This window comes from Staphylococcus piscifermentans (assembly GCF_900186985.1).
GTDB lineage: Bacteria > Bacillota > Bacilli > Staphylococcales > Staphylococcaceae > Staphylococcus > Staphylococcus piscifermentans.
This window is the reverse complement of record NZ_LT906447.1, coordinates 2191517-2249187: the sequence shown is the minus strand read 5'-3', so window position 1 is coordinate 2249187 and position 57671 is coordinate 2191517. Positions and strand designations below refer to the sequence as shown.

At 35.7% G+C, this 57671-nt stretch carries 48 protein-coding genes and 1 pseudogene (2 of these 49 running past the window's edge); 37 read left to right on the top strand and 12 right to left on the bottom strand.

The genetic code is table 11. The annotated features are described in order from the left end of the window. The 8 genes from CKV71_RS10495 to CKV71_RS10460 form a co-directional block, all read left to right on the top strand. A protein-coding gene (locus CKV71_RS10495) for a 5-oxoprolinase subunit C family protein (RefSeq protein ID WP_095106550.1) crosses the window boundary here: on the top strand, positions 1–44 show its 3' end. 961 nt of this gene lie to the left of the window's left edge; the window shows 44 of its 1005 coding nt (coding positions 962–1005); its start codon lies beyond the left edge, outside the window; its stop codon occupies positions 42–44. Between the two features lie 540 nt (positions 45–584). Next, a complete protein-coding gene (ltaS, locus tag CKV71_RS10490) occupies positions 585–2525 on the top strand; it encodes a polyglycerol-phosphate lipoteichoic acid synthase LtaS (protein ID WP_095106548.1) in 1941 nt (646 codons plus the stop codon). Positions 2526–2798: 273 nt separating this feature from the next. After that, complete coding sequence (locus CKV71_RS10485; protein WP_186824437.1) at positions 2799–4676, top strand: ABC-F family ATP-binding cassette domain-containing protein; 1878 nt, start codon at positions 2799–2801, stop codon at positions 4674–4676. 12 nt (positions 4677–4688) lie between these two features. Next, the gene (gene recQ, locus CKV71_RS10480; protein WP_095106544.1) at positions 4689–6467 is read left to right on the top strand and encodes a DNA helicase RecQ; all 1779 of its coding nucleotides are present in this window, start codon (positions 4689–4691) and stop codon (positions 6465–6467) included. 95 nt (positions 6468–6562) lie between these two features. Beyond that, on the top strand, positions 6563–7519 hold the full coding sequence (locus CKV71_RS10475; protein ID WP_095106542.1) for an ABC transporter ATP-binding protein: 957 nt from the start codon (positions 6563–6565) through the stop codon (positions 7517–7519). After that, a complete protein-coding gene (locus CKV71_RS10470) occupies positions 7516–9030 on the top strand; it encodes an ABC transporter permease/substrate-binding protein (protein ID WP_095106539.1) in 1515 nt (504 codons plus the stop codon). Before CKV71_RS10475 ends, CKV71_RS10470 begins: the two co-directional genes overlap by 4 nt. Positions 9031–9856: 826 nt before the next feature. Next, positions 9857–10921 carry a histidinol-phosphate transaminase gene (gene hisC / locus CKV71_RS10465; protein ID WP_095106536.1) on the top strand — a complete coding sequence of 355 codons (1065 nt, stop codon included), beginning with the start codon at positions 9857–9859 and terminating at the stop codon, positions 10919–10921. A gap of 138 nt (positions 10922–11059) precedes the next feature. Continuing rightward, positions 11060–11602 (top strand): 5' nucleotidase, NT5C type, encoded by a 543-nt coding sequence (locus CKV71_RS10460; RefSeq protein WP_095106534.1) that lies wholly within the window; start codon positions 11060–11062, stop codon positions 11600–11602. Positions 11603–11907: 305 nt separating this feature from the next. Here the strand turns inward: CKV71_RS10460 and CKV71_RS10455 are convergent, their stop codons facing one another. The 4 genes from CKV71_RS10455 to CKV71_RS10440 all read right to left on the bottom strand — a co-directional run bounded on the left by CKV71_RS10455 (position 11908) and on the right by CKV71_RS10440 (position 16716). Beyond that, the gene (locus tag CKV71_RS10455) at positions 11908–13410 is read right to left on the bottom strand and encodes a peptide MFS transporter (protein WP_095106532.1); all 1503 of its coding nucleotides are present in this window, start codon (positions 13408–13410) and stop codon (positions 11908–11910) included. Positions 13411–13638: 228 nt separating this feature from the next. Beyond that, positions 13639–15159, bottom strand: coding sequence for a peptide MFS transporter (locus CKV71_RS10450; protein ID WP_095106531.1), 1521 nt, complete (start codon positions 15157–15159; stop codon positions 13639–13641). Positions 15160–15318: 159 nt separating this feature from the next. Further along, positions 15319–15822 carry a preQ(1) synthase gene (queF, locus tag CKV71_RS10445; RefSeq protein ID WP_095106529.1) on the bottom strand — a complete coding sequence of 168 codons (504 nt, stop codon included), beginning with the start codon at positions 15820–15822 and terminating at the stop codon, positions 15319–15321. A gap of 3 nt (positions 15823–15825) precedes the next feature. Next, positions 15826–16716 (bottom strand): DMT family transporter, encoded by an 891-nt coding sequence (locus CKV71_RS10440; protein WP_095106527.1) that lies wholly within the window; start codon positions 16714–16716, stop codon positions 15826–15828. A gap of 882 nt (positions 16717–17598) precedes the next feature. Here CKV71_RS10440 and nrdI point away from each other — a divergent pair. From nrdI to CKV71_RS10405, 7 genes are all read left to right on the top strand, one after another. Beyond that, positions 17599–17991, top strand: a complete 393-nt coding sequence (nrdI, locus tag CKV71_RS10435; RefSeq protein WP_095106525.1) for a class Ib ribonucleoside-diphosphate reductase assembly flavoprotein NrdI — start codon at positions 17599–17601, stop codon at positions 17989–17991. Further along, complete coding sequence (gene nrdE / locus CKV71_RS10430; protein ID WP_095106523.1) at positions 17963–20068, top strand: class 1b ribonucleoside-diphosphate reductase subunit alpha; 2106 nt, start codon at positions 17963–17965, stop codon at positions 20066–20068. Before nrdI ends, nrdE begins: the two co-directional genes overlap by 29 nt. Before the next feature lie 137 nt (positions 20069–20205). Continuing rightward, positions 20206–21183 (top strand): class 1b ribonucleoside-diphosphate reductase subunit beta, encoded by a 978-nt coding sequence (gene nrdF, locus CKV71_RS10425; RefSeq protein WP_095106521.1) that lies wholly within the window; start codon positions 20206–20208, stop codon positions 21181–21183. Between the two features lie 705 nt (positions 21184–21888). Continuing rightward, on the top strand, positions 21889–22845 hold the full coding sequence (locus CKV71_RS10420) for an ABC transporter permease (protein WP_371684987.1): 957 nt from the start codon (positions 21889–21891) through the stop codon (positions 22843–22845). After that, on the top strand, positions 22835–23797 hold the full coding sequence (locus CKV71_RS10415; protein WP_095106519.1) for an iron chelate uptake ABC transporter family permease subunit: 963 nt from the start codon (positions 22835–22837) through the stop codon (positions 23795–23797). Before CKV71_RS10420 ends, CKV71_RS10415 begins: the two co-directional genes overlap by 11 nt. After that, entirely contained in the window at positions 23794–24552 is a 759-nt protein-coding gene (locus tag CKV71_RS10410; protein WP_095106517.1) for an iron ABC transporter ATP-binding protein, read from the top strand. The genes CKV71_RS10415 and CKV71_RS10410 overlap by 4 nt, the downstream gene beginning before the upstream one ends. Positions 24553–24639: 87 nt before the next feature. Continuing rightward, positions 24640–25668 carry a ferrated catecholamine ABC transporter substrate-binding lipoprotein SstD gene (locus CKV71_RS10405; protein ID WP_095106515.1) on the top strand — a complete coding sequence of 343 codons (1029 nt, stop codon included), beginning with the start codon at positions 24640–24642 and terminating at the stop codon, positions 25666–25668. 517 nt (positions 25669–26185) lie between these two features. Here the strand turns inward: CKV71_RS10405 and CKV71_RS10400 are convergent. The 3 genes from CKV71_RS10400 to CKV71_RS10390 form a co-directional block, all read right to left on the bottom strand. Then, positions 26186–26524, bottom strand: coding sequence for a CHY zinc finger protein (locus CKV71_RS10400; RefSeq protein ID WP_231917521.1), 339 nt, complete (start codon positions 26522–26524; stop codon positions 26186–26188). Between the two features lie 10 nt (positions 26525–26534). Beyond that, the gene (gene murB / locus CKV71_RS10395) at positions 26535–27461 is read right to left on the bottom strand and encodes a UDP-N-acetylmuramate dehydrogenase (protein WP_095106513.1); all 927 of its coding nucleotides are present in this window, start codon (positions 27459–27461) and stop codon (positions 26535–26537) included. 78 nt (positions 27462–27539) lie between these two features. Further along, positions 27540–28064 (bottom strand): GrpB family protein, encoded by a 525-nt coding sequence (locus tag CKV71_RS10390; RefSeq protein WP_095106511.1) that lies wholly within the window; start codon positions 28062–28064, stop codon positions 27540–27542. 105 nt (positions 28065–28169) lie between these two features. Between CKV71_RS10390 and CKV71_RS10385 the strand changes: the two genes are divergently transcribed. The 3 genes from CKV71_RS10385 to CKV71_RS10375 all read left to right on the top strand — a co-directional run bounded on the left by CKV71_RS10385 (position 28170) and on the right by CKV71_RS10375 (position 30878). After that, positions 28170–29069 carry an EMYY motif lipoprotein gene (locus CKV71_RS10385; protein ID WP_095106509.1) on the top strand — a complete coding sequence of 300 codons (900 nt, stop codon included), beginning with the start codon at positions 28170–28172 and terminating at the stop codon, positions 29067–29069. Positions 29070–29198: 129 nt separating this feature from the next. Next, the gene (gene ytxJ / locus CKV71_RS10380) at positions 29199–29519 is read left to right on the top strand and encodes a bacillithiol system redox-active protein YtxJ (RefSeq protein WP_095106507.1); all 321 of its coding nucleotides are present in this window, start codon (positions 29199–29201) and stop codon (positions 29517–29519) included. A gap of 228 nt (positions 29520–29747) precedes the next feature. Then, positions 29748–30878: a glycerate kinase gene (locus tag CKV71_RS10375; RefSeq protein ID WP_095106505.1), complete on the top strand. Its 1131-nt coding sequence runs from the start codon at positions 29748–29750 to the stop codon at positions 30876–30878. Positions 30879–30946: 68 nt separating this feature from the next. On the opposite strand, the gene pepT is transcribed toward CKV71_RS10375, so the two are convergent. The 4 genes from pepT to gdpS all read right to left on the bottom strand — a co-directional run bounded on the left by pepT (position 30947) and on the right by gdpS (position 34724). After that, positions 30947–32176, bottom strand: coding sequence for a peptidase T (gene pepT / locus CKV71_RS10370; RefSeq protein ID WP_095106503.1), 1230 nt, complete (start codon positions 32174–32176; stop codon positions 30947–30949). 13 nt (positions 32177–32189) lie between these two features. Beyond that, entirely contained in the window at positions 32190–32684 is a 495-nt protein-coding gene (locus CKV71_RS10365; RefSeq protein WP_164711987.1) for a threonine/serine exporter family protein, read from the bottom strand. Between the two features lie 21 nt (positions 32685–32705). Next, positions 32706–33416, bottom strand: a complete 711-nt coding sequence (locus tag CKV71_RS10360) for a threonine/serine exporter family protein (RefSeq protein ID WP_095107320.1) — start codon at positions 33414–33416, stop codon at positions 32706–32708. Positions 33417–33656: 240 nt separating this feature from the next. Then, positions 33657–34724, bottom strand: coding sequence for a GGDEF domain-containing protein GdpS (gdpS, locus tag CKV71_RS10355; RefSeq protein ID WP_095106499.1), 1068 nt, complete (start codon positions 34722–34724; stop codon positions 33657–33659). 276 nt (positions 34725–35000) lie between these two features. Here gdpS and CKV71_RS10350 point away from each other — a divergent pair, with 276 nt between their 5' ends. Next, entirely contained in the window at positions 35001–36053 is a 1053-nt protein-coding gene (locus tag CKV71_RS10350; protein ID WP_095106497.1) for a glycosyltransferase family 4 protein, read from the top strand. A 164-nt stretch (positions 36054–36217) separates the two neighbouring features. On the opposite strand, the gene CKV71_RS10345 is transcribed toward CKV71_RS10350, so the two are convergent. Continuing rightward, on the bottom strand, positions 36218–36859 hold the full coding sequence (locus CKV71_RS10345) for a YigZ family protein (protein ID WP_095106495.1): 642 nt from the start codon (positions 36857–36859) through the stop codon (positions 36218–36220). 151 nt (positions 36860–37010) lie between these two features. On the opposite strand from CKV71_RS10345, the gene fakB1 reads away from it, so the two are divergent. The 18 genes and pseudogenes from fakB1 to rapZ all read left to right on the top strand — a co-directional run. Then, positions 37011–37895: a fatty acid kinase binding subunit FakB1 gene (gene fakB1 / locus CKV71_RS10340; protein WP_095106493.1), complete on the top strand. Its 885-nt coding sequence runs from the start codon at positions 37011–37013 to the stop codon at positions 37893–37895. 84 nt (positions 37896–37979) lie between these two features. Continuing rightward, on the top strand, positions 37980–39281 hold the full coding sequence (locus tag CKV71_RS10335; protein ID WP_095106491.1) for a DEAD/DEAH box helicase family protein: 1302 nt from the start codon (positions 37980–37982) through the stop codon (positions 39279–39281). Continuing rightward, positions 39274–39975, top strand: coding sequence for a ComF family protein (locus tag CKV71_RS10330; RefSeq protein WP_095106490.1), 702 nt, complete (start codon positions 39274–39276; stop codon positions 39973–39975). Before CKV71_RS10335 ends, CKV71_RS10330 begins: the two co-directional genes overlap by 8 nt. A 68-nt stretch (positions 39976–40043) precedes the next feature. Then, positions 40044–40607 carry a ribosome hibernation-promoting factor, HPF/YfiA family gene (gene hpf, locus CKV71_RS10325; protein ID WP_095106489.1) on the top strand — a complete coding sequence of 188 codons (564 nt, stop codon included), beginning with the start codon at positions 40044–40046 and terminating at the stop codon, positions 40605–40607. Positions 40608–40944: 337 nt separating this feature from the next. Continuing rightward, positions 40945–43473, top strand: a complete 2529-nt coding sequence (secA, locus tag CKV71_RS10320; RefSeq protein WP_095106487.1) for a preprotein translocase subunit SecA — start codon at positions 40945–40947, stop codon at positions 43471–43473. 174 nt (positions 43474–43647) lie between these two features. Beyond that, positions 43648–44764, top strand: a protein-coding gene (prfB, locus tag CKV71_RS10315; protein WP_126557814.1) for a peptide chain release factor 2 whose coding sequence is annotated in 2 segments (ribosomal slippage) — positions 43648–43719 and positions 43721–44764 — 1116 coding nt in all. Because the reading frame shifts where the segments join, the coding sequence is not laid out codon by codon here. A gap of 284 nt (positions 44765–45048) precedes the next feature. Further along, positions 45049–46032, top strand: a complete 984-nt coding sequence (locus CKV71_RS10310; RefSeq protein WP_095106483.1) for a COG3942 and LysM peptidoglycan-binding domain-containing protein — start codon at positions 45049–45051, stop codon at positions 46030–46032. Positions 46033–46241: 209 nt separating this feature from the next. Then, positions 46242–46883 (top strand): YfbR-like 5'-deoxynucleotidase, encoded by a 642-nt coding sequence (locus tag CKV71_RS10305; RefSeq protein WP_095106481.1) that lies wholly within the window; start codon positions 46242–46244, stop codon positions 46881–46883. A 6-nt stretch (positions 46884–46889) separates the two neighbouring features. After that, positions 46890–47135, top strand: coding sequence for a CsbA family protein (locus CKV71_RS10300; protein ID WP_095106478.1), 246 nt, complete (start codon positions 46890–46892; stop codon positions 47133–47135). A gap of 357 nt (positions 47136–47492) precedes the next feature. Next, a complete protein-coding gene (gene uvrB / locus CKV71_RS10295) occupies positions 47493–49475 on the top strand; it encodes an excinuclease ABC subunit UvrB (RefSeq protein ID WP_095106476.1) in 1983 nt (660 codons plus the stop codon). A gap of 7 nt (positions 49476–49482) precedes the next feature. Continuing rightward, a complete protein-coding gene (uvrA, locus tag CKV71_RS10290) occupies positions 49483–52326 on the top strand; it encodes an excinuclease ABC subunit UvrA (protein WP_095106474.1) in 2844 nt (947 codons plus the stop codon). A 231-nt stretch (positions 52327–52557) separates the two neighbouring features. After that, positions 52558–53496 (top strand): HPr(Ser) kinase/phosphatase, encoded by a 939-nt coding sequence (hprK, locus tag CKV71_RS10285; RefSeq protein WP_095106472.1) that lies wholly within the window; start codon positions 52558–52560, stop codon positions 53494–53496. Continuing rightward, positions 53496–54260, top strand: a pseudogene (gene lgt / locus CKV71_RS10280) (prolipoprotein diacylglyceryl transferase); the annotation flags it as partial. The gene hprK and the pseudogene lgt, both read left to right, overlap by 1 nt. Further along, positions 54259–54333: a hypothetical protein gene (locus tag CKV71_RS12795; RefSeq protein ID WP_371684985.1), complete on the top strand. Its 75-nt coding sequence runs from the start codon at positions 54259–54261 to the stop codon at positions 54331–54333. The pseudogene lgt and the gene CKV71_RS12795, both read left to right, overlap by 2 nt. A 4-nt stretch (positions 54334–54337) precedes the next feature. Next, positions 54338–54820, top strand: coding sequence for an acyltransferase (locus CKV71_RS10275; RefSeq protein WP_371684976.1), 483 nt, complete (start codon positions 54338–54340; stop codon positions 54818–54820). A gap of 20 nt (positions 54821–54840) precedes the next feature. After that, the gene (locus CKV71_RS10270; protein WP_095106468.1) at positions 54841–56280 is read left to right on the top strand and encodes a tetratricopeptide repeat protein; all 1440 of its coding nucleotides are present in this window, start codon (positions 54841–54843) and stop codon (positions 56278–56280) included. Positions 56281–56392: 112 nt separating this feature from the next. After that, the gene (gene trxB / locus CKV71_RS10265) at positions 56393–57346 is read left to right on the top strand and encodes a thioredoxin-disulfide reductase (protein ID WP_095106466.1); all 954 of its coding nucleotides are present in this window, start codon (positions 56393–56395) and stop codon (positions 57344–57346) included. Between the two features lie 164 nt (positions 57347–57510). Next, positions 57511–57671 carry the start of an RNase adapter RapZ gene (gene rapZ, locus CKV71_RS10260; protein ID WP_095107315.1) on the top strand. It continues 763 nt past the right edge of the window, so the window shows 161 of its 924 coding nt (coding positions 1–161); the start codon lies at positions 57511–57513; its stop codon lies off the right edge, out of view.

Genomic DNA, 57671 nt, shown 5'->3' with positions numbered 1-57671 from the left:
TTCATGGTATCGAGTATAGAATGTTGCAAGAAATGCAAAAATAAATTGAGTCTATCTATATAAAATATAGAACGCTGATCGGATAACATTATCCGGTCAGTTTTTTATTTAACTAAGTACACACAGTATTTTAAAAAGGAGCACTAGGTCTAGAGTCTGATTTGAAAATAAGAAAAAGCGTGTATAATTTAACGCTATCAACACTCTTTAATTACAATAAAAGCTTGATTTAACAGTAGCTAAGCTTTGTTTTCATTGTACCTTATTATAAAATTAACAAATAAAAAATAAAGTGTAATAAGTAAAAAATGACTAGGTTATTACTTGAAATCCGAGCCGAATTGTTCTATATTTAATTACTGTACTACGTACTTTTTGTTACAAACAGATTACAAAAAGTGAAGATTGTAAATAAATGATTAACGAAAAATAATGTTTAACAAATTTTTTATGAAACAAAGAGGTTGAGAAAAGGGCTGTTTGAAATTCCGTGTAGTGAGTGACAGATTTCACTTTTAATCTCAACCTAGTTTTTAATGTATAGAGTGATTTAAGATGAATAAATAATAACGGGGGAGACACACATGAGTCTGCAGAAAAAGAAAATAAGCATCTTTGCCTTTTTCATACTCACGCTTATCACGTTGAGTATAAAAACATACTTTGCTTATTATGTTGATTTTTCTTTAGGAGTTAAGGGATTAGTTCAAAATTTGATTCTATTGATGAATCCATACAGCTTAATCGCACTGGTATTAAGTGTATTCTTGTTCTTTAAAGGTAAGAAAGCATTTTGGTTTATGTTTGTAGGCGGTTTCTTACTTACATTTTTACTTTATGCGAATGTCGTTTATTTTAGATTCTTCTCAGACTTCTTGACATTCAGTACCTTAAACCAAGCAGGTAATGTTGAATCTATGGGCGGAGCAGTATCAGCTTCATTTAAATGGTACGATTTTGTATACTTTATTGATACAATTGTTTACTTATTTATACTGATTTTTAAATCTCAATGGTTAAGCACACGTACATTCAGCAAGAAATTTGTACCAGTTGTAATGGCCGTTTCAGTTGCATTGTTCTTCTTAAACTTAGCATTTGCTGAAACAGACCGTCCTGAATTGTTAACACGTACATTTGACCATAAATATCTTGTGAAATATTTAGGACCTTACAACTTCACAATTTATGATGGTGTTAAGACAATTCAAAATAACCAAGAAAAAGCATTGGCATCAGAAGATGATTTGACTAAAGTATTAAACTACACAAAACAAAAGCAAACACAGCCTAATCCTGAATATTATGGTGCAGGTAAAAAGAAAAATATTATCAAAATCCATTTAGAGAGTTTCCAAACATTCTTGATCAACAAGAAAGTAAACGGTAAAGAAGTTACTCCATTCTTGAATAAATTATCTTCAGGTAATGACGAGTTCAGATATTATCCAAACTTCTTCCATCAAACTGGTCAAGGTAAAACATCCGATGCGGAATTCACAATGGATAACAGTTTATATGGATTGCCTCAAGGTTCTGCTTATTCACTGAAAGGCTCTAATACTTTCCAATCATTGCCAGCTATTCTGGATCAAAAAGAAGGCTATAACAGTAACGTAATGCATGGTGACTACAAAACTTTCTGGAACCGTGACCAAGTTTATAAACATTTCGGTATCGATAAATTCTATGATGCAACATATTATGATATGAGTCCTAATAATATTGAAAACTTAGGATTGAAAGATATGCCATTCTTTAAAGCATCAGCAGATTATCAATCTAAAATGAAACAACCATTCTATTCACATCTTATTACGTTGACAAACCATTATCCGTTTACATTGTCATCTGAGGATGCGGATATTGAGAAACCAAACACTGGTGACTCAACAGTCGATGGATATGTACAAACAGCAAATTATCTTGATAGATCATTAGAACAATATATTAATGACTTGAAAGCCAAAGGCCTTTACAAAAATTCTGTAATTATTATTTACGGTGACCACTATGGTATTTCAGAAAACCATAATAAAGCTATGGAAAAATTATTAGGTGAAGATATTACACCAGCAAAATTCATGGACTTGAACCGCACTGGTTTATGGATGAAGATTCCTGGTAAACAAGGCGGCGTTGATAACACTTATGGTGGACAAGTAGACGTTATGCCAACACTATTGCATTTAGTTGGTATTGATTCTAAAAACTACTTGATGATGGGTACAGATTTATTATCTAAAGACCATTCACAATTAGTACCATTTAGAAATGGTGACTTCATCACACCGAAATATAAATATGTAAACGGCAAAGCTTATGATAATAAAACAAATCAACCATTAACAAAAGAACCAGCCGATTTACAGAAAAATAAACAACAAGTCGAAAAAGATTTAGAAATGAGCGATAACGTTCTAAACGGCGACTTATTCAGATTCTATAAAAATCCTGACTTCAAAAAAGTAAATCCGTCAAAATATCAATATAAAACGGGTCCAAAAGGCTCAGAACAAAAATAGAATAAAAATTTACTAGAGAGTATTTAGAACTGTTGAGTTCTAAATACTCTCTTTCTTTTTGACCTCATATAAATCGACACAATAATAAAATTTGTCTATTATTTCTTTTTCTCATGATTTATTTACAATTTCTTAATAATAATAGATACTTCTAAGCGGTGCGACAGTATCATTTCAACTCTAAAAGGTGTATAATATATGGAACTGATTTCACTATAAGCAACCCCAAATAGTGAATAATAGGACAAATGAACGTACGAATATAAGTGGAGGCTGAAAATGGAATCATACAAAATAGAACACTTACATAAATCTTACGCGGATAAGGTAATATTTGATGATTTACACTTATCTGTCTCAGAACATGAACGCATTGGACTTGTAGGAATCAATGGAACTGGCAAAAGTACTTTGCTGAAAGTGATAGCGGGCTTAGATGATGACTATGAAGCAGAAGTAAATTGCCCCAATCAATATCGCATTCGTTATTCATCTCAAAAGCAAGACTTGGATGAAGATAAGACAGTTTTAGAAGAAGTATTGAGCGCAGATACAACTGCAGTTAAGTTGATCAAAAATTATGAAACAGCAGTTCAACGGTATACTGAAACTCAAAATGATGCGGACTTTCAAAAAATGATGCAAGCTCAAGAAGCAATGGATCAAGCAGAAGCTTGGGATTATAGTGCAGAGGTCAAAACGATATTATCAAAATTAGGAATAAATGATACTACTCAATCTGTACAAGCATTGTCAGGTGGACAGCAAAAAAGGGTGGTGCTTGCTAAAACGTTAATCGAACAACCGGATTTATTATTGTTAGATGAACCGACTAACCACCTAGACTTCGATTCGATTAAATGGTTGATTAATTATGTTAAACAATATCCGCATACTGTACTTTTTGTGACGCATGATCGGTACTTTCTGAATGAAGTCTCTACACGTATTGTTGAATTAGATAGAGGTAAATTGCGTACGTATCCAGGGAACTACGAGGATTATATTGCGATGCGTGCTGAAAATGAACAAATCGAGCAGCAGCAAAATCAGAAGCAACGTTCATTATATAAACAGGAATTGTCTTGGATGCGTGCAGGAGCAAAGGCACGTTCAACAAAACAACAAGCAAGAATCAATCGTTTCAGTGATTTGGAATCACAAGTTAAGAACCAGACAACACGCGAAACAGGACAACTTAATCTTGCACATTCAAGATTAGGTAAACAAGTCTTCGAATTAGAAGATTTGACTAAGCAAATTGCAGGAAAGACTTTATTTGAACATGTAACTCAGATTATTCAAAATGGACAGCAAATCGGTATTGTGGGACCGAATGGTGCTGGCAAAACAACATTATTGAATATTTTAGCTGGAGAAGATACTGATTACTCAGGGGTTGTTAAAATAGGTCAAACAGTGAAGACTGCCTACTTTAAGCAAACTGATGAACGTTTAGACAGAGATATCCGTGTGATTGACTTTTTACGAGAGGAAAGTGAAGTTGCCAAAGAAAAAGATGGAACGACTGTTTCAGTCACGCAGCTATTAGAAAGATTTTTATTCCCAAGTGCCACACACGGTAAAAAGGTATATAAACTGTCAGGCGGAGAACAAAAAAGACTTTACTTGCTTAGACTGTTAGTACATCAACCGAATGTATTATTATTAGATGAGCCTACGAATGATTTAGATACCGAAACATTGACCATTCTTGAGGACTATATTGCGACGTTCGGTGGCACTATTATTACTGTCAGTCACGATAGATACTTCTTGAACAAGGTCGCTCAAGAATTCTGGTATGTTCATGATGGGCAAATTGAACGTATTATCGGAAACTTCGAAGATTATGAAACATATAAAGAAGAACAAACTAAGCGTAAAGAAGCAAGCAAACAACAACCTAAACAAACGAAAGAAAGACAACGTAAAGGGTTATCGTATAAAGAAAAGCGTGAATATGAAACGGTGATGGCAAGAATTGAGGAATCAGAAGCGCGTCTTGAAGCAATTGAACAAGAGATGGTAGATGCGAGTGATGATTATACAAAAATACAAGCACTTAATTCTGAAAAAGAAACTTTAGAGGCACAATACGAGCAAGATATGACAAGATGGAGTGAACTTGAAGAATTAAAGGAACAATGAGGGGTCAAAAATATGGAAACAACATTATCACATTATTTTGGATACCAAACATTCCGTCCTGGACAAAAAGAAATTATTTCCAAAATACTAGATAAACAAAATGTGTTAGGGGTTTTACCGACTGGTGGCGGTAAATCATTATGTTATCAAGTACCGGGTCTGATGATGGGCGGAGTCACTGTTGTAATCAGTCCGTTGATTTCATTGATGAAAGACCAAGTAGATCAGCTGAAAGCGATGGGGATTAATGCAGCATATTTAAACAGTAGTTTGTCTCAAAAAGACCAAAAAGCTGTAGAGAAACAATTGCTTAATGGTGAAATACAATTTTTATATGTGGCTCCAGAACGCTTTGAAAATAATCAGTTCATGAAATTGCTTTATGGATTGGATATTAAATTGGTCGCATTTGATGAAGCACACTGTATTTCAAAATGGGGTCATGATTTCAGACCGAGTTACCAACAAGTCATCGGTAAAGTGATGTGTTTGCCGCAACACTTTGCAGTTGCTGCTTTGACTGCTACTGCGACAGCTGAGGTGCAGCAAGATATTATGGAAAGACTGCATATTGCTTCAAATGATATGGTTAAGACGAGTATCAAACGTCCTAATTTGAAATTTAAAGTCAATTCAACGTATCAACGTCAGAAATTTGTGTTGGAATATGTAAAGGAACACGCAGATAAAGCGGGTATTATTTATTGCTCTACACGTAAACAAGTGGAAGAACTGCAACAAGTTTTTGAAGACCAAGATATTAATAGTGCGATTTATCATGCGGGTTTAACTAATAAAGAACGTGAAGCGGCTCAAAACGACTTTGTTTTTGATAAAACGAAGGTCGTTATTGCGACAAATGCATTTGGAATGGGCATCGATAAATCTAATGTTCGCTTCGTCATTCACTATAATATGCCAGGTGATTTGGAATCTTATTATCAAGAAGCGGGCCGTGCTGGACGTGATGGTTTAGAGAGTGATTGTATTTTATTATATAGTGAACGTGACATCGGTCTGCATCAATTCTTTATTGCTTCTTCTAAGGCAGATGATGATTATAAAGAAAAAATGGGCGAGAAACTCAATAAAATGATTCAATATACGAAGACGAAAAAGTGTTTAGAAGCCACGCTAGTCCATTATTTTGAACCTAATGAGAAACTAGAAGAATGCGGACGTTGCAGTAATTGCGTCAATGAAAATAAAACTTATGACATGACAGACGAAGCCAAAAAAATCATCAGCTGTATTGTCCGTATGCGTCAGCAAGAAACTTACGGCGTGATAATTCAAGTACTGAGAGGGGAGATTTCTGATTATGTAAAATATAATCAATACGATGAGTTGTCCACTTTCGGAATTATGAAATCTTATACAACCTCAGAATGCAGTCATCTGATTGATGAATTACGATTCAAAGGCTTTTTGAATGAAAATGATGAAGTTTTGACTTGTGATAAAAAGGTTAAAAAAGTGTTAAGTGAAAGTTTGAAAATTTATACGGTACCGTTTAAACGTAAAGCCAAAGAAAAAGTAAATATCAATACTATCGAAGGTGTAGACCGTGCTTTATTTGATGAATTAGTTGCGGTTAGAAAAAGCTTGAGCGAAAAGCTGAATATTGCACCGATTAGTATCTTCACAGATTTCACTTTAGAAGAATTTGCGAAACGCAAACCAGAATCAAAACAAGAGATGATTGCAATTGATGGAGTCGGCAGCTATAAATTAAAGCATTATTGTCCGAAATTCATTGAAACTATTCATAATTATAAAGCACAAGTTTAAAGTGATTTTTAAGAACAGCAAGTTTAACAACGAAAGGGTGCCACCAATGTTAGCTTGTTGTTCTTTTTTAAATAAAGAGAAATGTGGGTGAGGGAATGATAGAGTTCAAGAATGTCAGCAAAAAATATGGAAATAAAACTGCAGTTGATGATGTCAGCTTCAAAATTAATGAAGGGGAGTTTTTTGTTTTAATCGGACCGTCTGGATGCGGAAAAACGACGACGTTGAAAATGATTAATCGTTTAATACCGTTGACAGAAGGCTACATTTATTTTAAAGATGCACCTATCAGTGATTATCCAGTATACGAAATGCGTTGGGACATTGGTTATGTATTACAGCAAATTGCTCTTTTTCCGCATATGTCAGTGAAAGAGAATATTGCGCAAGTTCCTCAAATGAAAGGTTGGAATAAAGATAAAATTGATGCACGCGTAGATGAATTACTAAAAATGGTAAATTTAGATCCTGGTACATATCGCGATCGCAAACCTGATGAGTTATCTGGTGGACAAAGACAACGTGTGGGGGTAATCAGAGCCCTTGCTGCTGATCCGCCTGTTATTTTAATGGATGAACCTTTCAGCGCCTTAGATCCAATCAGCCGTACAAAATTGCAAGATGACTTGATTGAACTGCAAAAGCAGATTAAGAAAACTATTATTTTTGTAACACACGATATTGATGAAGCGATGAAGCTGGGAGATCGAATTTGTTTACTAAATGAGGGACATGTGGAACAAATCGATACTCCAGAGCATTTTATCCAACATCCTAAAAACGATTTCGTGAAACAATTTATCAGTCAATATGATAGAAATGTTCAACAACAGTTGAAATTGGATGATGTATTGCAAAATACTGAATTGAAATCTCTTCAATCAACACACGATTTGCCTATTGTGCAACATGATGCACCTTTAAAGAAAGTGTATGAAGATTTAGCACGCTACGATGCAATTGCAGTAGAGCGTAAGGGTCAAACACACATGTTAACGAGAGAAGATATTTTCAACTTCTTAGCTGATAGTGAAAGAGGTGACGCATCATGAATGCATTTTTAGAAACGTTATCCGCACGTAAAGGCGAGTTGCTCAGTACTATATTAGAACATATTCAAATTTCATTTATTGCGCTTTTAATTGCATGCTTGATTGGAGTTCCGCTTGGTATTTTGCTAACGAAGACGAAGCATGTATCTGAGTTTGTCATTAATATTGCTGCTGTGCTGCAAACGATTCCGTCATTAGCACTCTTAGGATTAATGATTCCTATTTTTGGAATTGGAACTTTACCGGCTATTATTGCTTTAGTGGTTTATGCTTTGCTGCCGATTCTCAGAAATACATACACTGGGATCAAAGAAGTGGATCCTTCCTTAGTGGAAGCGGCTAAAGGGATTGGAATGAAGCCTGGAAGAAGACTGACGAAAGTCGAACTGCCTATTGCGATGCCGATTATCATGGCAGGGATACGTACTGCTATGGTGCTTATTATCGGTACTGCCACATTAGCAGCATTAATTGGTGCAGGTGGTCTAGGGGATTTAATCTTACTCGGTATTGACCGAAATAATAGTTCTCTTATTTTATTAGGTGCGATTCCAGCAGCTATTTTAGCTATTATCTTTGATTTAGCTTTACGCTATATGCAAAAGTTATCTTATAAAAAATTACTGATTACTTTAGGTGCGCTTTTACTTATTGTCGTTCTCGTCATTGTTATCCCATTGTTTGGTGGCAAAGGTGACAAAGTTACAATTGCTGGTAAATTAGGTTCTGAACCTTCAATTATTACGAATATGTATAAAATTTTAATTGAAGAAGAGACGGACGATACAGTAGATGTAAAAGATGGAATGGGTAAAACATCCTTCTTGTTCAATGCCTTGAAATCCGATGATATCGATGGTTACTTAGAATTTACAGGTACAGTTCTAGGTGAATTAACGAAAGAACCCTTAAAATCTAAAGAAGAACATAAAGTGTATGAGCAAGCTAAAACAAGTCTTGAAAAGAAAGATAAGATGACTTTATTGAAACCGATGAAATATAACAACACTTATGCATTAGCGGTTAAACGCGATTTTGCTGAAAAGCATCACTTAAAAACAATCGGCGATTTAGAAAAAGTTCAAGATCAAATCAAACCTGGTTTCACACTAGAGTTTAATGATCGTCCAGATGGTTTTAAAGCGGTTTCTAAAGCCTATGATTTAAAATTTGATAATATCCGCACTATGGAACCGAAATTACGTTATCAAGCAGTCAAGAAAGGTGACATTAACTTAATTGATGCCTATTCTACAGACGCTGAATTAAAACAATATGATATGCAAGTATTGAAAGATGATAAGCATGTCTTCCCGCCATATCAAGGCGCACCGATGTTCAAAGAAAAATACTTAAAAGAACATCCTGAAATTAAAAAGCCATTAAATAAATTAGCGGGTAAAATTACAGATGAAGAAATGCAAGAAATGAATTATAAAGTAACAGTGAAAAATGAAGATCCATATAAAGTAGCAAAAGATTATTTAGAGAAACATCACTTGATTAAATAATGATAAAGCTGCTTGGGATTTATTACAGGGCCGGGACAAAAAGAATGTTCTGGTCCTTTTTTATAAATCTGCAGAAGCTGTCGGAATAGATAATGTGAGGTGGGTGACAAAGCGGGAAGGAAGATGATGACAAATTTTGTTGATGAGTAAGAGGGAAAATGAAATGTCTAGTCGTTTGTGGCGCATATATATTTAAGCCCGAGGTAGCTGGAACATAATAATATATCATTTCCTCTTTCTCCCTCACGGGTAATTTAGCAGTATTTAAAAAACAAGTTTGCATTCTTATTGTGAAAAGATATATAATATAAATCAAATTATTACTAATGAATTTAAATATCAATTATATGTTTGTAACTATTGTTACTATAAGTTTGTCCGCTTTTTAAACATTGATTTTCGTATATCAAAAAACGAATAGGGAGTTGAGAACTTGTGAGTATAGGAATAATTCTAGTTATAATAATGTGTTGCGTATTTCTGCCTACAGTCATAACTATTAACGAAAAGAATAAAAAGAATAAAAAGAATAAAAAATAGTACACTAATGATTGGGATAGTCCTTTCAAAACAGACATTTAAATTAAAATGGAAGTTTTGAAGGTGTATTTTACTCATAATATCCTAAAAAAATATCAATTACTAAAATGTTTTTATCGTATTTTGATTTACTAAAAATGAATTTCGTAGTCAAAACGTAACCAATGCAATATGCAAGAACCTATAAACCTTATAGAATAAAGGGCTACACGGCGTACCCATAGATGTGATATAATATTTATTAAATTCAAAAATATCAGTCAATTTAAACGGGGGGCTTTACCACATGAAAAAACAAATTCAACAATTATCCGCATACCAACCAGGATTGTCACCACGCGCATTAAAAGAGCAGTTTGATTTAGATATCGAATTGCACAAACTTGCATCTAACGAGAATTTATATGGACCTTCTCCTAAAGCAAAAGAAGCGATTAAAGAACATGTAGATGAAGTCCTTTATTACCCTGAAACAGGTGCACCGACATTACGTAAAAAAATAGCAGAGAATTTGAATATCGATGAGAAGCGTATTTTATTTGGTGCGGGATTGGACGAAGTAATCTTAATGATTTCACGTGCTGTACTAACACCTGGAGATAAGATTGTAACGAGCCAAGCGACATTCGGACAATATTATCACAACGCCATCGTTGAGTCCGCTGAAGTTGTGCAAGTACCTTTAAAAGAAAATGGACAATTTGATTTAGAAGGAATCTTGCAAGAAATCGATGAAAATACAGCTCTAGTATGGATTTGTAACCCTAACAATCCAACAGGAACATATGTGACGCATGAAGAATTAGAAGCATTTTTAGAACAAGTACCAGGCAATGTACCAGTGCTTGTAGATGAAGCTTATTTTGAATTTATGACTGCGAAAGATTTCCCTGATACTTTGAAGCTGCAAGAGAAGTTCCCAAATGCCTTCTTGTTGCGCACTTTCTCTAAAGCATATGGATTAGCAGGTTTGCGTGTCGGTTATATTATTGCTACAGAAGAAGCGATTCACAATTATAATATTATCCGTCCGCCATTTAACGTAGGGCGCTTATCAGAATATGCGGCAGTGGCTGCTTATGAAGACCAAGATTATTTAAAAGAAATTCAAAAACGTAATGCAGAAGAACGTGAGAAATTTTTCGCTATTCCAGAAAGCAAGCATTTCTTTGATAGCCAAACTAATTTTATTTTTGTAAAAACAAAGCGACCTAAAGCATTATATGAAGCGTTACTTAAAGTCGGTTGCATTACCAGAGAATTTCCAATTGGCGTCCGTATTACAATTGGTTTTCCAGAACAAAATGCTAAGATGATTGAAGTGTTAAAGAATTTTGATTTTGAGGCGTAATTTAGAAAAATAATTATAAGAGAGCAGTACTTTGGAAATCATATGATCGATTTCAGTTCTGCTCTTTTTTCATTTACATAATAATTATAGAGATATGCTATACTCGTAATGGATAAAGAGGAAAGGAAGTTACATAGTATGGAGAGAAAATCGATTGCCATTGATATGGATGAAGTATTAGCTGATACAATTAAAGCCTTGATTGAAGAAGTCAATGCCCGTACAGATTTAGGTATCAAAGAAGCACTTTTAGACGGTAATAAAATTCGACATTTTATGCCTGAACACGAAGGTGTTTTAGATGAAGTATTAAGAGAACCTGGCTTCTTTAAAAATTTAGAAGTAATTCAAGACGCTCAAGAAGTAGTGGAAAAACTGTCGGAGCATTATGATATTTATATTGCGACTGCTGCTATGGATGTTCCAACATCATTTCATGAAAAGTATGAATGGCTGCGTACGCATTTTCCATTTTTAGATTCTCAACAATTTGTCTTTTGTGGACGTAAAAATATTGTTAAAGCTGATTATTTAATTGATGATAATCCACGTCAGTTAGAGCGTTTTACTGGCAAGTCATTAATGTATACTGCTGCACATAATATTCATAACGAAGATTTTGAGCGTGTTAATAACTGGAAAGAAGTAGAAAAGTATTTCCTGGGAAATGAAGAAATATAACTAAGGGTAAGTAGCTGAATAGAGATAATACTTCGTTGGTTCATCCGAGCTAAACTAACAAAAAGAAGGTTGAAACCACCATCTTTTCTATTCTATTTATTAAGAAGAACTGAAGATGTATTTCGCTATGTTTAAAACAATGAATCAATTGAAAGCGCGCATGAACTATATTGTGTTCGCTGCCAGAAAATAAAGAATAGCTGTGAAGAAATCTATTATGAATTCTTCACAGCTATTTTTATAAGGAGAGGGGCTAGAACAGAATAATAATCTGATTCCCTCTAAAAATAATAATATTGTGACAATTAACGGATGCCGCGCATACCTTTAACAATTTTTGGTACAAATGCTAGTGTGACTAAACCGATGACTACTGCTAAACAGCCCAAGAATAAGAAATAATTTTGGTAGCCTAAAGGTTTAATAAGTTTAACTAATGTACCATTGATTGCTTGTGCAGTAGCATTCGTTAATAACCATAAACTCATCATTTGAGAATTAAATGCCTTAGGTGCTAGTTTTACAGCAGCACTATTACCAGTCGGCGAAATACATAGCTCTCCGATTACACAAATGATATAAGATAATATTACCCAGTTTACAGTGATTTGATGACCACCGCTGCCCATCATTACAAAGGCAATCATGATATAAGAGATACCAGCTAATACAGCACCCCAAACGAATTTAGTAGCTAAACTTGGTTGACGTTCTCCCATTTTTTTCCAGATATAAGAAATAACAGGACCTAATAATACGATGAACAGTGGATTAATAGATTGGAAATAGGTTTTCCCAAAGGCTGAAGTCCATCCAAATAGGTTGATTGTCATATCTGTACCTTTGAAAGCGTAAATGTTAAGTACATTAGAACCTTGTTCTTGAATTGACCAGAAAATAACTCCGATAATGAACAAAGGAATAAATGCGATAACACGAGAACGTTCATCTGAAGAAACCTCTTTACTTCTAATCATGATCGTGAAGTAAATTATCGGCAATGCAACACCTAAGATTAATACTGTTGTACTAATCATATCGAAGGTGAATGTACCTGTAAGTACAGTAATCAATATTACGATAGCAATAATTGCTGCAACTGCTCCTACGATGATGCCATAGCATTTCTTTTCAGCTGCTGAAAGCGGGTTGGTAGGTCTTAAACCTACATTTCCTAAGTTGCGTTTGTTAAAAATCAAATAAATGACAAGTGCCACAGCCATACCAATTGCTGCAATTAAGAAGCCTTGGTGGAATTTGTGGTTGTCAGAGAATTGATTTAAAATAAGCGGTGCGACTAAGGCACCCATATTCACTGACATATAGAAAATAACAAAACCTGAATCGATACGTGAATCGTTTTCAGGGTACAAGCGACCTACAATATTAGAAATATTCGGTTTCATAAGACCAGAACCTATAATAATAAAGAACATCGACACATATAAACCAATATTTGCGAGTGGCAGACTAAGCACCACATGGCCGATGATAATCAATACGGCACCATACATAGTAGCACCACGTGTACCTGTGATTCTGTCGGCTACCCAACCTCCAATAATTGTAGTCATAAAAATAAGTGAACCATAAATAGACATTACAGATTGTGCTGTAACCTCATCCATTCCTAAACCGCCATCTTTAATGGCGTAAAACATGTAAAAGATTAAGAGTGCACGCATTCCGTAATAACTGAATCTCTCCCAAAATTCTACAAAGAAGAGTACTCCTAATCCTCTTGGATGTCCGAAGAAACCTCTTTGAGGAATTTCTTGAACATGCTGATTATGCAAATTATTCTGCAAATTAATCCCGACCTTTCTATCCTAAACGGGCTGATTATATTAGATTTTACTCTCATCAATTAATAGTTTCAATAATTTTCTAAAAATAATAATATTAACAATTTTCAGATTATTGTAGTCATCAATTTAATCTACAAATTATCAGTCAAAGTAGTGAATAAATTACTTTGGAAACAAAAGAAGCGGAGACATTATGTCCCCGCTCCACGAAATATATTTTTTAATTAATTAATGAATACCTTTCATGCCTCGTTTAACCATAGGAGAAACTACGATGAGCAAGACACCAATAACGATTGTTAATAAGCCTGAATACATAAAATACTCAGAAGGATTCATACCTTTATAAAGTACTACCAGCTGTGCGTTTAACCCTTGAGCTGTCGCATTACTCAACATCCATAAACTCATCATTTGAGCTGTAAAAGCATAAGGTGCAAGTTTAGTAGTAGTCGCTAATCCAACAGGAGAAATACAAAGTTCACCGATTGTAATAAGCAAGAAACTGAGCACGAGCCATATAGGATTGATCAGTGCTCCATGCAATCCTCCAGCTAATGGAATCATCATAATGAGATAAGATAGGCCAGCAATAATAGCGCCCATTGCAAATTTCATTACTGTAGATGGGTTACGTTTTCCTAATTTCACCCATAAAGTTGCGAATACAGGTGCTAATGCAACGATAAAGATAGGATTCAGTGATTGGAACCAAGCTGCTGGAATATCAAAATGAATTGCGCCGCCTGTAAGTTCAGACATTTTTAGTTGTGTATTTTTATCTGCAAAGTTTGCAAGAATAGTTGAACCTTGTTCTTGAATCATCCAGAATGCTACTGATGTAATATACAAAGGAATGTAACTGCGAACACGTGATTTTTCTTCAGACGTTGCTTCTTTACTCATTAACATACGAGCCACAATGAATACTGGCAAAGCAATTCCGAGAATAGTAACAAGTAAACTGAAGTTTTCGATTGTTAATGCGTTAAAAGCTTTTAAAATAATAAGATAGAGAGCGAACGCCGCTACAATCACAATAGTAATGATAGAGAATTTCTTCACATCATTTTTAGTCATAGGATTATGTACAGTCAGTCCGGCTAAATTCAAATATTTTTTGCGTTTTGTCCAATAAATTACAAGTCCGATAAACATACCGATGGCAGCAGTTGCGAAACCTGCATGGAAACCTACACGTGTTTGTAAATATCCAGTAATAATGGGTGACAACAAAGCACCTGCATTAATACCCATGTAGAAAATCGTAAATGCTGAATCTACACGTGGATCATTTTTCTCGTAAAGTTCACCAACTGTAGTTGAAATGTTCGGTTTCAAGAGTCCTGTACCAATAATTAACAGTAGTAATGCAATCATAACAGCTGTTAAATTGCCAGGTAAGCTTAAAATGATGTGACCAAACATAATAAAGATTCCGCCGACAAAGACAGCATTCTGCGTACCTGTGATTCGGTCTGCTATCCAACCGCCAATGACACCAGACATATAAATTAATGTTCCGTATAAGGCCACAATTTGCATAGCTACAGATTCATCGAGTCCAAATCCGCCTTTAGCAACTGAATAGTATAGATAGTAAACTAAAATGGCTTTCATACCATAGTAACTGAATCTCTCCCAAAATTCAGTGAAGAATAGAGTGCTTAGTCCTTTAGGATGTCCGAAGAAGCCTGTACGTGGCACACTGTTGACAACTTCTTCTCGTGTATATTGTTTTTTATTCATAAATTTCCCCCTAACTGCTTAAATGTTATTTTAAGCGATAAGGAAAAGTTATACAAGAAAATTCTGAAAATTATTGTGCTATTCATTGCACAATAATTACACAAAAAGTTTAATAATATTTGTTTGTTAAAAAAACGCCCCTGAATAGGAGCGTTAATATTAACGATTATCGATATTTTCTGGATATAAGTCATGATTCATCATACGGTATTCAGCCATCTGTTCGTATTTTGAATCTGGACGACCATAGTTAGTATAAGGGTCGATTGAGATACCGCCTCGTGGCGTGAATTTTCCCCATACTTCAATATAATGCGGATCCATTAATTCAATTAAATCATTCATAATGATATTCATGCAATCTTCATGGAAATCACCATGATTTCTGAAACTAAATAAATAAAGTTTCAATGATTTTGATTCTACCATTTTGATATTTGGAATATAGGAAATATAAATTGTCGCAAAATCTGGTTGTCCTGTAATAGGACAAAGAGAGGTGAATTCTGGACAATTAAATTTAACAAAGTAATCACGACCTTGATGCTTGTTATCAAAAGTTTCTAATACATCTGGTCTATAATCGAAATGATAAGTATTGTTTTGATTGCCTAATAACGTAATGTCTTCAAGTTCTTCTTTTTTACGTCCTTCATTTGACACTTTTTAATTCGCTCCTTTGTGTGCACGAGCAGGTTTATTTTTACGACCTTGCCGACGTGCTTTTTCAAACATATAATAACTTGCACTAATAATAATAACGTAACCGAGCGTAGCGTATAAATCTGGCGATTCACCAAAGATGACAATTCCCATGATAGCCGTAAAGATGATAGATGCATAGGTGAATATTGAAATGTCACGTGCTGGAGCATAACTGTACGCTAAGGTGATGCCGATTTGACCTACTGCAGCAGATAATCCAGCGCCGATCAGATAAACTATTTGTTTCATAGACATCGGTTCATATGTGAAGATTACAAATGGAATTAAAGCTACAATTGAGAAGAATGAAAAATAAAACACGATAGTATAAGGTGCTTCACGAGTGCTCAAGGCACGTACGCAGGTATACGCAGCTGCGGCGAAAATACCCGAGAATAAACCGCCGATTGCAGGTATCATAGCTGATGAAAATTGAGGCTGTACCACAAACAACATTCCTATAATGGCTACAATCATTGCAGTAATTTGATATTTACGTACTTTCTCATGCAAGAATACTAAACTTAACAAAATAGTCCAGAAAGGATTTAATTTCATTAAAGTATCAGCATCACTTAACAACATATGGTCTATCGCATAAATATTTAATAATACGCCGACTAAACCTAAAGTAGAACGGGTAATCAACAAGGGTTGACTACTCAATTTACCGAACATCGGTTGTTTATATTTATATAAGAAATATAAAGGAATCAACATCGCAACTAAATTACGTGCTAAAGACTTTTGAAATACAGGTAAGTCACCTGAAAGTCTGAAGAACAATGACATAAAACTAAAGCCGATTGCTGAAATGAGGATAGCAATGATGCCTTTAATTTTCGGATCCATACTTTCGCCTCTACTTTCTTCAAAACTTAACGTATATCATCTTAGCATAATTCAAATTAGTATTGCTATAAGTCCTTGCAATTCTTTAGCAGAATAGTTATAATCAAATCGAACATACGTTCTACTTAGAGGTTTGAATTTCCATATAGGATTTAAGATGTAAATAATTAAGTTTTTTAAAATAGTTGTATCAAGCTGATCAGGTCTATAATCGCAGACACTTGATTTCATAAGAAGTGCATAATTTTTGAAAAAATCAAGGGTAAAACTACAATTATTTATTTTGAGGCCTTTTTTTAAAAAACTTTTATTCCTCAACGATAGATGTGACGGTCATTACATCGATTATGACAATTTAAAAATAATTTTTGAGCAATGATTCTCTTTGAAATTACAAAGTGTGTTAGGTATAATGAATCACATAATATAGTATTGAAGAACGAAAACCAACACTATATGTTGTGGTTAAGTTGGAAAATGCTAAATTTAAAATTAACTATTTTAATGCATTTTCACACCTTATTATTTTAAAAGTACAAAGTAACGTTTAAACGATTAATTCATGATTAAAGTGTTTTTAATGGTTGAAAGCAGTTAAAATGCGTTGATATTCTTGTAAATGCGTTTAAAGTGGAACAGATAAAATGATAAGGTAAAGATTCAAATATATACAGCTCGTAAATTGAATGACCACTACATATAGTGTCAAAGGAAAGTGCATTCTAATATCATTATCAAATGCAAACATGCAGCAGTCATAAAGTCTCATTCAAGAAACAACAATAGCAATAAGACAGCCTGTCATGTTTTTTATTTATGGCTTCTGCTTTAATCTATGGAGATAAAGGATGACGCGTTCTTTATAAGAAAGCGGGTGATTCAATGAAGGTAGTTTATTTCTCATTCACAGGAAACGTAAGACGGTTTATAACAAGAACAGGCTTTGATAACACCTTAGAGATTACAAATGATAACTGTGCGGAAATACGCATAGATGAACCTTATATATTGGTCACTAGTACCATCGGATTTGGAGAAGTACCGGATGTCGTCAAGACGTTCTTGCAACATAACGGCACAATGATAAGAGGAGTAGTTGGTAGCGGTAATCGAAATTGGGGACAAAACTTCGCAAAAGCCAGCGATACAATATCCAGAGAATACCTCGTGCCTCTTTTAATGAAATTTGAAGTACAAGGAACACAAAAAGACGTTGAAGAGTTTAAAGATAAGGTGGGGCATTTTTATGAAGACAATGAACGAAAAGCAATATAATCATATTGAATTAAATAATGAGGTAACAAAGCGTAAAGAAGACGGCTTTTTCAGCTTGGAAAAAGATCAAGAAGCGCTAGAAGTTTATCTTGAAGAGATTAAAGATCATACTATTTATTTCGATAGTGAAATTGAACGTTTGCACTATCTTGTCGACAATGATTTCTATGTAGATGTATTTGCACAATACAGCGAGGAAGATTTGAAAGAATTGACTGAGTTTGCGCGCAGTATACCATTCAAATTTGCCAGCTATATGTCTGCAAGTAAATTTTTCAAAGATTATGCACTTAAAACTAACGATAAACAACAATATTTAGAAGACTATCCGCAACACGTGACGATTGTGGCACTTTATCTAGCAGATGGCGATAAAACACAAGCACGTCAATTCATTTCATCTATGATTGAACAACGCTACCAACCTGCAACACCGACATTCTTAAATGCAGGTCGTGCACGTCGAGGCGAACTTGTTTCATGTTTCTTATTAGAAGTAGATGACAGCTTGAATTCAATTAACTTTATTGATTCAACAGCGAAACAGTTGAGTAAAATCGGAGGCGGCGTAGCAATCAATTTATCTAAACTACGCGCGCGCGGTGAAGCAATTAAAGGCATTAAAGGTGTAGCAAAAGGCGTATTGCCTGTTGCAAAATCATTAGAAGGCGGTTTCAGCTACGCAGATCAACTTGGTCAAAGACCAGGAGCTGGCGCAGTATATTTAAATATATTCCATTACGATGTCGAAGAATTTTTAGACACTAAAAAAGTAAACGCAGATGAAGATATCCGCTTATCAACTATCTCTACTGGTTTAATTGTGCCTGCTAAATTCTTTGAACTGGCGAAAAAGGGCGAAGACTTCTACATGTTCGCACCACATACAGTTTATAACGAGTATGGCGTAACCTTAGATGATATTGACCTTGATAAATATTATGACGATATGGTTGCAAACCCAAATATTTTAAAACATAAAAAAGATGCACGTGAAATGTTGAATACAATTGCACAAACACAATTGCAATCAGGTTATCCTTATCTAATGTTTAAAGATAATGCAAACAAAGTTCACGCTAATTCTAATATTGGCCAAATCAAAATGAGTAACTTATGTACTGAAATCTTCCAATTACAAGAAACATCAATTATTAATGATTATGGTGTAGAAGATGAAATCAAACGTGACATTTCATGTAACTTAGGCTCATTAAATATTGTTAATGTAATGGAATCAGGTAAATTCAGAGATTCTGTACACACAGGCATGGATGCTCTAACAGTTGTAAGTGATGAAGCTAATATTCAAAATGCTCCTGGAGTGCGCAAAGCCAACAGCGAATTGCATTCAGTAGGACTAGGCGTTATGAACCTGCACGGTTATCTGGCTAAAAATCAAATCGGCTATGAATCTGAAGAGGCAAAAGACTTTGCAAATGTATTCTTTATGACAATGAACTATTACTCAATTGAACGTTCAATGCAAACTGCTAAAGAACGTGGCGAAGCTTATCAAGATTTCGATAAATCTGATTATGCGAGCGGTAAGTATTTTGAAAAGTATACGCAAGCTGACATTGTTCCTGAATATGAAAAAGTCAAAGCATTATTTGAAGGCTTAGAAATTCCAACAGCTGAAGATTGGAAAGCGCTAGAAGAAGACGTTAAAGAATATGGTTTGTATCATGCATATCGTTTAGCAATAGCGCCTACACAAAGTATTTCTTATGTACAGAATGCAACAAGTTCAGTAATGCCGATTGTAGATCAAATTGAACGTCGTACTTATGGCAACTCAGAAACATTCTATCCAATGCCATTCTTATCTCCTAAAACAATGTGGTACTATAAATCAGCATTTAACACTGATCAAATGCGTTTAATTGATTTAGTAGCTACAATTCAACAACACGTTGACCAAGGAATTTCAACGATTCTATATGTGAACTCAGAAATTTCAACACGTGAATTATCACGCTTATATGTTTATGCACACCATAAAGGATTGAAATCTCTTTATTATACACGTAATAAATTATTGAGCGTAGATGAATGTACAAGTTGTGCAATCTAACAAATTAACTTAAAAATTGAGTTGGTAATTATTAAATCGGGACGACTTTACACAATGACAGTAAGTGTGTAAGTGGTCCCGCCTTTAAGCACTTGACGATAAACTAAAATTAAATGAAGAATGGAGAATGCACTTTGATGATCGCTGTCAATTGGAACACGCAAGAAGACATGACTAATATGTTTTGGCGACAAAACATTTCCCAAATGTGGGTAGAAACAGAATTTAAAGTCTCTAAAGATATTGCAAGTTGGAAAACTTTAACACCTGAGGAACAAGATACATTTAAAAAAGCATTGGCGGGTCTAACTGGTTTAGATACCCATCAAGCAGATGATGGAATGCCATTAATTATGCTTCACACTAAAGATTTGCGTAAAAAAGCAGTTTATTCCTTTATGGCAATGATGGAACAAATTCATGCTAAAAGTTACTCTCATATTTTTACAACATTATTACCATCTAGTGAAACAAACTATTTACTAGATACATGGGTATTAGAAGAACCGCATCTAAAATATAAATCAGATAAAATTGTCGGTAATTATCATAAACTATGGGCAAAAGAAGCTTCAATCTATGACCAATATATTGCACGTGTCTCTAGTGTATTCTTAGAAACATTCTTGTTTTATTCTGGCTTCTATTATCCTTTATATCTTGCTGGACAAGGACGCATGACAACATCAGGTGAGATTATTCGTAAAATTTTACTCGATGAATCAATTCATGGTGTATTTACAGGTCTAGATGCGCAACATTTACGTAATGAACTTTCTGAGAATGAGAAGCAACGTGCTGATCAACATATGTATAAACTTTTAGAAGAGTTATATAAAAATGAAGTATCTTATACTCATAAACTATATGATGATATCGGCTTAACAAAAGACGTCTTAAATTATGTGCGCTACAACGGAAACAAGGCACTTTCAAACTTAGGATTCGAACCTTACTTTGAAGAGCGTGAATTCAATCCGATTATCGAAAATGCGTTAGACACTTCAACGAAAAACCATGACTTCTTCTCAGTTAAAGGTGATGGTTATACATTAGCTTTAAATGTTGAGCCTTTAAAAGATGAAGACTTTATTTTTGACGATGAAGAAAAATAAATAATAACAAAGAGAGCGTTGAATCTTGCTGCTGTTTAGCAGTTAGGATTCAGCGCTTTTTTAATAGAGTAATTAAAATTGTTTTACTCATGGACCGTGGCCAACTAATGACTGGTAAATCGAGCGATAAGTAATTATTGAAAAATGATGTTATTAAAAATGTAAAAGCAACAAAAGATAACAAAGTTTATGAGCTTGATCTAAAACTATGGTTCTATGCTTCAGGTTCAACTGCCACAACAATTAGAGAAATCGATGAATTAGAAAAGGTTATTAAATAAAAAATAGTTATCGAGGTTTAGAGGGAATAACTTCGAACTATTTTATGAGAATATAAAACCGAATTTAAAAAATAGCTATGAAGAAATCTATCGTTTTAGATTTCATCGTAGCTTTTTTAATATATTTTCATACGTATCGGTATGTAATTTATTATTACAAATTAATTTGTAAATTCTAAGGAGTAATTTAATTAATGTGTGAGGAGTTTTTACTTTTTGAAAGTTAAAATACATGAATATTACATATTTAATCTGAAAACATGTTAGAAAAAAATTGAAAATACAAAAACCTATTGCTAAAAAAAATTTACATGATAGGATAGATATTAAGTGATAATGATTATCATTTCCACTAACAAATACATAGAGAAAATTTCATCATATCAAGAAAGGACACAAGCAGTTTATGATTATCAGGCAGCTGATGCGCGGACCTATATTATTCTTTATTTTTATTGTCTTAAGCATCTTATCTTTATTTATCGGCGTCAGCCAACTTGGATTAGCAGATATCTTTCATTTGTCTACTGAACAACGCAATATACTATTTTCAAGCCGTGTTCCTCGGACTGTCAGCATTATTATTTCTGGAAGCTCTCTTGCTTTAGCTGGCTTAATTATGCAGCAGATGATGCAGAATAAATTTGTCAGTCCTACCACTGCAGGAACGATGGAATGGGCAAAATTAGGTATTTTAATCGCGCTCTTATTTTTCCCGCAAGCACACATTCTCATTAAACTTATCTTTGCTATATTATTAAGTATTACAGGAACATTTTTCTTTATGAAGTTGATACAGGTTATCCGCTTCAAAGATGTCATCTTCGTCCCGCTTCTCGGTATCATGATCGGCGGCATTATATCCAGTCTTACAACCTTTATTGCCTTGCGTACGAATGCAGTTCAAAGCATCGGCAACTGGTTGAACGGCAACTTCGCAGTTATTACTAGCGGTCGTTACGAAGTCTTATATCTCAGTATCCCTTTACTGATCGTGACTTATATCTTTGCCAATTATTTTACGATTGCTGGAATGGGAAAAGACTTCAGTCATAATCTCGGCGTCAATTACGAACGGATTATGATGTACGGACTAGCTATCACTGCGACAATGACTGCATTAGTCGTGGTAACTGTCGGCGCATTACCTTTTTTAGGACTAATAGTGCCTAACATTGTGTCAATTTACCGTGGCGATCATCTAAAGCACGCTTTGCCACATACCGCTTTGCTCGGTGCAATCTTCGTGCTCTTTTCTGATATCATAGGGCGATTGATTGTCTATCCTTACGAAATCAACATCGGACTTACATTAGGAGTCTTCGGTACTTTTATTTTCTTAGCCATGTTGTTGAAAGGAAGCCGCAACTATGAAAGCTAATCATCTGACAACTAAATTACTTATACTTATAACAATTACTATAATCACAGGCGTCCTTTATTTGTTTCTCGGCATTGATTGGGATATTTTAGAATATCAACTCCAAAGCCGGGTCCGTAAATTGATTTTAATGTTGCTAGTAGGGGGAGCTATCGGCACCTCGGTTATTATTTTTCAAGCGATTACGGTCAATCGATTACTGACACCTTCCATGATGGGTCTAGACGCAGTGTACATGTTTGTGAAAGTACTGCTTATCTTTGTCTTCGGAGTCCAGTCGATTGCGGTAACCAATCTTTATTTAAACTTCGCATTGACTTTAGTAGCTATGATATTATTTGCACTTTTACTGTTCCAAGTGATTTTCAAATACGGAAACTTCTCAGTGTATTTTATTTTATTAATCGGAGTGATTCTTGGAACTTTCTTTCGCAGTATCACAGGGTTTATAGAGCTAGTCATCAATCCTGAAGAGTTCTTAGCCGTTCAAAGTTCAATGTTTGCGAACTTCAATGCTTCTAATGAAAAATTAGTGGCGGTCTGCGGTGTAGTATTGATTGCATTAATTATTGTCACGATTATCATCTTGCCATATTTGGATGTTTTATTACTAGGCAAAGCACAAGCCATCAACCTTGGTGTCAATTACACCAGAGTAACACGCTTATTGATGATAATGGTAGCGGTATTGACAGCTATTGCCACAGCTTTAGTAGGACCAATTACTTTCTTAGGTTTATTAACGGTCAATGTAGCACATGAAATTATGAAGACTTACGAACATAAATTTTTATTACCGGCTACGATTTTATTAAGTTGGATCAGTTTGTTCTCAGCCGAATGGATTGTAGAACATCTCTTTGAAGCCACAACTGAAGTCAGCATTTTAATTAATCTCGTCGGTGGTACGTACTTTATTTATCTATTAATCAGTAGGAGGAACGCGCAATGATCAGTGTTGAAAACTTGAATAAATCGATTCAAGACAAGCCTATATTGCAATCGATTGATGTGACGATACAAAAGGGACGATTGACTTCTTTAATTGGACCGAATGGCGCTGGAAAAAGTACTTTGCTATCTGCTATCAGTCGGTTGATTGATATAGACTCCGGCCAAATCAAATTGGAAGAAGAGTCGCTTGAAAATTTCAAAAGTAATGAAATTGCGAAAAAGCTTTCAGTGTTAAAGCAATCCAATCATACCGAACTTAATATTACGGTAGAGCAACTTGTCGCGTTCGGACGTTTTCCTTATTCAAAAGGACGCCTTACTAAAACAGATAAAGAAAAAATTAATGAAGCTTTAGATTTGTTGCAATTACAAGAAATTAAAGACCGTAATTTGAAAACATTGTCTGGTGGTCAAAGACAACGTGCTTATATTGCAATGACTATCGCACAAGATACGGAATATATTTTATTAGATGAACCTTTAAATAATTTAGATATGAAATATTCTGTGCAAATTATGAAGACTTTACGTCAGTTAACACGTGAAGTTGGAAAAACTATTATTATCGTACTTCATGATATTAATTTTGCATCTTGCTACTCAGATGATGTAATTGCGATGAAAGATGGCCAATTGATTAAGGCAGCTCATAGAGATCAAGTTATCCAACCTGAAACTTTGAAGTGTTTATACGATATGGATGTACAAATTGAGTCCGTCAATGGTCAAAGAATCTGTCTTTATTACGATTAAACCAATAACTTTGAGAGGGGTGATGCTGAATTTTTCGCGGCAATATAAGGTGGGAACCATAGACATTTTAGGAGGAAAAAGGAAAAAATGAAGAAACTAGGCTTATTTTTATTAATTAGTATTATGTTTTTATTTGCAGCATGCGGCAATGACAGTTCATCTAAAGATGAATCTAAAAAAGGCGAGTCAGAGAACAAAACAGTTAAAATTGAAAATGATTATGAGTTAAGTGGTAAAGATCCAAAAGGCAGTGATTCTAAGCAAGTGAAAGATACTGTGGAAGTACCAGTGAATCCTAAAAATGCGATTGTCTTAGATTATGGTGCATTAGATACATTAAAAGAATTAGGAGTTGCTGATAAAGTAAAAGGTATGCCTAAAGGCGAAAACAATAGCTCTTTACCTGATTTCTTAAAAGATTTTAAAGATGATAAATACATCAACACAGGTTCTTTAAAAGAAGTAAACTTTGATAAAGTAGCACAAGCTAAACCAGAAGTTATCTTTATTTCTGGCAGAACAGCTAACCAAAAAAATATTGATGAATTCAAAAAAGCAGCACCAAAAGCTAAAGTTGTTTATGTAGGCGCTGACGATAAAGACTATGTTAAATCAATGAAGAAAAATACTGAAAACTTAGGTAAAATTTACGACAAAGAAGATAAAGCTAAATCACTGAACAAAGATTTAGATGATAAAATTGCTGACATGAAAGATAAAACTAAGAAATTCGATAAATCAGTAATGTACTTGCTTGTAAACGAAGGTGAACTTTCAACATATGGTCCTAAAGAACGTTTCGGTAGTCTTGTTTATACAACTTTAGGGTTCAAACCAGCAGATAAAGACATTAAAGCAGGACCACATGGTCAAAATGTTACTAACGAATATATCAACGAGAAGAATCCTGATGTTATCTTAGCAATGGACCGCGGCCAAGCTATCGGCGAAAAATCTACAGCTAAACAAACATTAGGCAACGATGTAATCAAAAATGTTAAAGCTATCAAAGACGATAAAGTTTACGAACTTGATCCAAAATTATGGTACTTTGCATCAGGTTCAACTACAACAACTATGAAACAAATTGATGAATTGAAAGAAGTTGTAAAATAAACTTGAAGTTAAAAGGAGTTTGAATGGGGGTACAAACTTCGAAATAGGCACCAACTTTCTAATTAAAAAGAAAGTTGGTGCATTTTATTTATGCCGGTATTAGAAAATTGTAAATTTCTTGTGTGTGGTTTAATGAATAGGAGTTATCTGGATGTTGGGATGAGTTGGCGGATATATTGGCCAAGATGGGAGCGAACGTGTCCAATAAACGGTTATATTGGCCAAGAATGCGGGCAACGTGTCCAATAAACGAATATATCGGCCAAGAATGAGGTGAACGTGTCCAATAAACGAATATATTGGGCAACATGAGAACAAATGCGTCCAATAAACTCAACGACCCCCTTTTCCAACCTTTCGCCATTCTCGTCAATTTTTACCGAAACAGAACGGCATAATTATTCCCATCACAATTCAATCAGTTTACGCTAAATTAACAAATAATAAAATATCATCTTCGCAAATTCACAAAATTAAAAGCTGAAACAACATCGAAGTCATTTCAGCTTTACTAGTTTCATAAAGTAAAATAATAAGGATAATGTGCCTCGCATCTTGGATTAAAGGCTGCATCGCAATTTGGACACTTATCAGTATTCACATATTCGCGAATGGTCATCTCATACTTACAGACGCCGCACATCACCGCTAAGACATCTTGTTCATCTTTAGACCAAGGAATGGGTTCATGATCTTCACATTCATTATGACAATGGATACAAGCGTAATACTTATCACAACATTTAAAGCGCATCGCTACCACATCAAGTGGTGTGTGATAGTGACTGCAGCGTGTTTCATCATCCAAATCTATACCATGTACGACAGGAATGCCGTTATTATCATATTCTGTCATAACTGCATCCTTAACGATGTCCTTCAGGGTGTTCTCCGATGATACGTACTTCTGGATGTAACTCTACATCAAATTTTTCTTTAACGACCTTTTGAACATGGTGGATTAGATCTTCATAATCTGTGGCTGTTCCGTTATCGACATTCACCATAAATCCAGCGTGTTTTTTCGAAACTTCTACACCGCCGATACGGTGTCCTTGCAACTCTGAGTCTTGAATCAATTTGCCGGCAAAGTGGCCAGGAGGTCGTTGGAAGACACTGCCGCAAGAAGGGTATTCAAGTGGCTGCTTCGTTTCACGACGCTCAGTCAAATCGTCCATCACAGCTTGGATATCTTCTTGATTGCCCGGTGTTAAATTAAAGGCCGCTTCAAGCACCACCAAATGCTGCTTTTGCACAATACTGCTGCGGTAACCCAATTCTAATTCATCACGAGTCAAAGTCACCAATTCACCGCGTTCATTGACGCAAACCGCATGTTCAATACAATCGCGAACTTCGCCGCCATAAGCACCTGCATTCATAAACACAGCACCGCCGACAGAACCTGGAATGCCGCAAGCGAATTCCAAGCCAGTTAAAGCATTATCACGTGCTTTACGAGAAACATCAATAATTGCAGCACCGCTTCCCGCAATAATCACATTATCTTCAACCTTTATATAATCCATCGATAATAAACTTAATACAATACCGCGGATACCACCCTCACGGATAATAATATTAGAACCATTTCCCAAATACGTTACCGGAATATTATTCATTCTCGCAAAATGATTAATCGCCTGCACTTCATCGTTAGTAGTAGGACTTAAATAAAAGTCCGCATTACCTCCAGTTTGCGTATAAGTATAACGTTTTAATGGTTCATCAACTTTAATAATTTCTTCTGGCAGAACCTTCTTCAGTTCCTTTAGGATGTCATCTTTAAGCAAGGATAGAACTCCCTTTCAATTATTTTCATCTATTTATTATACCAATGATTACCTCAATTGCGAAATACAAACTAACGGCTAATCCAAATATTGCCGAGACAATTTCGTAAATAATTTTTCTTTTTGTACCTCATATTCACGGATTGATTCAGCAGAAGCATGCAACAGTTCTTTTTCTTCTTTGAAAAGAGAGCCTAGAGAGGTGGACCGCTCTAAAGCGTCCTGCATCTGTAAATATTCCGAGTAAGCTTTAGATTCAATTTGCAAAATATGCAACCTGACTTGTTGTTTGAGTTCAATCAGATTATTGAACTTTACCATCATTACTTTTTTCTTATAGTGATGGTGGATACGGTAAAAACCCGCATAATTTAAACGTTTCTCATCTAAAGCCGTAATATCATGCAGATTATTCACACCTACCAAAATATCTAAAATCGGCTCAGTAGCATAGTTGAAATGCGCGGTTCCGCCGATATGATGCACTGATTTTACCGGCGTGTTCAATAATCCGAATAATAAATCTTCATAGTCTTTAAAAAGATTATGATACACTACTAATAAGTTCGCATCACTAATAAGCGGTTGTGTCTTTGTGTACATTGTTAACCGTCCTTTTGTAAAAGTCTTATAGGTATTATAATATGGAATCTCACATACTCAAACCTTAAACAGAGAAATTAGAGAAACAGACAGGAGTGAACGAACATGAAACCATGGCTTCTGACAATATTGCTGGTTATTGCGACCATTTCATTAGCAGCATGCGGCAATAGAACTCAGTCTGATTTAAATCAATTCGAACAATCTATGTCTGAAGTAGACAAGAAACAAAATCATGTCAAAAAGGTAATGGATGATATGCATTTGAATCGTTTGAATGAACTGAGCAAGTCAGATTTAACCGATAGAAATCAAGAAGATTTTGAACAGAGCAAGGATATGGACAAAAAGTTGATGCCAGCCTTTCATTCATATAAGGAAGCAGCGAAAGCACTTCCTGCAGATACAAAAGATGTAAAAGCCTTAAGAAGTCAATACTTGGAGGAAGTAGATCAGCAAGAGAAAGCTTTGAAAGATGATAGAGCTTATATTCATCTGTGCAACCAATCTATTAAAGCTAATGAAGATATTTTGAATTACACACGTCTTTTTGAAAAACGCCGTGCGCAATTAGAGATTAAAGTCTCAGATGCTAAAAAAGCTGGAGAAACTAAAAGTGCAGATGCACTCGTCAGCAAGTTGAAAGATAACAATAAGCAGCTACAGGATGTGGCTAAAAAATATTTGGATGCTGAAGATCCGAAACAAACGAAATCAGTCATCAAAAATAAAATAGAACCGCTGATTTCAAAACAGATAGAAGACTTGAACCAATCGAATGTAACGGATAGCGAAACTACTAAAGCACGTCAAAGTGCGATAGAAATGTATTATAGTTTGCAGAACTATTATGAAACTAGACAACAAACGATTGATTTCAGTACAAAATTAGATGACTATGATATGAATAAATTACCGTTGACAGGGAAAGACTTAAATAAGTATCATAAGCAGTATAATAAAAATTTAAAGCATTTAAAGCAAAAATTGAGTAAAAACAATTAAGAAATACACCTTTATATTAGTATTTTGGTTAACATTGAAATATAAAGTGTGTATAATTAGACACATTGAAATGTGAAAATGAAAAGGGACTATCACTTTAAGTGATAAATATTTTTAGAGGTGAATAGAATGGCTACAAAGCTGACTTCGATTGACCAGTTTAAACAGGTAATTAACGACAACAAATATGTATTTATTTTGAAACACAGCAATACTTGTCCGATTTCTGCAAATGCATATGATCAATTTAACAAGTTCTTATATGAACGTGACATTGATGGCTACTATTTAGTAGTTCAAGAACAACGTGAACTTTCAGATTATATTGCAGAAGAAACTGGTGTGAAACATGAATCACCACAAGCTTTTTACTTTGTAGAAGGAAAAGTGAAATGGCATGCGAGCCACGATGATATTAATGTTTCTTCATTAGCGCAAGCAGAAGAATAATAAAAATTAAACAAATGAATGAATAATGAAAATGCAGCTCTAAGCAAATAGATGCGAGTCGGAAGTTGAAGTATAGACGTCGCTCGTATTCTATTTAATTGCTTGGAGTTTATTTTTTTAGCAGGAATCAAAAGGGGCGTTACAGTAGGTTTTTTTCAGCAAGGACTGTATAATATTAAAGTGAATCATCAACAAAAAACATTCGGAAACTTTATTTGAGGTGACAAGATGAGAGTATTAGTTGCGATGGATGAATTTAATGGTATCGTTTCAAGTTATGAAGCCAACCGCTATGTTGAAGAAGCAGTGGCAAGCCAAATTGAAAAAGCAGACATTGTTCAGGTACCGCTATTTAATGGTCGCCATGAATTAATGGATTCTGTGTTCTTGTGGCAATCAGGTACTAAATATCGCGAAATGGTACATAATGCAGATATGAAGCAATTAGAAGCAGTATATGGCCAAACTGAAAATGGTTTAACCATTATCGAAGCAGATTTATTTTTACAAGGCGAAGCACCTATTCAGAAGCGTTCAAGTTTCGGCTTAGGTGAACTGATTAAGAGAGCATTGGATAATGACGCAGAACATTTAGTCATTTCTTTAGGTAATATTGCAAGCTTCGACGGCGGGGCTGGTATGCTCCAAGCACTTGGGGCAAGATATTACGATGACGAAGGCCAACCGATCGATACGAGAAAGGGCGCAGAGGTCTTAAAATACATTCGTCATATAGATTTAACGCAATTGCACCCGCGTTTAGCGCAAGTGCGCATTCAATTGGTATCAGACTTTGCCAGCAAAATGTACGGCAAGAATAGTGAGATTATGCAAGTTTATCCATTATTAAATATTACACGTGAAGAAGCGGCCACAATCGACAATTTAGTATGGTATTTCAGTGAAATATTGAAAAATGAAGCACATCTGCTGACAAGTACAGTAGAACGTGGCGGTGCTGGCGGCGGAGTTGCAGCATTGTTAGCAGCGTTATATGATGCTGAAATTCTGACAAGCCATCAGTTGGTGGATCAGATTACGCATTTAGAAGATTTGATTGAACAAGCGGATTTAGTGATGTTTGGTGAAGGCGTGAATGAAGCGGATCATCTGCTTGAAACTACAACTTTGCGTATTGCAGAGTTAGCGACTAAATATCATAAACCTTGTATTGCAATAAATGCAACAAATGATAAATTTGATCGTTATGAAGCATTAGGTGTAACAGGTATGTTTAATTTGTTTATGGAAATGCCTGAACACTATACAAGTTTTAAAGCGGGTATTCAAATTCGATTCTATGCTGTCCAAGCATTAAAGTTATTGAAGACGCATTTTGATGTGGAAAAGAAAGCGTAAATAATCTATAAAACAAGAGCGGGGTTGGGACAATATTATGTCCTGATCCCGCTCTTGTTTTACTTTAATTATTTTGTTGTTTGTGCAAGTTCTTCAGCAATTCCTAGAATAACTTCTACTGCACGTTCCATCACATCGATAGAAGCGTATTCGAAAGGACCGTGGAAATTATCGCAACCTGTAAAGATATTAGGTGTCGGCAAGCCCATAAATGATAGCTGAGAACCATCAGTACCGCCTCGAATAGGTTCAGTATTCGGTTCGATTCCAAGCTTTTTGAAGACGCGTTTAGGAACTTCAATCACTTCAGGAACTTCATTAATTTTTTCAGCCATATTATGATATTGATCGAACATATCGACTTCAACAGGATTATTATGATAATCTGCATTAATTTGATCGCGAATTTCTAATAAGCATGCTTTGCGTGCTTCAAAACGTTCGCGGTCATGATCGCGAATAATATATTTTAATTGGGCTTTTTCCGTACTGCCGTTAAAGTTCATTAAGTGGAAGAAACCTTCGTAACCTTCAGTTTTCTCAGGCACTTCATCTTCTGGCAGCAAGCTGTCGAAACGCTCACCTAATTTGATTGCATTGACCATTACATCCTTTGCAGAACCTGGATGCACGTTCACGCCATGACAAGTAATATTTGCTTCAGCAGCATTAAAGCTTTCGAATTGCAATTCGCCATACTGGCTGCCATCCATAGTATAAGCAAAATCTGCGTTAAAGCGGTCTACATCAAATTTATGAGGGCCGCGGCCGATTTCTTCATCAGGTGTAAAAGCAACACGGATACGTCCATGTTTAATCTCAGGATGTTCGACTAAGTAAGTCAATGCGGTCATGATTTCAGCAACACCTGCTTTATCATCAGCACCTAGTAAAGATGTACCGTCTGTAATCATTAATGTATGACCTTCTACTGATTTCATAGCAGGGAAGACATCTTGATTTAATTCACGGTCAGTATCGCCGAGTTGAATCGGTTTTCCATCGTAGTTTTCAATAATTTGCGGTTTTACATTTGAAGCATTGAAATCGTGAGAAGTGTCCACATGTGCTAAAAAACCAACTGTCGGTACTTCATCAGCAATATTGCTTTCTAATGTGGCAAATAAATAACCATTATCATCTATGTCAGTTTGTAAACCTAATTCTTCTAATTCTTGTTTCAGCAGATTCAATAAATCCCATTGCTTTTCAGTAGATGGTGTAGTTTCTGAATCTGGGTCAGATTGTGTATCAATCTCAGCATAACGTTTGAGTCTATCGATTAATTCTTGTTTCACTTTTATGCACCCCTCAACTTCTATTATTCATATTAAATGGTTTATGATATGACTTGCCTTTCATTTTACCATAATTAGCTAGGATACGATTGTAAGTATGGTAGGCAATCTCTGCACAAAGAATGCCGAATGCAATCGCTCCTGAAATTAAGGTCACTTCTAAGAAAGTATTGACAGCATGTGTGTATTGGTTTGTAACCAAGAAGCGTGTCGCTTCATATGCTGCGCCCCCAGGTACCAGCGGAATAATTCCCGGTACAATAAAAATAATAACTGGTTGGAAATAACGTTTACTCATTGCATGACTCATAATTGCTAAAATAAAACTTCCTAGAAATGAGGCAGCAACTTTACCAGTGTTCATATCCATCGCAATGACATAAATAATCCATCCCATTGCTCCAACGAAACCGCAAGCAGGCAGCAATTTACGCGGCGCATTAAAGAGTATTGAAAATAGTAAAGTAGAACAAAAACTGATTAAAAATTGAAAGATATATTGAAACAACATATTTTCAAACACGCCTTTCTAAAAGAATAGTAAAATAATTGCTACACCTGCACCGATGGCAAATGCAGTTAAAGCAGCTTCCATACCGCGAGACATTCCTGCCAGCAATTCACCGGCCATTAAATCACGGATTGCATTGGTAATCAAGATACCTGGAACTAATGGCATTACACCAGCAATGGTGATAATATCTTGGTTTACAGATAATCCAAGTTTATGGGTGACCGCAGCTACGCCTATCACTACGATGGCACTTATAAATTCAGAGAAGAATTTGATTTGAATAAATCGCTGAACATAATCAAAAGTAAGATAAGCACCAGCACCGGCAATTACTGCATAGATGAAATCTTGTGCTACGCCTCCGAACATAAATAAGAAGAAACCGCATGCAATAGATACTGCAATAAATTTCGTTAAATATGAATATTGCAATGAAGCATGTTCTAAATGTATTAATTCTGATTTTGCTTCATCAATAGACAGCTGTTTCTTAGCAATTTTACGAGAAATATTATTAGCTAACGCAATCTTTTCTAGATCGGTTGTACGATCTCGTACACGTATTAAACGCGTATTCGTACGATCATTCAAAGAAAAGATGATAGCAGTATTCGATACGAAACTATTGGTGTTATCCAAGCCGTAACTATAAGCAATACGAGACATCGTATCTTCAACACGATAAGTTTCGGCACCGCTTTCTAGTAAAATTTTTCCTGCAGTCATCACTACATCTATAACTTTGTTCTCGTCAATTATCGTAATTGCTTCTTCAGGCACCTTGCAGTTCTCCTTCTTGTAAGTATTGTTGATACTAAAAGTTTACAAGGAAGACCTGCAACTTGCAATAAAACAGGGCAGTTTGAAACACAATTGAAAAAGAAAATTTGTGAAGATATAGGAGTAGAAGAGAGAGTTGAAATTAAAAAAGCAGCCTCATGAGCATTTCATAAGACTGCTTTAAATTTAAGATTTAACAATTGGATTAAATATAACTTGATTACGGCCTTCGTTTTTAGCCATATGCAGCATATCATCTGCATCTTTAAATACTTTGCGTTGAGATTTGTAATCTTCTGCTGTGAGATACCCGATACCGATAGATACGGATAATTTGATGACTTCTTTGTCAGGAAGATGGAATGTTGATTGTTCAACACCAGCTCTGATGCTTTCAGCAAGTTTCACACTTTGGTCTAAAGAATAGCCGAGTACTACCACTGAAAATTCTTCTCCGCCATTTCGGAAAATCCGAATGTTAGGAGGGACGTAATTAATTAAGAGTTGTGAAATCTGTTTGAGTACAGCATCGCCAGAACGATGTGTAAAAGCATCATTGACATCTTTGAAACCATCAATATCAATCAGCAACAATCCTAAACTTGTTGATTGATCTTCCGCTTCATCTGCCATTTTATTCAAATAACGATCGAATTCTTTTACATTTCCTAAACCTGTCAAATAATCATAGCGGTCCTCACTTTCATACCGTTGAACCAAAGTGAAGAAGCGCCAAATATCGACGAAAGTAATAGATGAAGCAATAGTCACTACGAATGATATAGGTATTAAATAAATGATTTCTTGCAAGGTATAGAGCTTTGTAATAATAGAAATAATACTTAAAATAATTAAACTGATTGCATTGAGTATCTGTAAAGAAACAATGTCATTTTGTTTGATAAAGGGTCCGATAAAGCTGACAGCAAGTGCAATAATTAATAAAGCAATATTATAAGCTAACGGATCTCCATACACAAAGACATCTACGACGAAAATAATTGCTGCAGATACCATAGTGAAAAATACATTAGTATAGCGTCCTAAGAAGAGCAACGGTACAAATGTTAAAAATAATAAATAATCATGAACTGGAATAGGATATGCAGCCAGTAACAGCGCTACCACAGTCATTAAGATAGTGACATAGGTTTGCGAGAATTTCATCTGCTTGGTTTCAGAATACTGCAACCTATGAAAGAGATAGATTCCTGCAACGGTAACAGAAATATTATAAATGATAGCTTCAATCATGTAATCTACTCCTTTGTTTTACCACTTAGTTATTGTAAGTGAAAATATACATTTTGTCATCTCACAGCTCATAAAATACTATTCCGTTAGGATACATTTAGTATGATTCATGTTAGAATAAGTTATTAGATAATTTAACAATTTGTTAAATGAAAGGAGGTCCACTTGTCAAAGGACCCAGAATTGTGCAACATTTTTATTTTTATAATATAAAAGTATTTTAAATTCACTTCGTTTATGAAGAAATGTTGAAATGGTTTTGACAATGGAGGACAGATGATAACACTTTTACTCGTAGTATTTTCAATGATTGTCAGCTTAATACTTACACCTATTGTTATTAAGATATCCATAAAATTAGATATAATGGATAAACCTAATTACAGAAAGGTACATACTCGACCCATTTCTGTTTTAGGCGGTACAGTGATTCTCTTTTCATTTATGTTGGGAATTTGGATTGGACATCCTATCGAACGAGAGATTATTCCGTTAATTATTGGAACCATCATTATGTATTTAGTGGGATTAATAGACGATGTGTATAATTTGAAACCCATTCTTAAATTATTAGGACAATGTTTAGCAGCATTGGTAGTGGTTTATTATGGTGTCACTATCGACTTTATTCAGTTACCATTCGGTATTATTCATTTTGGTGTCTTGAGTGTACCTATCACTGTTTTTTGGATTATTGCTATTACAAACGCAATTAACTTAATTGATGGCCTAGATGGGCTGGCAGCAGGAGTTTCAACCATTGCCTTTATGACAATAGGTTTTATAGCCATCTTACAAGCAGATATATTTATTATTATGATCTGCAGTGTCATGATTGGTTCATTGATTGGATTCCTATTTTATAATTTCCATCCTGCAAAAATTTTCTTAGGTGACAGCGGTTCGTTGCAACTTGGTTTTATTATCAGCTTTTTATCCTTATTAGGTTTTAAAAATATCACGTTCTTCTCTTTGTTTTTCCCAATGGTGATTTTAGCTGTGCCATTTATAGATACATTATTTGCAATGATTCGCCGTGCTAAAAAAGGACAAAAAATCATGCAAGCAGATAAATCACATCTGCATCACAAATTATTAAAGTTAGGCTATACACATAGACAAACCGTAGTGCTGATATACTCGATTGCGATTTTATTCAGTATTTCCAGTGTCATCTTATATCTTTCACAACCATGGGGCGTAGTGATGATGCTGATACTCATTTTAATTACAATTGAATTAATTGTGGAATTTACAGGATTGATAGATGATAATTATCGTCCGTTCTTAAGATTATTAGAAAAAAGACATCAGAAACACGAAGATTAGAATGAGGGAGCAGAACAGAAATAACATTGGTTAAAATTATTTCGTCGTCTCGTCCCGACAAAGCTAACTAGGATAGAAAAAAGTTTGGAACAAACGCGTTTTCTATTCAGATAGCTACTGCCAGTTCAAAGAGACTGGGACATTATTATGTCCCAGCCCCTTTGTTATTTGGTTTCAATATCGAAAGGTAAACGTGTTGCTTCGCCTTTTTCCAATTCATATTTGCCTGCAGTAATACGATTTAAGAAATTAATAAAGTCCTCAAAGTCTTCTTCAAGTACATCAATCTTGTAACTTACTTTATCTGTATATACAGTGTCACGCAAAATAAAATCAGTAGATTGCAATTCATACTCGAGTTTGCCAGTTAAATCATAGCTGATTGTAACTGTAGTAGGGTAGGCATTGCGCAACTCTACACGTCCACCTTCTTTAATCGCATCTCTGACCGCACCGCTATATGCTCTGATTAATCCGCCTGTTCCTAGTTTGATACCGCCAAAATAGCGTGTTACTACAGCAACGGTATTGTGTGTATCTAATTTTTTTAAGATTTCTAACATCGGAACTCCGGCTGTTCCGCTGGGTTCACCATCATCATTGGCTTTTTGAATCAGCATGTTATCTCCGATAGTATAAGCCGAACAATTATGGGTCGCTTCACGATGTTCTTTTTTCACTGTATCAATAAACGCTTTGGCCTCTTCTTCTGTTTGCACAGGCTTGATATGTGCAATAAAGCGTGATTTATTGATGGTGTTTTCGATAGTATATTCTTGTTTAATCGTAATAATATGATTTTCCATACCTAACATCCTCATATAATAAATTCATTGACTTGCTACTCTTATCCTTCATTATACATGCTCTTAATCGGTTTTCTAAATATTAAAATCAATTTTCTTTTCAGGAAAAATAAGGTATGATTAATAACGAGTATATTTTAGGAGGATTCGTATGAAGATTGCTGTGATGACAGACTCCACAACATCATTACCTCAGCGTTTAATAGATAAATATAATATTTCAGTCGTTTCGCTCAGTGTAACTTTCGCAAATGGAGATAACTATATAGAAGGCAAAGAATTGAATGCATCAGAACTTTACCGTCGCATGAAAAGCGAAAAAACATTGCCTACGACGAGTCAACCGGCAATCGGTAATGTCATTCAAGAATATGAACGCTTGCGTGATGCAGGGTATACTGATGTAGTAGGATTATTTTTATCCGCCGGCATCAGCGGGACATACCAAGCAGCTACCCAAGCTGGTGAAATGGTTGAAGGCATCAATGTACATACTTTCGACTCTAAATTATCAGGCATGATTTTAGGCGGTTATGTTATTTACGCTGCTGAACGTGTAGAGGCAGGATTGACTGCAGAAGAAGTAATGAAAGAATTATTAGAGATGCGCGAATATACCGGTGCTCTAGTGGTTGTAGATGACTTGAAAAATCTGCAAAAAAGCGGCCGTATTACAGGTGCGCAAGCTTTTATCGGTTCGTTGCTGAAAATGAAACCTGTGTTAGAATTTGTGGATGGTAAAATTTTGCCATTAGATAAAGTACGTACGAAAAAACGTGCGATTAAAACGATAGAGCAAGGTGTTTTAGATAGAGTAAAAGACTATGACAACGTCACTTTATATGTAGTGAATGGTGATGCCAAAGAAGACGGTCTTAAATTATTCAAACATTTAAAAGAAAATTATCCAGACTATGTCATTAATTATTCAGAATTCACACCAGTTATCGCCACACATTTAGGTGTCGGAAGTGTTGCATTAGGATTTACGAACAAGCATATCGCAACATTAGCAAATTCACCAGAAGAAGAATAATTTTTCTTTATAGAGCAGGGGCTGGGGCAAATTGATGTCCGGTTCCCTGCCTTTTTTCATCTCAAGAAATTACTGACAAAAGGAATGATTGAAATTAAGCACTACGGCAAATTAATACGCCACAAAGAAGATTTATCAGATGAAACCATCAGAACTGTGCAAAAAGGCGTGATCAAAAACAAGCAAGGCAGATGGCAGTGTATTCAATGCGAAAGTCCTGAACGCGCAGACTATTATACGTATTACTCAGAACCACTGCACTCGGAAATCACTTATTGCAGACACTGTTTGCAATTAGGTCGTATGGATACGCACAATGATATTTATATAACTGACAGCCGTCGAGAAACAAGCAAAGCTGACTATCACCTAGATTTCCAATTGTCAGAACAGCAGACTTATGCTTCTGAAAATGTCATACGGGCCATTCAAACACATGAAAAATTACTGCTCTATGCTGTTACAGGGGCAGGAAAGACCGAGATGATGTTTGCGGGCATTCAATATGCAAGGCAACAAGGGTATAATGTAGCCGTGATTTCGCCGCGTGTAGACGTGGTAGTTGAAATCAGTGCACGGATTGCAGAAGCCTTCTCTGCTGAAAATATCGATGTACTCTACCAAGGTCAATCCCAACAATATAATGGTCACTTCGTTGTTGCGACCGTTCATCAACTCTACCGCTTCAAACACCACTTTGATGTCATCTTTATCGATGAAGTCGATGCTTTCCCGCTGTCCATGGATCCATTGCTGATGAAGACGATTAACAGTGCATCAGTTTCTACTGCAAGCCACATTTATATGACCGCGACTCCCTCTAGAAAATTGCGCTCCCAATTCAAACCAGCCAATATTATTACACTTCCAGCACGCTACCATCGTCGTTCGCTTCCCGTGCCGACTTATCGCTATTTGAAATTCAAACCGACAAAACTGCAACACCAGTTACTAAGACTCTTTCAGCAGCAAATCAACATTCAACGTTACACTCTCGTATTTTTCAACCATATAGAAGCAATGAAAGCAGCCTTTGAAATCTACGCGGAGCATATCCCAAATCTCATCTACGTACACAGTGAAGATGCCTTGCGCTTTGATAAAGTCACAGCTTTAAGAGAAGGCAGACATCCTATTGTTTTCACTACAACCATCCTCGAACGCGGCTTCACTATGCCTCATCTAGATGTCATAGTATTAGAAAGCCAAACCTATTCGACAGCTGCCCTCGTCCAAATCGCTGGACGCGTCGGCAGAAAGATGCAAGATACCAGCGGACTCGTCCTCTATCTGCACAATGGCGTATCCATCAGCATGCTGTGTGCCAAAGCACAAATCAAACAAATGAATACAATCGGACTTCAAAAGGGGTGGTTAGATGCCTAAATGCTGCCAATGCCTGCAAAAATTTACCGAGCCACTCACAGCAGACAATTTTTACCGCAAACCAGAAATACTCTGCGAAACCTGTCGAGAAGCATGGCAACAAAGTCTTATTTCCCGGGAAAAGAAAACTTTGAAAAGTGCTGGACGCTGTACGAGATGCCTTAAACCTTTAGCAGAGAATGAAACAGAATGCCTGGATTGCAAATTTCTAGCGCAACGTTTTACTTTAATCAATCAACTGTATTGTGACTATTGTTATCAAGGAACAGTACGTGAGGTTATCCATCAATATAAGATAGCGGGAGATACGGCGCTATGTGAAGTGATTGCTGAACAAATCAACTTGCCGAAGAAGAAATATGATTATATTGTACCAATTCCTTCACCGATAGAAAGAGATGTGAAGCGGACTTTCAATCCTGTCAAACAAGTATTAAAAGCAAAAAAGATAGCGTATAAGCCGTTATTAGATACACAAATACGACCAAAGCAATCCAGCTTAGGGAAAAGAGAACGAGCACAAGCTGAAAATCCCTTTTGCTTCTCCGCAATGGCGCAATCTTTAGACCTTGTAAATAAGGCGATTTTACTCGTAGATGATATTTATACAACAGGTTTGACCGTCCATCATGCGGCGGAAATATTACTTGTCAGAAAAATAGGAAAAGTCGATGTATTTACTTTTGCTAGGTAGTATAAACATGTTATTATAATAGTGAGCATTACCAATCACATATATAGAGGTTAAAGGAGTCGATTACTATGATTAGATTTGAAATTCATGGAGACAACCTCACTATTACAGACGCAATACGTAATTACATTGAGGACAAAGTTGGTAAACTTGAACGTTACTTCACTAATGTGCCGAATGTGAATGCACACGTAAAAGTGAAAACTTATGCAAATTCAAGCACAAAAATTGAAGTTACAATTCCGCTTAAAGACGTTACACTTCGTGCAGAAGAAAGAAACGATGATTTATATGCAGGAATTGACTTAATTACTAACAAATTAGAACGCCAAGTTCGTAAATACAAAACACGTGTTAATCGTAAAAAACGTAAAGACAGCGAACAAGAGCCGTTCCCAGCTACACCGGAAACACCGCCGGAAGCAGCTGATCATGATAAAGATGATGAAATTGAAATCATCCGTTCTAAACAATTCAGCTTAAAACCAATGGATTCTGAAGAAGCAGTACTGCAAATGGACTTGCTTGGCCATGACTTCTTCATTTTCACTGATCGAGAAACAGATGGTACAAGTATCGTCTACCGTCGTAAAGATGGCAAATACGGCTTGATTGAAACAGTAGAAAACTAATATTTGATAATTAAAAGTGCTCTTGCGGCAGTCGATGTCGCAAGAGTTTATTTTTTTCTAAGACGCCCTATTAAGATTTGATTAATTAAATAGCAATTGATTGATTTACAGGTTGGGTCCGTGTCAAAATAAGAGGGATGTATTAAGTACACAATTGAAGAAACTACGATATTAAAGATTAAAGAAAAAATGAAACTGTAAGACGCACATCTGGATAGAGACAACAAAACAGTATATATATAGTATCCTATGAGTTTTTAAGTATAAATCAAACCATATAAATGGTAAGATGAATTGTTGTAAGCCAAACAGTTTTTATACCAAAGGAGCGAACAGAATGGGTTTTTTAACAAAAATTGTTGACGGCAATAAGAGAGAAATTAAACGCCTAAGTAAGCAAGCTGACAAAGTACTCGCTTTAGAAGAAGAAATGTCGATTCTTACTGATGAAGAAATCAGAAATAAAACCAAAGCATTTCAAGAAAGATTGCAAGCAGAAGAAGATGTACAAAAGCAAAATAAAATTTTAGACGAAATTTTACCAGAAGCCTTTGCACTCGTACGTGAAGGATCTAAACGTGTGTTCAATATGATACCCTACCCAGTACAAATCATGGGAGGTATCGCCATTCATAACGGTGATATTTCTGAAATGAGAACGGGTGAAGGTAAAACATTAACTGCAACAATGCCGACGTATTTAAATGCTTTAGCAGGACGCGGCGTACACGTTATTACAGTCAATGAATATTTAGCAAGTTTCCAAAGTGAAGAGATGGCTGAGTTGTATAACTTCTTAGGTTTATCAGTCGGATTAAACTTGAACAGTCTTTCAACAGAACAAAAGCGTGAAGCTTATAATGCAGATATTACTTATAGTACAAATAATGAACTCGGTTTTGATTATTTACGCGACAACATGGTGAATTATTCAGAAGAACGTGTTATGCGTCCATTGCATTTCGCTATTATTGATGAGGTTGACTCTATTTTAATCGACGAAGCACGTACGCCATTGATTATCTCAGGCGAAGCTGAAAAATCAACTTCCTTATATACTCAAGCTAACGTCTTCGCTAAAATGTTGAAAGCAGAAGATGACTATAACTATGATGAAAAAACGAAATCAGTACAGTTAACAGACCAAGGTGCTGATAAAGCTGAACGTATGTTCAAATTGGATAACTTATACGATTTAAACAACGTAGATATCATTACTCATATCAATACAGCGTTACGCGCTAATTATACGTTGCAACGTGATGTCGACTACATGGTTGTAGACGGTGAAGTATTAATCGTTGACCAATTTACAGGACGTACAATGCCGGGACGTCGTTTCTCTGAAGGTCTGCACCAAGCAATTGAAGCCAAAGAGGGTGTACAAATCCAAAATGAATCTAAAACAATGGCTTCTATTACCTTCCAAAACTACTTCCGTATGTATAATAAGCTAGCTGGTATGACAGGTACAGCGAAAACAGAGGAAGAAGAATTCCGAAATATTTACAATATGACGGTAACGCAGATTCCGACAAACCGTCCTGTTCAGCGTGAAGATAAACCAGATTTGATTTATATCAGTCAAAAAGGCAAATTTGATGCGGTAGTGGAAGACGTAGTAGAAAAACACAAAAAAGGACAACCGATTCTTCTAGGTACAGTAGCCGTTGAAACCAGTGAATATATTTCACAACTTCTGAAAAAACGCGGCGTACGTCATGATGTCTTGAACGCCAAAAATCATGAACGCGAAGCAGAAATTGTCTCTACTGCAGGTCAAAAAGGCGCAGTAACCATTGCCACTAACATGGCCGGTCGTGGTACAGATATTAAATTAGGCGAAGGTGTAGAAGAATTAGGCGGTTTAGCTGTTATCGGAACAGAACGTCATGAATCACGCCGTATCGATGATCAGTTGCGTGGTCGTTCTGGACGTCAAGGCGACCGTGGCGAAAGTCGTTTCTACTTATCTTTGCAAGATGAATTAATGGTACGTTTCGGCTCTGAACGTTTACAAAAAATGATGGGCCGATTAGGTATGGATGATTCTACACCGATAGAATCAAAAATGGTGTCACGTGCAGTTGAATCTGCGCAAAAACGTGTTGAAGGTAATAACTTCGATGCACGTAAACGTATCTTAGAATATGATGAAGTATTACGTAAACAACGTGAAATTATCTATAACGAACGTAATAATATTATCGATTCCGAATCAAGTTCAGAACTGGTAATTACGATGATGCGTTCTACATTAGATCGCGCAATCACATATTATGTGAATGAAGAAATTGATGAAATTGACTATACACCGTTTATCAACTTTATCGAGGACGTCTTCTTGCACGAAGGTGAAGTAAAAGAAGAAGAAATCAAAGGTAAAGATCGTGAAGATATCTTTGATACTGTTTGGGCTAAAATTGAAAAAGCTTATGAAGCACAAAAGGCTAATATTCCTGAACAATTCAATGAGTTTGAGCGTATGATTCTATTACGTTCTATTGATGGACGTTGGACTGACCACATCGATACGATGGATCAATTGCGTCAAGGTATTCATTTGCGTTCATATGGACAACAAAATCCGCTTCGTGACTATCAAAATGAAGGACATCAATTGTTTGACACTATGATGGTGAATATTGAAGAAGATGTCAGCAAGTATATCTTAAAATCTGTCATTACAGTAGATGACGATATTGAACGTGATAAAGCAAAAGAATATCAAGGTCAACATGTATCTGCAGAAGACGGCAAGGAAAAAGTCAAACCTAAGCCTGTTGTCAAAGACAATCACATTGGCCGTAACGACCCATGTCCATGCGGCAGCGGCAAAAAATATAAAAATTGCCACGGAAAATAATTCAACATTTGAAGGACCACTGTTAAATCGCTTTAGGAAAGGGACTCAGTAATCAGCGGAGTTTCTTTCTGACGGCCTACAGCGGTCTTTTTTTCAATCCAACAGGGTCTTAAATGTATGCTAAAATAATAAAGGTATTCTTGAAAATTAAACAGGTATTGGAGCGATATGAATATGGAATTATCTGAAATTAAACGTAATCTTGCGAATTATGAAGAGAAATTAAATCAACTTAGGGGGTCTCTTTGACTTAGAAGAAAAAGAGACGAATATCCAAGAATATGAAGAAATGATGACGGACCCGAATTTCTGGGACGATCAACAAAAAGCGCAGGAAGTTATCGATAAAAATAATGCATTGAAGCATGTGGTCAATGGTTATCGTGAATTAGAAGCGGAATTAGAAGATATGACTGCCACTCATGAATTGTTGGCAGAAGAATATGATGAAGATTTGAAAGCAGACTTAGAAGAGGAAGCAATCGGATTTAAAGATAAATTAGATCAATTTGAATTGCAATTATTATTGAATGGACCTTATGATGCGAATAATGCGATTTTAGAATTGCATCCAGGCGCGGGCGGTACGGAATCGCAAGACTGGGCGAGTATGTTGTTGCGTATGTATCAACGTTATGCAGAGCAACAAGGATTTAAAGTAGAAGTGGCAGATTATTTGCCGGGTGATGAAGCGGGCGTTAAGAGTGTAACGCTAGTCATTAAAGGACACAATGCTTATGGTTACTTGAAAGCAGAAAAAGGCGTACATCGTCTGGTACGTATTTCACCGTTTGATTCATCTGGACGTCGTCATACCTCATTTGTATCTTGTGATGTGATTCCTGAGTTCAGTAATAATGAGATTGAAATAGAAATTAATCCAGATGATATCACAGTGGATACTTTCAGAGCATCCGGAGCCGGCGGACAACATATTAACAAAACAGAATCTGCTATCCGTATTACGCACCATCCAACTGGAATTGTGGTCAATAACCAAAATGAACGTTCGCAAATTAAAAACCGTGAAGCGGCTATGAAAATGTTGAAATCTAAATTGTATCAATTGAAATTAGAAGAACAAGAACGTGAAATGGCTGAAATTCGAGGAGAGCAAAAAGAAATCGGATGGGGCAGTCAAATCCGTTCGTATGTCTTCCATCCATATTCTATGGTGAAAGATCATCGTACAAATGAAGAAACAGGTAATGTAAATGCTGTGATGGATGGAGAAATCGGACCATTTATTGAAGCTTACTTAAGAACACAAATGGATAATCGTGAAGCGTAAGAAAAGTAAGGAGCTGGACATTATTATGCCCAGCTCCTATTTAATAAAATTTTAAATGCAATATGCATGATTTAATGTTACTGAAAAGTAGTTTACAGCATTTTTAAAAGCGCTGCTTATTCCTATAATATCAAGGTGTGATAAATATCTTGCAAAAAAGTTTGAGAATAAAGAATTGAGGGTATTATAACGGTTATATTACAACTGTTTAACATCAATCCATTGCGTTAATTTTTATGCTATATTTAGTTCACTTAAATTGACAGCAAAGGATGAACTAATAAATGAAGAAAGCTTTATTACTCTCAGCGGCATCGGTGACAGTTTTTACAGGATTAAATAGCGTTGCGAATGCAGAACAAACTCATGTAGTTAAAGAAGACGCTAAACTAAGTGATGTTGCAGCTTTGTTTGCTACTACTACGAACGAAATTAAAAATTTAAATAAATTAAATCAAGAAGACGTTAAAAAGGACACTGAATTAGTTTTACCGGACACAGATGTTGTTGAGGTGAAGGCAGGAGATTCTTTAAATTCAATCGCTAAAGCGCATAAAATTTCAATTGAAAAATTGAAAGAACTTAACCCGGGACTTACTAACTTAATTTTACCTGGTGACATTTTAGCGGTTTCAGATAAAGGCGCAGCACATTTACAAGCGTTATATACAGGCAAAGCGGTTAAAGAAGTTGAAAAACAATCTTACAATGAAGAACAGAAGCATACAGAACAACCGACACATTCAGGTTACAGAACAGTAGAACATAAAGATGCAGCACCGACAACTTACTATTCTAATGACAGCAGCGAATATACAGCGCCTGCTCAATCTGGTTATTCGTACTATAGTGCTCCTGCAACAAACTCAGATTATACTTCATATAACACAAACACAACATCTTATAGTGCACCAGCAGCAACACAAGCATCATATTCAAATTATTCAGGTGCTAACTACTATACTGCAGGTCAATGTACTTATTATGTATTTGATCGTGCAGGCGGTAAAGCTGGCTCATTATGGGGTAATGCGAATAACTGGGCAAGCGCAGCAGCTGCTTCAGGACGTACTGTAAATAACACGCCAGCAGCGGGTGCAATTATGCAATCTTCAGCAGGTGCATATGGCCATGTAGCATACGTAGAAGGCGTAAACGGTGATGGTTCAGTTCGTGTTTCTGAAATGAACTATGGTTATGGACCAGGTGTCGTTACTTCACGTACACTTTCAGCTGGACAAGCAGCTTCATATAACTTTATTCATTAATCAATATCATATATGGATAATATACAAGGGCACTGTTCTCTAATTTTGAGGATAGTGCTCTTTTATTTTAAAAAAGTGTTATTGAATCTGGCTTGAAAGGGTAAAAGACAAGCGAATGTAAAAAATCAAATTGTATTTTCAAAGTTCTTGCAAGAATGTCAACTTTTCGAGTATAATAACTCATTAAATAGACAAGGGGTGAGCTGAATATGGGTGTACATCAATATTTTAAAAGACTATCAGATCTAGAAAAGCTAATACGCTTGCCTGGAAAATTTAAATATTTTGAACATAATGTAGCTGCGCATTCTTTCAAAGTTACTAAGATTGCTCAATACTTAGGTACAGTAGAAGAAGCGCACGGTAACGAAATCAACTGGAAAAATTTATATGAAAAGGCTTTGAATCATGACTTTGCAGAAGTCTTTACAGGAGACATCAAGACACCTGTAAAATATGCAAGTCGCGATTTGAAAGTGTTGTTCTCACAAGTCGAAGAGGAAATGGTTGATAACTTTATCAGAGAAGAGTTTCCTCCTGAATATCAAGATGTTTATAGAGAAAGGCTGCAAGAAGGTAAGGATGACTCTTTAGAAGGACAAATATTGGCAGTAGCTGATAAAATCGATTTGCTTTATGAAACATTTGGTGAAATACAAAAGAGAAATCCAGATGATTTGTTCTTCGAAATTTATGAGATGTCTTTAGAAACAATTATGCAGTTTGATCATTTAGTATCGGTACAAGACTTTATCGATAATGTAATTCCGGAAATGTTGACAGAAAACTTCATTCCACGATCGGAATTGCGAGAATTAACAATGTCGATTTTAAATAAAAGAGATGGGTGACAACTTATGGTTCTCGTTTGGTATCTTTGTGCTTCGTTTTTCCCTTGCGTTTTAGTTGTATTATTCAGTGTAGTTACTAAAAATAAATGGGTAGGTGCAATTGTAACATTGACGTTGATTGGCGGGTCAATTTATAAAGGTTTCTTCCATAATGAGTGGATTATTTTTATAGATGTTGTATCGTTGTTAGCGGGATTTGTCATTGTTGATCAATTGAATCTTCACAAACAGCACGAAGATGAAGATCGTTAAAAAGAATGAATCAGATAATAAATTTCAGTACTTGTCACTTTTAAGGCAAGTGCTTTTTTCGTCTTAAAAAAACTTTTTACCTTACGAACAGATGTTTGTATTTTTTCGGATGAATCTGTTAAAATAGTTTATGATACAAAAAGTTTGAGATAAAGCCAAAATGAGAATATATAGATTAGCAAATAGGGTTAAATTAAATGTACAAACAGACAGTGCGGATTGAACAAATCATAATGTTCTTCATCTGAAAATGAGGTTGAGACAACGAGGATGTCTCAGCCGATTTATATTTTAGTACATTGATATCAAGATAGAATATGATTATGTGAATATAAATAAAAGGAGATTGTTGATTGCATGGAACACCATCCATTTAAAATTGTCTCTGGTTATGAACCTCAAGGTGACCAGCCTACAGCGATTAAAGAGCTTACAGAGGGTATTAAAGCGGGCAAACGTCATCAAACATTGTTAGGTGCGACAGGGACAGGTAAAACTTTTACAATGAGCAATGTGATTAAAGAAGTAGGTAAACCGACACTTGTTATCGCACATAACAAGACACTTGCCGGTCAATTATACAATGAATTTAAAGAGCTATTTCCAGAAAATAGAGTAGAGTATTTCGTCAGCTTTTATGATTATTATCAACCAGAAGCTTATGTTCCTTCAACTGATACATTTATTGAAAAGGATGCAACAATCAATGACGAAATCGATCAATTACGACATTCCGCAACAAGTTCTCTATTTGAACGTGATGATGTAATTATTGTGGCTAGTGTCAGCTGTATTTTTGGATTAGGGAATCCGGAAGAATATAGTGACTTAGTAGTAAACATCAGAGAAGGCATGGAGATGGACCGCAGTCAGTTTTTAAGAGACTTAGTGGACATTCAATATACCAGAAATGATATTGATTTTAAACGTGGTACCTTCAGAGTTCGCGGAGATGTAGTTGAAGTCTTTCCAGCTTCACGTGAAGAAATATGTATTCGTGTGGAATTTTTCGGAGATGAAATTGATCGTATCAGCGAAGTGAATTACTTAACTGGAGAAGTCTTAAGACAACGGGAACACTTCTCAATTTTCCCGGCATCTCACTATGTAACACGTGATGAAAAGTTGAAATTGGCGATTGAAAGAATTGAAAAAGAATTAGAAGAACGTCTAAAAGAGTTACGTTCTGAAAATAAACTATTAGAAGCTCAAAGATTGGAACAAAGAACCAATTATGATTTGGAAATGATGAGAGAAATGGGCTTTTGTTCAGGAATTGAAAACTACTCTGTTCATTTAACTTTACGCCCAATCGGTTCCACACCTTACACGTTACTTGATTACTTCGGTGATGATTGGTTGGTAATGATTGATGAGTCTCATGTAACTTTACCGCAAATCAGAGGAATGTATAACGGAGACAGAGCACGTAAACAAGTGTTAATTGATCATGGTTTCCGTTTGCCGAGTGCAATTGATAATAGACCTTTAACTTTTGAAGAATTTGAAGAAAAAACCAAACAATTAGTTTATGTTTCAGCAACACCTGGACCTTATGAATTAGAACATACAGATAAAATGACTGAACAAATTATTCGACCTACTGGCTTGTTAGACCCTAAAATTGAAGTCAGACCTACTAAAAATCAAATTGATGATTTGTTAAGTGAAATTCAAGATAGAGTAGAGAAAAATGAACGTGTTTTAATTACTACTTTGACGAAAAAAATGAGTGAAGACTTAACGACTTATCTTAAAGAAGCGGGTATTAAAGTAAACTATCTGCATTCTGAAATTAAAACTTTAGAGCGTATCGAAATCATTCGAGACTTGCGTATGGGGACTTATGATGCAGTTGTAGGTATCAACTTGTTAAGAGAGGGTATCGATATACCAGAGGTTTCTCTTGTAGTAATTCTAGACGCTGATAAAGAAGGATTCTTACGTTCTGAACGTTCATTGGTACAAACGATCGGCCGTGCTGCGCGTAATGAACATGGCGAAGTAATTATGTATGCTGACAAAGTTACAGACTCTATGCAATATGCCATAGATGAAACAGAACGTCGTCGTAAGATTCAAAATGAATATAATGAAGAACACGGCATTACTCCGCAAACGATTCATAAGAAAATTCATGATGTTATCAGCGCAACAGTAGAGACAGATGAAGAAAATGAAAAAGAACAAAAAGTAGTTCCTAAAAAATTAACGAAAAAAGAACGAGAAAAAACAATTGCCAATATAGAAAAAGAAATGAAAAAAGCAGCGAAAGATTTAGACTTCGAAAGAGCAACGGAATTGAGAGATATGTTATTCGAATTAAAGGCAGAAGGGTGATATCTAGATGAAAGAACCATCCATAGTTGTAAAAGGTGCCAGAGCGCACAACTTAAAAAATGTAGATGTAGAATTACCGAAGAATAAATTAATTGTGATGACAGGCTTATCAGGTTCTGGTAAGTCTTCCTTAGCGTTCGATACAATCTATGCTGAAGGGCAGCGTCGTTATGTCGAATCGCTAAGTGCATATGCACGTCAATTCTTGGGACAAATGGATAAACCAGATGTGGACACAATTGAAGGATTGTCGCCAGCAATTTCAATTGATCAAAAAACTACCAGTAAAAATCCACGTTCAACAGTAGCAACTGTAACAGAAATATATGATTACATTCGTTTGTTGTATGCAAGAGTAGGAAAAGCATATTGTCCTGAACATGGAATTGAAATAGAATCACAAACAGTTCAACAAATGGTGGACCGTACATTAGAATTAGAAGAACGAACTAAAATTCAATTAATGGCACCAGTTGTTAATCATCGTAAAGGTTCACACGAAAAGCTATTACAAGATATCAGTAAAAAAGGTTACGTGCGTGTACGTGTTGACGGAGAAATATTAGATATTAACGATGTACCGGAGTTAGACAAGAATAAAAACCATACGATAGAAGTAGTTGTCGATCGCTTAGTAGTTAAAGATGGAATTGAGGGCAGACTAGCTGACTCAATTGAAACAGCTTTAGAACTAGCAGATGGCAACTTAACGGTTGATATTATTGATGGAGACGAATTGAAATTCTCTGAAAATCATGCCTGTCCAATTTGCGGATTCAGTATCGGTGAATTAGAACCGCGCATGTTTAGTTTCAACAGTCCATTCGGTGCATGTCCTGATTGTGATGGATTGGGTCAAAAATTAACAGCAGACGTTGATTTAATTGTGCCTGATCCGAATAAATCATTAGCAGAAGGCGCTATTGTACCTTGGGAACCTAAGAGTTCAGATTTTTATCCAACACTTTTAAAACGTGTATGCGAAGTGTATAAAATTAATATGGATAAACCTTTCAAAAAGTTGACTGATCGTCAAAAGAATATTATTTTGCATGGTTCGAAAGATAAAGAAATTAAATTTACTTTTGAATCACGAAATGGACAAAAACGCACGCGTACTATGCCATTTGAAGGCGTTATTCCGAATATTGAAAGACGCTTTCATGAATCACCTTCTGAATATGTTCGTGAAGTGATGCGTAAATATATGACTGAACTTCCTTGTGAAACGTGTCATGGAAAACGTTTGAGCAAAGAAGCATTATCTGTTTATGTAGCAGGTTTGAATATCGGAGAAGTAGTGGAGTATTCAATTAAAGAGGCGTTAGATTTCTTTGAAAACATTGATTTATCAGAGCAAGACCGAAAAATTGCAGACTTAATTTTGAAAGAAATCATTTCCAGACTGTATTTCTTAAATAATGTCGGCTTGGATTATTTAACATTGAATCGTTCATCTGGTACACTTTCTGGCGGTGAAGCACAACGAATTCGCTTAGCTACTCAAATCGGTTCCAGATTGTCAGGCGTACTCTATGTGTTGGATGAGCCGTCTATCGGCCTGCATCAACGTGATAATGACCGTTTAATTGAAACGTTGAAAGAAATGCGTGATTTAGGTAATACACTCATTGTCGTTGAACATGATGATGATACGATGAGAGAAGCGGATTACTTAGTAGATGTAGGACCAGGTGCCGGAGAACATGGCGGCGAAATTGTAGCCAGCGGTACTCCTAAACAAGTGATGCGCAATAAGAAATCCTTAACCGGTCAATATTTGAGCGGCAAGAAACGTATTGAAGTGCCAGAATACAGACGTCCAGCTACAGAGCGCAGATTGAAAGTCAGAGGCGCTAACAGTAATAACTTGAAAGACGTCAATGTTGATTTTCCACTCTCTACAATGACTGTCGTTACAGGGGTGTCTGGTTCTGGAAAAAGTTCTTTAGTAAATGAAGTGCTATATAAAACACTTGCGCAAAAGATTAACAAATCTAAAGTAAGACCTGGTAAAGTAGATGAAATTGAAGGTATCGATCAATTGGATAAAGTGATCGATATCGACCAATCTCCAATCGGTAGAACACCACGTTCAAATCCAGCTACTTACACAGGCGTTTTCGATGATATTCGCGATGTTTTTGCACAAACGAATGAAGCGAAGATTCGTGGTTACCAAAAAGGACGATTTAGTTTTAATGTCAAAGGCGGCCGTTGCGAAGCTTGTAAAGGTGACGGTATTATTAAAATAGAAATGCACTTCTTGCCTGATGTCTATGTACCTTGTGAAGTGTGCGGAGGGAAACGTTACAACCGCGAAACTTTAGAAGTCACATACAAAGGTAAAAATATTGCAGATGTATTAGATATGACTGCAGAAGAAGCTACTCACTTCTTTGAAAATATCCCTAAAATCAAACGTAAATTGCAAACTTTAGTAGATGTTGGTTTGGGCTATGTTAAATTAGGACAGCCAGCCACGACTTTATCTGGCGGTGAAGCACAACGTGTCAAACTTGCATCTGAACTGCATAAACGTTCTACTGGACGTTCTATTTATATATTAGATGAGCCGACAACGGGTTTGCATGTTGATGATATCAGCCGTTTATTGAAAGTGTTGAATCGTATTGTAGAAAACGGTGACACTGTAGTTATTATTGAACATAACTTAGACGTCATTAAGACAGCGGACTATATCATTGATTTAGGACCTGAAGGCGGTGATGGCGGTGGTACAATAGTTGCAACCGGAACGCCAGAAGAAATTGCAGAGTCACCAGATTCTTATACAGGCAAATATTTGAAAAAAGTTTTAGAACGCGATAAAGCTGAAACAACAAAATAAGAAGTCTTTATCGGAGCGGGATAGAAATAAATTTAAAATTTATTTCTATCCCGCTCCTTTCCAATACATAAAATGTTTTCCACTAAGAAAAAGTGAATAAATTTTTGAACATTGTCAAAAAATGGTAGAATGTATCAAGTAATAATCGTTAAACCGATAACTTAAAGACAATCTTTTTTGATATGATAGAGATAAGAAGAGATAAAGGAAATTGAGGATTGAGGTGAAATTATGTTAACTGCAAGAGCGTTAGTTAATAAATTCAAGTTGCAACTCGTTGCAGGTGAAGAGGGATTGGATCGTCCAATACATAATACAGATATTTCTCGACCAGGGTTAGAAATGGCAGGTTATTTTTCTCATTATGCATCAGATCGTATTCAATTATTAGGCACTACTGAGCTTTCTTTTTACAATCTGCTTCCTGATAAAGAACGTCACGGCAGATTACGTAAATTATGTCGTCCAGATACACCAGCAATTATTGTGACGCGTGATATTGAACCCCCTGAAGAATTAATTACTGCAGCAAAAGAACTAGGTACACCATTACTTACTTCTAAAGACCCTACAACTAGCTTAATGAGCCGGCTGACAACCTATCTAGAACATGAACTGGCTAAAACGACATCATTGCACGGCGTCCTTGTCGATGTTTACGGTGTAGGCGTGCTTATTACAGGGGATTCAGGTATCGGTAAAAGCGAAACCGCTTTAGAACTTGTTAAACGCGGTCATCGTCTAGTAGCAGATGATAATGTGGAAATACGTGAAATTACAAAAGATGAACTCATTGGTAAGCCACCGAAACTCATTGAACATTTATTAGAAATTCGCGGGTTAGGTATTATTAATGTGATGACCTTATTCGGTGCAGGTTCTATTTTAACTGAGAAAAAAATCGGCTTGAATATCAACTTAGAAAATTGGGATAAAGATAAATTATATGATCGTGTCGGTTTAAATGAAGAGACGTTGCGTATTCTAGAAACTGAAATCACGAAAAAAACAATTCCTGTACGTCCAGGCAGAAACGTGGCTGTTATTATTGAAGTTGCAGCAATGAATTACCGCTTGAATATTATGGGAATTAATACAGCCGAAGAGTTTAATGAACGATTAAATGCTGAAATTCTACGTAAAAATGAACATAAAGAGGAGAACGAGTGATGATGTCGAATTTGGCTTACATTGATCCTATAGCCTTTCACCTAGGTCCGGTAGAAGTGCGTTGGTACGGAATCATTATCGCAACCGGTATTTTATTAGGTTACTTTATTGCACAAGAGGGTGCTAAAAGAATAGGATTACATAAAGATGCTTTAATAGATATTATCTTTTGGAGTGCCATCTTTGGATTTATTTCCGCACGAATTTATTTTGTTATTTTCCAATGGCCCTATTATGCAGCCAACCCGGCTGAAATCCCTATGATTTGGCATGGAGGTATTGCTATTCACGGAGGCTTGATAGGTGGATTCATTACCGGGGTAATTATTTGCAAACGTAATAATCACAATCCTTTGCAAATCGGAGACATCATTGCACCAAGTATTATTTTAGCGCAAGGTATTGGACGTTGGGGCAACTTTATGAATCACGAAGCACATGGCGGACCAGTATCTAAAGCTTTTTTAGAAAATATGCATATCCCTGAATTTATTATTAATAATATGTATATTGACGGCAAATATTACCAACCAACATTTCTATATGAGTCAATTTGGGATGTAATTGGATTTGCACTATTGTTATTTTTACGCAAGCACTTACGTATTGGTGAAACATTCTTTATTTACTTAATTTGGTATTCTATCGGAAGATTTTTTGTAGAAGGTTTACGTACAGACAGCCTAATGTTGACAAGCAATATCCGTGTAGCTCAACTCGTATCCATTCTCTTGATAGTTATTAGTATCGGCATGATTGTTTATCGACGCATTAAGTTTCAACCTTCCCAATACAAAGATACTAAGGCATTACCGTGGCCTAAATAGAAAAGAGTGATGACTTGAGACATTATAAAAAGATTGTTAATCATTTTCCTCATACTAATCCTTTATGGCGCATGTATAAAATAATCAACTTTTCTAAAGTGTTCAGACAAACATTGTTAATTGAAATTGCGCGGTTTATCCCAGTGTTACCTTTAAAACTATGGATATACCGTGCTTGTTTAGGTATGAAAATCGGTAAAAAAACCGCATTTGCTTATAAAGTAATGCCAGATGTATTATATCCAGAATTAATTCGAATTGGTGATAATTGCGTAATAGGTTATAATACCACAATATTGACGCATGAGTTTCTAGTCTCAGAATATCGTATTGGAGAAGTTGTGATTGGCAATAATACTTTAATAGGCGCTAACTCAACTATTTTGGCTGGTGTAACTATAGGAAACAATGTACGTGTAGGCGCAGGTACGATTGTGAGTAAAGATATTCCGGATAATGCATTAGCATTCGGCAATCCTATGCAAATACGTTTATAGTTAGAAAGGAGGGACAATCCATGGCACAAAATCAACATAAAAATGTCATACCGATGCAAAGAGATGCTGCTTTTTTCAAAAGAATTGCAGAATCTAAGATGAAACAAAAAGATTATCATAAAGCAGCAGAGTATTATCAAAAAGCCCTTGAATTGTCACCTTCTGACTTTGAATTGCTCGTTGATTATACCCAAGCATTGAAAGAAATAGGCCGAGGCAGCAACGTGGCAGAGCGTTATTATGATTATATAGCCAAAGGAGACCACCTGGCAGACGCTTTTTTCCAATTAAGCCAGCTTTACATTACATTGAACGATCCAAATAAAGCTTTTTGTTTCGGAATGAATTATGTATTAGAAGCAGAAGATGAAGATTATCGTTCTGAATTAGAAGAAATGTTTGAAGTGGTTTATGATGATTTGGATAAATTAGAAAAAGAAAGCCAAGCCTTTGCGGTTCAAATGATTTTCCAGCATCTTTTTTCACAAGGCAGATTAGAAGATGCCAGAGATTATGTGTTGAGACAAGACATGAAGATTCGCGCACATCATAGTATTCGCAATCTCTTAGCTATGAGCTATTTGTATCTAGGTGATTACGATCAAGCGCGAACGATGCTGAAACAGCTCTTAAAAGAAAATCAAACTGACGTTCATGCATTATGCCATTATACCTTGCTACTCTACAACACGAAGGATAAGGCATATCCTAATTATCTGCAATTACTATCTAAAGTCGTGCCTATGAATGAAGATGAAACCTTTAAATTAGGCATTGTACTTAGTTATTTGAAAAAATATGAAGCCTCTCAGAAACTACTTTTCCCTTTATATAAAAAAGGGAAATTTATTTCTATTCAACTCTTTCATGCTTTAAGTTATAACTATTATTTCCTAGGAAATAAAGAACAGAGTATTCATTTTTGGAATAAGCTGCAAGAAATAACTAAGAGCACCCCTGGTTACCCTCCTTGGGTGATTTCTGAAAATGATAATTTCTTCCAATCCAACATTCTGCCTTTATTAACGAGTGAAGATAATCATGCCCGTATTTACGGCATCTTTTTATTAAATCAAGTTAAAGGAAAAGAACTGCTGATTACGGAAGAAGTTTGGGCAGTATTAGAAACAATGGATGAATATGAAAAGCTGTACCTTACTTATCTCATTAAAGGATTAAAATTAGTAAAGTTAGATTTTATTCACCGCGGCATGTTAGCATTATATGAGCATGAAACATTACGTCATTACCATAATTTATTTATCGCTTGGATTGATCGTGCAGGAGGTTTGATTGCAAGCGGCTATGATTTAGAGCAAGTTGAAGGTTATGTAGCAGCGTTTGTATATTTATTTTTCAGACAAACTGAACAAAAAGTAACTAAGAAGCAAGCTGCAGAGTGGTTTGATATTTCGACTTACGGTTTAAATAAAGCAATTAATATTCTGTTAGAAGTTTAGAATTAAAGTAGGGTATAACAATTTGCTTATGGCATACTTTGAGCAAATCGTTATATTTAAAGAGAACGTTATAATATAATACATGATGATATGAAGATAGGAGGCAATATTAATGGCTAATCAACAACCGGATTATGATGTTGTAATTATCGGCGCAGGTCCAGCAGGAATGACTGCGGCAGTATATGCTTCTCGTGCAGATTTAAAAACACTAATGATTGAACGCGGAGTACCCGGCGGACAAATGGCAAATACAGAAGATGTAGAAAACTTCCCAGGTTTCGAATCTATCTCAGGACCTGATTTATCTACAAAAATGTTTGACCATGCACAAAAATTCGGTGCAGTTTATCAATATGGTGATATTAAAAGCATTGAAGATAAAGGTGATATCAAAGAAATCTTTTACGGAGACAAATCCGTAACTGCATATGCTGTTATCATTACAACTGGCGCAGAATACAAAAAAATCGGCGTACCTGGCGAGGAAGAATTAGGCGGACGCGGAGTAAGTTATTGTGCAGTCTGTGATGGTGCATTCTTCAAAGGTAAAAAATTATTCGTAATCGGCGGCGGCGACTCAGCTGTTGAAGAAGGTGCATTCTTGACTAAATTTGCTGATAGTGTGACAGTGGTTCACCGCAGAGATAAATTACGTGCTCAAAAAATCTTACAAGATCGTGCCTTTAAAAATGAAAAAATGGACTTTATCTGGAACCATACGTTAGCATCTATCAATGAAGAAAATGGCAAAGTCGGTTCAGTGACATTGCAATCTACTGTGGACGGCAAAGAAGAAACACTGCCTGCAGACGGTGTATTTATATATATCGGTATGAAACCATTGACTACACCATTTAAAGATCTAGGCATTACGAACGATGCAGGCTATATTGTGACAAACGATGAAATGGAAACTAAACTTCCAGGTGTTTATGCGGCCGGCGACGTACGTGAAAAAGGTTTAAGACAAATCGTAACTGCTACAGGCGATGGCAGCATTGCTGCACAAAATGCACAAGCATATATCGAAGAAGTTAAAGATAAATTAGCAACAGAAGCATAATAAAAAACGAACAAGGTTTGAATATTGCACGAATGTAAATTTTCTGTGTATTATTCAAACCTTTTTACATATTCTGCGTTTGCAATGCCAATCCATGAGACGAATGTGATAGTATTGAATATAATGAGGATATTATGAGCGAATTTAAACAGGATGGTGGCAAAATGCAACATGAAGAAAATGAAGTCGTAAATAAAAGTGAATTATTAGTAGTTACCGGTATGTCAGGTGCAGGGAAGTCTGTTGTGCTTCAAAGCTTAGAAGATTTAGGATATTTTTGTGTGGATAATTTACCGCCGATTTTACTTCCTAAGTTTGTAGAATT

Coding starts and splice junctions, on each gene's coding strand:
- ltaS (WP_095106548.1), top strand. CDS start 585: ATGAGTCTGCAGAAAAAGAAAATAAGCATCTTTGCCTTTTTCATACTC.
- recQ (WP_095106544.1), top strand. CDS start 4,689: ATGGAAACAACATTATCACATTATTTTGGATACCAAACATTCCGTCCT.
- CKV71_RS10475 (WP_095106542.1), top strand. CDS start 6,563: ATGATAGAGTTCAAGAATGTCAGCAAAAAATATGGAAATAAAACTGCA.
- CKV71_RS10470 (WP_095106539.1), top strand. CDS start 7,516: ATGAATGCATTTTTAGAAACGTTATCCGCACGTAAAGGCGAGTTGCTC.
- hisC (WP_095106536.1), top strand. CDS start 9,857: ATGAAAAAACAAATTCAACAATTATCCGCATACCAACCAGGATTGTCA.
- CKV71_RS10460 (WP_095106534.1), top strand. CDS start 11,060: ATGGAGAGAAAATCGATTGCCATTGATATGGATGAAGTATTAGCTGAT.
- CKV71_RS10450 (WP_095106531.1), bottom strand. CDS start 15,159: ATGAATAAAAAACAATATACACGAGAAGAAGTTGTCAACAGTGTGCCA.
- CKV71_RS10440 (WP_095106527.1), bottom strand. CDS start 16,716: ATGGATCCGAAAATTAAAGGCATCATTGCTATCCTCATTTCAGCAATC.
- nrdI (WP_095106525.1), top strand. CDS start 17,599: ATGAAGGTAGTTTATTTCTCATTCACAGGAAACGTAAGACGGTTTATA.
- nrdE (WP_095106523.1), top strand. CDS start 17,963: ATGAAGACAATGAACGAAAAGCAATATAATCATATTGAATTAAATAAT.
- nrdF (WP_095106521.1), top strand. CDS start 20,206: ATGATCGCTGTCAATTGGAACACGCAAGAAGACATGACTAATATGTTT.
- CKV71_RS10420 (WP_371684987.1), top strand. CDS start 21,889: ATGCGCGGACCTATATTATTCTTTATTTTTATTGTCTTAAGCATCTTA.
- CKV71_RS10415 (WP_095106519.1), top strand. CDS start 22,835: ATGAAAGCTAATCATCTGACAACTAAATTACTTATACTTATAACAATT.
- CKV71_RS10410 (WP_095106517.1), top strand. CDS start 23,794: ATGATCAGTGTTGAAAACTTGAATAAATCGATTCAAGACAAGCCTATA.
- CKV71_RS10405 (WP_095106515.1), top strand. CDS start 24,640: ATGAAGAAACTAGGCTTATTTTTATTAATTAGTATTATGTTTTTATTT.
- CKV71_RS10400 (WP_231917521.1), bottom strand. CDS start 26,524: ATGACAGAATATGATAATAACGGCATTCCTGTCGTACATGGTATAGAT.
- CKV71_RS10390 (WP_095106511.1), bottom strand. CDS start 28,064: ATGTACACAAAGACACAACCGCTTATTAGTGATGCGAACTTATTAGTA.
- CKV71_RS10385 (WP_095106509.1), top strand. CDS start 28,170: ATGAAACCATGGCTTCTGACAATATTGCTGGTTATTGCGACCATTTCA.
- ytxJ (WP_095106507.1), top strand. CDS start 29,199: ATGGCTACAAAGCTGACTTCGATTGACCAGTTTAAACAGGTAATTAAC.
- CKV71_RS10375 (WP_095106505.1), top strand. CDS start 29,748: ATGAGAGTATTAGTTGCGATGGATGAATTTAATGGTATCGTTTCAAGT.
- CKV71_RS10360 (WP_095107320.1), bottom strand. CDS start 33,416: ATGACTGCAGGAAAAATTTTACTAGAAAGCGGTGCCGAAACTTATCGT.
- gdpS (WP_095106499.1), bottom strand. CDS start 34,724: ATGATTGAAGCTATCATTTATAATATTTCTGTTACCGTTGCAGGAATC.
- CKV71_RS10350 (WP_095106497.1), top strand. CDS start 35,001: ATGATAACACTTTTACTCGTAGTATTTTCAATGATTGTCAGCTTAATA.
- CKV71_RS10345 (WP_095106495.1), bottom strand. CDS start 36,859: ATGGAAAATCATATTATTACGATTAAACAAGAATATACTATCGAAAAC.
- fakB1 (WP_095106493.1), top strand. CDS start 37,011: ATGAAGATTGCTGTGATGACAGACTCCACAACATCATTACCTCAGCGT.
- CKV71_RS10335 (WP_095106491.1), top strand. CDS start 37,980: ATGATTGAAATTAAGCACTACGGCAAATTAATACGCCACAAAGAAGAT.
- CKV71_RS10330 (WP_095106490.1), top strand. CDS start 39,274: ATGCCTAAATGCTGCCAATGCCTGCAAAAATTTACCGAGCCACTCACA.
- hpf (WP_095106489.1), top strand. CDS start 40,044: ATGATTAGATTTGAAATTCATGGAGACAACCTCACTATTACAGACGCA.
- secA (WP_095106487.1), top strand. CDS start 40,945: ATGGGTTTTTTAACAAAAATTGTTGACGGCAATAAGAGAGAAATTAAA.
- CKV71_RS10310 (WP_095106483.1), top strand. CDS start 45,049: ATGAAGAAAGCTTTATTACTCTCAGCGGCATCGGTGACAGTTTTTACA.
- CKV71_RS10305 (WP_095106481.1), top strand. CDS start 46,242: ATGGGTGTACATCAATATTTTAAAAGACTATCAGATCTAGAAAAGCTA.
- CKV71_RS10300 (WP_095106478.1), top strand. CDS start 46,890: ATGGTTCTCGTTTGGTATCTTTGTGCTTCGTTTTTCCCTTGCGTTTTA.
- uvrB (WP_095106476.1), top strand. CDS start 47,493: ATGGAACACCATCCATTTAAAATTGTCTCTGGTTATGAACCTCAAGGT.
- uvrA (WP_095106474.1), top strand. CDS start 49,483: ATGAAAGAACCATCCATAGTTGTAAAAGGTGCCAGAGCGCACAACTTA.
- hprK (WP_095106472.1), top strand. CDS start 52,558: ATGTTAACTGCAAGAGCGTTAGTTAATAAATTCAAGTTGCAACTCGTT.
- CKV71_RS10270 (WP_095106468.1), top strand. CDS start 54,841: ATGGCACAAAATCAACATAAAAATGTCATACCGATGCAAAGAGATGCT.
- trxB (WP_095106466.1), top strand. CDS start 56,393: ATGGCTAATCAACAACCGGATTATGATGTTGTAATTATCGGCGCAGGT.